The sequence below is a fragment of the Streptomyces sp. PsTaAH-137 genome (genome assembly GCF_003259365.1).
Lineage (GTDB): Bacteria > Actinomycetota > Actinomycetes > Streptomycetales > Streptomycetaceae > Streptomyces.
This window is the reverse complement of the sequence record NZ_QLLY01000018.1, coordinates 111,571-168,004: the sequence shown is the minus strand read 5'-3', so window position 1 is coordinate 168,004 and position 56,434 is coordinate 111,571. Positions and strand designations below refer to the sequence as shown.

Sequence of the window (56,434 nt, the reverse complement as noted above, 5' to 3'; positions counted from 1 at the left end):
ATCTGCACCCTGGGCCTCGGATCGATCTCCAAGCCCGCCATCTCCCACGCGATCGATCCGCTGTTGCACGGCTGGGGTCTGCCCAGCGGACTCAGCTACGGCGTCTCCTTCGCCCTCGCCATGATCGTGGTGGTCTTCCTGCACATGGTCGTCGGCGAGATGGCCCCCAAGTCCTGGGCCATCGCGCACCCCGAGCGGTCGGCGATGCTCCTCGCGCCGCCGTTCCGCGCGCTGGTCAAGACGGTCCGCCCGCTGATCCGGATCCTCAACCGCATCAGCAACGCGCTGGTACGCCTGTGCCGTGTCACCCCGCGCGACGAGCTCGCCGAGGTCCACAACCGCGAGCAACTCACCGATCTCGTCGCCGAGTCGGAGCGGCTCGGCCTGATCAGCAAGGACGACTCGGAGCTCATCACCAGCTCCCTCGTCGAACCGCTCTCCCCCGTCGGCGAACTCCAGGTTCCGGCCGCGCGGATCACCTCCGTACCGGCCGACGCGGACATCGACACCGTCCTCGCGACGGCCGCCGCCACCGACCGCAGCCGCCTCCTGGTCCGTGACGGATCCCTGGTCACCGGCTCCGTCCACGCCCGCGACGCGCTCATCGCGCGGGCCCGCGGACGCACGACGACCGCCCGCGAACTGGCCCGCCCCGTGCCCGAGTTGCTGGAGACCGACACCGTCGGCCACGCCATCGAGGAACTCCGCGCCCGTCGCGCCTCGTTGGCGGTCGTCTGCGACGACACCGGCCGGCTCACCGGTCTCGTCGCTCTGGACGACCTCTTGGCGCGTCTCACCCACCCGCGGGCCGCGTAAGATCCAATTCCTGTGAGCAGCAACCCGATCCACGATCCGCACCACCCTCCGATCCGCTTATCCGGGGCCTCCCGGCGCGCCGCGGTGGCCGCCCGCTGTCGCGTCGTGACGGAGGCCCGCTGGTTCGCCGTCACCGTCTTCGTGGTGATCCTCACCAACGCGGCCGTCCTCGGCGTCGAGACCTACAGCGGGATCACCGACCGGTTCGACGACGAGCTGAAGGTGGTCGAGCACGTCTTCCTGGCCGTCTTCACCGCCGAGATCGTGCTGCGGATCGGCGCGCATCTCGACCGGCCGCGCGCGTTCTGGCGCGACGGATGGAACGTGTTCGACCTCGCCGTGGTGCTGTGCGCGTTCCTGCCGTTCGTCCGCGAGAACGCCACCGTGCTGCGCCTGCTGCGACTGTCCCGCGTGCTGCGCGCGGCCCGGTTCCTGCCCCAACTGCGCATCGTGCTGGTCGCGGTGGGCCGCAGCCTGCCCGGCACCGTCAGCTTCCTGCTGGTGGGCGGGCTGCTGCTGTACGTCTACGCGATGGTGGGCTGGGTCTTCTTCGCCGACGACAATCCCGAGCACTTCGGGTCGATCGGCCGCGCGATCCTCACCCTGTTCCTGCTGATGACCCTGGACGGTCTCGGCGACGCGGTGCACGGGGGCCTGGAGATCTCGCGCTGGAGCATCGTCTACTACGCCTCCTACGTCCTCATCGCCTCCTTCGTCCTGGTCAACGTCCTCATCGGTGTCGTCATCACGTCGCTGGACGAGGCCCGCGCGATGGAGGAGTCCGGGCCCGAGGAGCCCCGGTCCGACGAGCCTGCCGCGGCGACGGCTTCCGAGGAGGAGGTACGCGCCCGGATCGCCACGGCGCGCAGGGCGCTGGACGATCTGGAGGCGAGCCTGGCCGCCTTCCCGGCGCCGCGGCAGTCCCTCACAGGTGCCGATCCGCGAAGAAGTCCCACATGAGGGAGGTCATGTCCGGGCCCAGCGGATCCGCGTACGAACCGGTGCCGCCGCCCGGCCACTTGTGGGCCAGACCTTCCACGTCGTACTTCTCGATCAGCGGCTGTCCGCCGCCGCGCGCCGTGTAGCTGGTGCGGGTGTAGGGGCGCTCCCCCGGAGCGTCCACGCGCCGGGTGGCGTCGGGCATGTCGTCCACGTCTCCGTCGAGCCGGCCGTCCGGAGCGAGATCGTCCACGGCGGCCCACTGCGAGGCCAGCCGGTCGGCCATCCACGGCGGCACCGTCGTGTCCGCGCTGCCCTGTTCGATGAGCAGGGGAACCTGCCGGGCGCGCGGTCCCATCTCGGCGTGGGCGAGCTTCGCCGTCTCCACCGGGCTGACCGCGTCCGGGTCGGGCTTGACCTTGTCGAAGGCGTACTCCCCGCCGGCCAGGGAGGCCGCGGAGGCGTAGACGTCCGGATAGGCCGCCGCCATGACGACCGCGAGCCCGGCGCCGGACGAGGCTCCGGCGACGTGCACCCTTGCGCCATCGGCGTGATAGTTCGTCAGCACCTCGCGCGTGAGCCCCGCGATCAAGGAGGGTTCGCCGCTTCCCCGGTGCTGGTGCGCGGGCTCGATCGCGTTCCAGCAGCGGAGCAGGTTGCGCCAGGGATCCTGTGACGGATAGACGACGATGAACCCCTTGGCGTCGGCCAGCCGGTCGAACCGGGTCATGTCCTTCATCGAGTTCTCGGCGAAGCCGGTCATGCCGCAGCCGTGCAGCGCCACCACTTCCCGGGCCGGTACCCGGGCGGCAGGTGCACCTGGTACTCCACCTTGCCCGCGGCGTTGATGTAGGTGCCCCGCTCGTCGTGTCCCGCGGCGGCGACCGCTCCGTCCGTCAGGAACGTCAGCGCCATGCCCGTCGTCGCGGCGACCATCAGCGCGCGCCGGAACGTCTCTCCCATCACAGGCCTCCCGTGGATGTGATCAGATTCCGCACATCCTGGGTGACCCGCTCCGTCACCGGCCAGTGGCAGTCGCCCAACCGTGGCGAGCCGTTCCTGTGCGGACTCACATCGCCCGACGAGACGCCGGGGCGTCAGCGCGGGACGCGTGCCGCCCGCAGGGCCAGTGCCCAGCCCAGGCGCGCCTCACCCGACTCGATGGACCAGCCCGTGATCTCGGAGATCCGCTCCAGCCGGTTCAGGATCGTGTTGCGGTGGCAGTACAGGCGCTCGGCGGTGCGCGGGGCCGAGCAGCCCGTGGCCAGCCACGTGGCGAGTGTCTCCATCAGCAGGACGCCGTCCGCTCCGCACTCCGGGACGCCTCCCAGATAGCGGGCGAGGATCCGGTCGGCGATCTCGGCGTCGTGGGTGAGCATCGCCTCGACCAGCCGCTCGTCGAGTTCCGCCACCTCGCCGCTGTGCGGGAACACCGTGCTGAGCGCGCGCTCCGCCAGGCGCAGCGCGGTGTCCGCGTCGGCGATGCTCCGGAACGGAGGCGACATGCCGACAGCCCCCAGGCGCGCGTCGCGCAGCACGGCCGCCGGCTTCGCCGAATCGAACGACGCCAGGCGCACAAGGCCCGTACTGCGTGCGGCGCGCGTGCGCCAGAACGACCACAGGTCCGCCTCCTGCAGTACGGGTTCGGGGGCGGCGGGGTCGGCGGGGTTCTGGTCGATCACCACGACCACGTAGCAGTCGTTGACCGGGATGCCCAGAGCGGTGGATGCCGCGGCGGCCACGGCGGGGTCGCCGCCCCGCCCTTCCAGGAGCGCTTCGAAGAAGGCGCCGCGGCGGGACTCCCGGCGGTGCTGCAGTTCGAGTTGGGCGAGGCGGTAGGCGTCCGACATCACGGTCGAGAACCGGTCGATGGTCTCCCACAGTGCTCCGGCGACCTCCAGTGCGAGGTCCTGTTCGCTCGCCGGGCGGCCCCTGAGCGGTTCCGTCATGGCCTGCCACAGGACGCGGCCCCCGCGCCGGTACGCCATCAGCACGTTGTCCAGCGGCATGCCCTGTCCGGCCCGCCGCCGTCCGGTCTCCGTCGCCGCGGCCGTGAAGTCGGCGGCTCCGGCGGGCAGCCGGCCGAAGTCCTGGATGACGAGGACGAGATTGTCGCGGCAGATCGCGCGCAGGTCGGCGAGGGGCACCGGGCGGCCGGAGGCGTAGAGCGCGCTGTGCGCGCAGATGTCGGACACCAGCCGCCCGGTGATGCCGTCGATGTCGTCCAGCAGGGCGGACGCCAGATGGCGGCGCAGCCGGGCCTCGTCCTGTGCCATGGCCATGCGCGCCCCTTCAGGTCCGGTCGGCGGGTGATCGTCAGTATTGTCGCCCGCCGCGGGAGATCGTCTAGGCCGCGAGGTAGTCGTGCACCGGTTCCATCGGGGCCAGGGTCAGGTCCGTGACGATGTGGCTGGCGGAGACGACCTCCAGGACCGGCAGGTCCGCGAGCGGCGCCATGACGTGGGCGGACAGCTGGAGGCGGGCCGGCCCCTGGTAGGCGGCCTTGACCGTGACGTCGGTGATGCGGGTACGGACGAGGCGGCAGGAGTCGAGCCGCCAGTCGAGGCTCGGGACGATCTTCACGGCGTAGGTCGGGACCGTGATCTGCTCCCGGGCCAGCTCCCTGTCCAGGGGTTCCCACTTGTACGGCATCGTGGCGGTGGCCACCCGCTGGGTGCCGTAGTCCAGGGTGCCGACGAGAGCGCCGTGGTCGGCGAACAGGGCCGGGGACCCGATCGTCTTCGGGTACGCGCTCAGCTCCCGGCCGGCCGCGGTGGCGCCGAAGTTGTCCAGGTGCATGGCGTGCAGATACTCCCCGCGCTCGTCGCCGAGGCGCACGGGGACGACCTGGCCGCACTCCAGGTACGGGCCGTAGCCCTCGACGTCCCCCATCTTCATGATCTCGAACCGCACCAGGGGTTCGTCGATCTCGAGCGGTTCGGGGACGACGGCGCGCAGCGCTTCCGGGTCGGTCCGGTACAGGACGTTGAGGTACTCGCGGTCCGTGAAACGGGTGGCGCGGGGCGGATAGACGGGCGTGGTCAGCGGGGTGGTGACGTGACGGCGGACCTCTTCGGCGCGCATGGGGGTCTCCTGTGCTGCTTGTCGTGCTGCCTGTATCGCCAGGGGTGCGTCGGCATCCGTAGGTCGACGTCACGCACGAAACCTGCGATACAGTCTGTATCGGATACACCATGTATCCGATAGGTGGTTCTCCGCAAATCCGGGCCCACGGGCCCCGCGGCACCGCCCCGCACCACTGGAAGAACCTGGAAGAAGATCGTCATGCCGTTCACCCTCCCCACCGATCCGATGTCCCGGCCGGTCACCGTCATCGGCGCCGGCACCCTCGGGCGCCGCATCGCCCTGATGTTCGCCACCCGCGGCGGTTCGGTCCGCGTGTACGACCCGGTCCGCGAGGCCGGGCAGGCGGCGTGCGCGTACGTCGAGCAGCACGTGGCCGAGGTCGCCGCGGGCATCGAGGGCGGCACGCCCGGCACCGTGACCTCGACGACCGATCTGGCCGAGGCGCTGGCCGGCGCCTGGCTGGTCGTGGAGGCGATCCCCGAGCGCCTGGACCTGAAGAAGCAGATCTTCGCCGACCTGGACCGGGCGGCGGACGCCGACGCGATCCTGGCGAGCAACTCGTCGTCGTACCCCACGAGCGCTTTCATCGACCACGTCACGCACCCCGAGCGCGTGCTCAACATGCACTTCTACATGCCGCCCGCGCAGAGCGCCGTCGACCTGATGTCGAGCGGCCGCACCGACCGGGCCGTGCTCGACCTGCTCCTGCGCGAGCTGCCGCACTACGGCGTCTTCCCCTTCGAGGCGCGCCGCGAGAGCACCGGCTTCATCTTCAACCGGGTCTGGGCGGCCATCAAGCGCGAGGCGCTGTGCGTGGTCGCCGAGGGCGTCTCGACCCCGCAGGACGTCGACGCGATGTGGATGATCAACATGGGTGGGGTCGCCGGACCGTTCCGCACCATGGACCGGGTCGGCCTGGACGTCGTCCTGGACATCGAGAACCACTACGCCGCCGAGAACCCGCACCTGCCGACCGGCCCCCGTGAGCTGCTGCGCGGCTATGTGGACGCCGGGCACCTCGGCGTGAAGAGCGGCCGCGGCTTCTACGACGACTACGACCCCGCGAGCTGATCGTGGCGGGTTCCGGGGCGTGTCCGGCGGTCCCTTAGGCTGGCCACGCACCGCGCCCCGCCTGCGAAGTCTCCCCGAAAGAGCCCCGACGTGCCGAAGTCACCGACCAAACGCCGGCCTCTGACCCGTGCCGCCCTCTCGGAGAGCGCCTGGTCCCTTTTCCGGGAGAAGGGGTTCCACGCCACGACCATCAGCGACATCGTCGAACGGGCGGGGCTCACCCGAGGCGCCTTCTACTCCAACTACCGGGACAAGGAAGAGCTGTTCCTCGCCCTGTACGACGAACACACCGACCGGCTGCTGGCCGGCCTGGAGGCCTCGGGCGCGGAAGCGGCTCCGGACCAGGATCCGATCGCGCGGCTCGGTGAACGCATCGCGGGGCGTACCGCCGAGGAGCGCCAATGGTTCCTCGTCTCCATGGAGTTCACCCTGCACGCGGCCCGCACCCCCGCCGTCGCCGAGCAACTGGCCGCCCACGAGGACCGTCTCGCCCAGGGGCTGACGGACGTCCTCGCCTCGGCCCTCGACGGGGCGGGGGCCGAGCCCTCGCTCCCGGCGGACGAACTCGCCCGCCTGCTCATCGCCCTGTTCGAAGGGGTCACCGCCCACCAGGTCATCCACGGCAACAGCCGCCTGACGGAGAACTTCACGCCCCTGCTGCTGCGCACCCTCACGACACCGGCCGACCCGGCCTCCTGACCGGGGGGCGGGGCTCACACCCCGCCCCCCCCGCACCTGACTACTCGACCGGACCGCGCCAAGAAGCGCCGCCCGGCTTCAGATGACGGTCGAAGAAGGCGGCCGCCGCGTCACCCGCGTGCTGCGGGACACCGGTGTGTCCGCCCATGTTGGCGTTCAGGGTCTTCTCCTTCGATCCGAAGGCGTCGAACAGATCCAGGGCCGCCTGCCGGTCGTTCCCCTTGTCGTCCCACTGCAGGAGGACATGGAGCGGAATGGTGACGTCGCGGGCCTCCTCGTACACAGCACGAGGGACGAAGCTGCCGGCGAAGAGGACGGCGGCCGCGATGCGCGGCTCGGCCACCGCCAGCCGCGTCCCGATGGAGATCACGCCGCCCGAGTAGCCGACCGGGCCGTCGATCTCGGGCAGCGCCAGGAGGGCGTCCACCAGGGTCCGCCATTCCGGGACCGCCCGGTCGACCAGGGGAAGGACGAGCCGGTCCACGATGTCGTCGGTGACCGGCTCACCGGCCGCCAGGGCCCGGCGCAGGTCGGCGCGGGCCTCCTCGGCGACGGCCGACCGGGGCCGGTCACCGCTTCCGGGGAGTTCGATCGTGGCCGCGGCGAAGCCCTGCGCCGCGGAGTGCCGGGCCCGGGCGGCCAGGCGCGGGTACATCTTGTCCAGGCCGCCGGGGTGGCCGAGCAGGATCACGGGCGTGGGGGCGGATGCGGCGGCGGGCGTCCACAGGATGCCGGGGACGTCGCCGAGGGTGAACGCGCGCTCGACGACGGCGCCCCCGAGGGAGCGTTCAGAAGTGAAGTGCATGGTCGTGCCTTTCGGGAGTGCTCGGAAAGCGGCGCTCCCGGACGACCTATCGCCCGACCGTGGCTCCGGAGGAGAGCACCCAAGTGAATACGGTCACGGGTACCACCTCCTCGTTCTGTCGCACGGCCTCCCGAAAGCTAGCAGCGGTCGTGGCCGGACGCCAAACGGTTTCCGGGCGCGACCGGGAGGCCGTCCCTACTCGATGGCGGCCTCGATGTGGTCGAGGTGGGCGGCCAGGATCTCCTCGAACGCCGCCGGGCGGTCCGCTCCGAGCGGGGGAACGTCCCGGGCGAAGTGGGCCAGCGCGGGGAAGCGCTCGGGGTCGGCGCCGAACACGGCGACGCGGAACAGCTCCATGCCCTGCTCGTACTCCTCGGACGTCAGCGTGCGGACCGCGGCCTCGGAGGCGATCAACGAGACGATGAGCACGGCGAGACGGTGATATCGCGCAGGAATCTCCTCGTCGGGCAGCCCCGACTCCCGCAGGGCCTGCAGCACTTCTTCCATGACCAGCCGCGAACCGTTGCCGCCCGACGCATGGCGGCCCCACACCGCGGCGAGCTGCGGCTGCCCCTCGAAGGCCTCCCGCAACCGCAGCGCGAGAGCGGTGATGCGCTCCCTCCAGTCGCCGCCCCGAGGCCGGTAACCGTCCATCGCCGCGACCAGGATCCGGTCCGCGACCGCGCGCAGCAGCTCCGTCTTGCTGCGGAAATGCCGGTAGAGGCTGGACGAGTCGGTCCCGAGGGCCGCGGCCAGCTTGCGCACGCTGAACGACTCCGCGTCGCTCGTGCGCAGCAGGTCCGCCGCCGCGTCCAGGATCTCCTCGCTCGTCCACCGCCTGCGACCTGCCATGTCGCTCCTCTCGCCAACTCCCAGCATAATTCATGCACTTGCTGTTGCACGCACCGCGTGCATACTGAGTGCATCAGCGTCCCGGGGGCTCTCCCCGGACGACGAGAGGACGCCCGCTGTGAGCAACGAGCTGGATCCCGAAAAGCTGAACGCCGCCCTGGAGCACGTCCATCACGCCGGAATTCCGGGCCTGTTCGCCGAGGTGCGCGCGGGCGAACAGATCTGGCGCGGCGCGGCCGGTGTCGCCGATGTCGACACCGGCCGCCCGGTCACCGCCGACATGCGGCACCGCGTCGGCAGCGTCACCAAGCCCTTCACCGCCGCCGCGGTGCTGCACCTGGTCGACAGCGGCGAGATCGCTCTCGACGCCCCGATCAGCGCCTATCTGCCGACGTCGGTGCCCGGACCGCGCGGCGACGCGATCACGGTCCGCATGCTGCTCAACCACACCAGCGGGCTCGCCGAGTACCTCCCGTACGCCTATCCGTCCCTCAAGGCGTTCCCCGACCTCGCGAACACCGGACCGCAGAGCCTCGACGACCACCGGTTCACCCGGTTCCACCCCGCCGAGCTGATCAGGATGGGCGTCGACGCGCCCCCGTTCGCCGCACCGGGCGGTACTCCCGGCCTCTACTCCAACACCAACTACCTGCTCCTCGGCGAACTCCTGGAGGCGGTGACCGGGGCGACGGCCGAGCAGTGCATCACCCGGAACGTCATCGAGCGCGCGGGGCTCCGCGACACCCGCCTGCCCACCGGCCCGCACATCGAAGAGCCGCACTCCCGGATCTACGAGTCGTGGTTCGGGATGATCGACCCGCCACGGGACTACAGCGTCTTCGACATGTCCTGGGTGGGACCGGCGGCGGCCCTGACATCGACCGTGGCGGACCTCAACCGCTTCTTCGCCCTGCTGCTGGCCGGCGAGATCGTCAGCCCCGACGCACTGGCCCAGATGCGGCGCACCGCCCCGGTGGTCTCCCAGGAGGGACGGATCATCGACTACGGCCTCGGCCTGCACCCGATGACCGCCCCGGGCCGGGACACCTTCTGGGGCCACGGCGGCACGGCCTGGGGCGCGGGCACCCTGGCCATGACCCGCGCGGACGGCCGCCGGCAGATGGCCGTCGCGGTGAACCTGCAACGGTGGAACACCCTGGACTCCTCGGGGAGGCCGCAGCCCCATCCCATCGATGCCGCGCTGGAGGATCTGTACCGCGTCGCGATGTACGGCTGACCCTGCCGTTCCGACCCCCCTCCGGCGACCGGATACAGTGCGCGCGACGGCAGCCCGGTTGCTCGAGGAGGGGACACGTGACCGACACCAGCGAGACCCGACCCACCGACGGTGCGGCGGAGCCGCCCGAGGCTGGCGGGCTCCGCCGGCTGATGCGCTACATCCCCCTGATCGCGCCCGTCCTGCTGTGGGCGGTGCCCTGCTGGGTGCTGCTGTACGGCGGTCAGCACTGGCCGTTCCCGGTGACGCTTGCCGGGACCGTCGTGTTCGCCGTCGGTCTGATCACGATGCCGCTCGCGATGATGCGCGGCCACGGACGGCGGCAGCAGGACGGGGCGGCCATCGTCGGGGACTCCCTCCTGGGCTCCAGCTGGGTGCTGTTCACCTGGTCCGTGCTGCTCGGCGTCCTGCTGCGGCTCGCCCTGGTCGTGGCCGGCGTCGGGGACGGGCAGGACCGGGCGCGGATCGTCACCTGGGCGGTCCTCGGCGTGGCCGCCGTGCTGCTGGTCTGGGGGTACGTCGAGGCCCGCCGCGTGCCACGGGTGCGCCGCCTGGACGTGGAACTCCCGCGCCTGGGCGCCGGATTGGACGGCACCCGCGTCGCGCTCATCACCGACACCCACTACGGGCCGCTCGACCGGGCCCGCTGGTCGGCGCGGGTCTGCGAGACGGTCAACACCCTGGAGGCCGATCTGGTCTGCCACACCGGTGACATCGCGGACGGCACGGCCGAACGCCGCCGCGCGCAGGCCGCACCGCTCGGCACCGTCCAGGCCACCAGGGCCCGGGTGTACGTCACCGGCAACCACGAGTACTACAGCGAGGCTCAGGGCTGGGTCGACCTGATGGACGAACTGGGCTGGGAGCCGCTGCGCAACCGCCATCTGCTGCTCGAAAGCGGCGGCGACACCCTCGTGGTCGCGGGCGTCGACGATGTCACCGCCGAATCCTCCGGTCTGGCCGGTCACCGCGCCCATCTCGCCGGGGCGCTGGACGGCGCCGACCCCGGTCATCCCGTCCTGCTCCTCGCCCACCAGCCCAAGTTCATCGACCGGGCGGCAGCCGCGGGCATCGACCTCCAGCTCTCCGGGCACACCCACGGCGGCCAGATCTGGCCCTTCCACCACCTGGTCCGCATCGACCAGCCCGCGCTGGCCGGGCTCAGCCGGCACGGCGACCGCACGCTCCTCTACACCAGCCGCGGCACCGGCTTCTGGGGCCCGCCCTTCCGCGTCTTCGCCCCGAGCGAGATCACCCTGCTCGTGCTGCGATCCCCGGGCCGACGGTCCGGACCGGAGCCAACGACCGCTTCGTGAACGCTCATTGACGGATCCCCATCCGGAACGAAAGGATCAGCGGGCACGAGTTGACAACGTTGTCGCACGAGAGGATCACGATGAGAGCGCTGAGACGCGTCTTCACCGCCTTGCTGGTCGTCACCACCATGGCGGCCTCCGCCGGCGTCGCGAACGCCGCGGCGAAGGGGCCGGTGTTCGCGGGTGATCCGACCACCCTGGTCGACACCTCGGTGGGCAACAACGGTGACGGCACGACGTTCCCGGGCGCCGCGGCTCCGTTCGGCATGGTGCAGTTGAGCCCCGACACGCAGCTCAACAAATACGCCTCGTACGACTACGCGCAGAACACCATCCTCGGCTTCAGCCACACGCACCTGTCGGGTGTCGGCTGTCAGACGATGGGCAACATCCGGTTCATGCCGACGACCGGCGCGGTCACCTCCTCGGATCCGGCGCAGTACGCCGCGAAGTTCAGCCACGACAACGAGACACGCGCGCCCGGCTACTACGGCGTGACGTTCGACAACGGCATCGAGGCCGAGCTGTCCGCGACCCGGCGGACCGGCCAGCATCGCTACACCTATCCCGCCGGGTCCGGCCCCGAGAGCGTGCTCATCGAGGCCGGGGAGAGCAACGGCAGCACCTACGCGGGCGACATCAAAGTGGTCGGGAACGACACCGTGGAGGGCTGGGTCCAGGGCGGCAACTTCTGCGGTGAGACCGGCAAGGAGCGCTACCGCGTCTTCTTCAGCGCCAAGTTCGACCGCACGTTCTCCTCGTTCGGCACCTGGACCGACGGCACCCTGACCGCGGGGCAGCGCGAGGCGACGCGCGGCACGAAGCGGGCCGGTGCCTGGCTGACGTTCGACCGGGCCGGCGGACGTCAGGTCGGCTCGTCGGTGGGCCTGTCGTACACCTCGGTCGACGGTGCGCGCCTGAACCGTAAGGCCGAGCAGCCCAAGTCGTTCGGCGCGGCCCAAGCCGCCGCGCACGACGACTGGAAGACCGAGTTGAACCGGATGCGGGTGGCCGGTGGCAGCCGCGCCGACCAGCGCACGTACTACACCGCGCTCTACCACTCGCTGCTGCACCCGTCGATCGGCTCCGACGTCGACCGCCGCTACCGGGGCTTCGACGACAAGGTGCACCGCTCGGACTCCACGTACTACCAGATGTTCTCGCTCTGGGACACGTACCGCTCGCAGAACCAGCTGGTAGCACTGCTGCACCCGGACAAGGCCGCCGACATGGCCAAGTCGGTGCTGCGGATCTACGAGGACGCCGGGTGGCTGCCGCGCTGGGGGCTCGGGGGCGGTGAGACCAACGTGATGAGCGGCGACCCCGTCACCCCGTGGATCGTCGACCTCTACAACCGCGGCCTGCTCGACGACCGCACCTCGCGTGGCCTGTTCGACGCGCTCTGGAAGAACGCCAACGAGGTCCCCGCCGACCAGTCGGTCTTCCGCGGCCGCGACGGCAACCCGACCTACGTGAAGAACGGCTGGGTCGGCTACCAGAACCTGCCGGGCTACACGTTCGGCGACAGCCGGCAGGCGGGCTCGGCCACGCTCGAGTACGCGCTCGCCGACTGCTCGCTGTCGACGATGGCGCGCGGCCTCGGTCACCGGGACAAGGCGGCGACGCTCGCCTCGCGCTGCGACAACTTCACCCACCTCTGGGACTCCGGTGTCACGTCGAAGGGCTTCACCGGGTTCCCCGTCACCAAGAACGCCGACGGCAGCGTCGCGGGCGACCCCGACCCCACCCAGTCCGGCGCGTTCCACGAGGGCACGGCCTGGCAGTACCAGTGGCTCGCCCAGCAGGACCCGCAGACCCTCTTCGGTCTGATGGGCGGTCGGTCGGCTGCCGAGCAGCGGCTCGACACGTTCTTCGACCTGCCGACCGTGCTCACCGATCCGGCGAAGGCCGCTTCGGACTCGTGGGTGACGGGCGCGTACGACTACCACAACAACTTCGCGTTCAACCCGAACAACGAGCCGGACTTCCACGCCCCATGGATGTACGCGTGGACCGGCGCGCCGTGGAAGACCTCGGCCGTCCTGCGAGCGCTGCGCACGCTGTTCACGGACGACGCGTACGGCATGCCCGGCAACGACGATCTCGGTGCCACCTCGTCGCTGCTCGTCTTCGCGATGGCGGGTGTCTTCGAGGCGCAGCCGGGGTCGGCGAACTACATCGTCTCGGCGCCCATGTTCGAGAAGGTGGAGATCCGTCCCGAGCACGGCCGGACGATCGCCGTGGAGGCTCCAGGCGCGAGCGCGTCGAAGCTCCAGTACGTGTCCTCCGTGCACACGCGCCAGGGCACGCTGCGCCAGAGCTGGCTGTCCCACAAGGATCTGCTGCGCTCGGGGACGATCAGGATCAACCTGTCCGGTACGCCGACGAGTTGGGGCGTGAACGCGGCCCCGCCCGCCCTGGCGGCGCGGGACTGAGCCCGCTGCCTCCCGTGGCCCCTACCCCCATGAGGGGCCACGGGAGGCAGTTCTACGTTCCGGAGACGACCGGCGAGTCGGTCCGGTCGCCCACCGAGTCGTGGGTCGCCGACTTCGGGACGGGGCGGTCGTGGCGCAGGGCCGTCCACACGCGGTGCGACGCCTTGTCGAGGGGCAGGACCCGGCCCGCGTCCTGCGGGTCGTAGGTGACCGGCATGGTGACCATGCCGGTGCGGTCGGGGCTGATGCCCTTCAGCTCCTTGCCGAGGCCGAGCAGCTTGTCGGCGGAGGCCAGTTCGGAGTCCGCGCTGATGCTCTTGGTCGCGGTGTCCGCGAGGGCGTAGGACTTGGCGGGGCTGCCGAGCGGGTCGACGGTGTCGGCGCGGTGGATCAGGGCCTTGATGAACGCCTGCTGGAGCTGGATGCGGCCCAGGTCGCTGCCGTCGCCGACGCCGTGCCGGGTCCGTACGAGGGCGAGGGCGTCCTTGCCCTTGAGCCGGTGCTTCCCGGCGTCGAGGGAGAGGCCGCTGTTGTGGTCGCGGATGGCGCTGCTGGTGGTGATGTCCACGCCGCCGAGCTCGTCGATGAGCTTCTGGAACCCCTTGAAGTCGACTTCGAGGTAGTGGTCCATGCGGAGGTCCGACATCTTCTCGACCGTCTTCACCGTGCAGGCGGGGCCGCCGAGCGAGTAGGACGAGTTGAACATGGCCTCGTGCGCCGCCGGGACGGTGCCGCCGCCCTTCTTGTCGCAGGCGGGGCGCTCGACCAGGGTGTCGCGGGGGATGCTGACGACCGAGGCCTTCTTGTGGGTCTTGTCGACGTGCAGGACCATCGCCGTGTCGGCGCGGGCGCCGAGGACGCCGCTGCCGTACTGGCCGTGGGTCCCAGCCCGGGAGTCGGAGCCCAGCAGAAGGATGTTCATGGCACCGCCGCGCTGCTCGCTCGGCCGGTCGTCGCCGAGGGCGGCGTTGACGTCGGTGCCCTTGATGTTGCCGTTGAGGTGCTGCCAGGCGTAGGCGACGCCTCCGCCGCCGACCAGGGCCGTGCCCAGGGCGCCCCAGGCGATCCAGCGCAGAGCGCTCCTGCGCTTCCTGTGCCGGGAGCGGCGGACCCGCGCGGGCCCGTAGGCGGGCACCGTGGGCCGGTCGGTCGGGTGCGCCTGGTGCTCGTACCCGCTCTCGTGCGGCATGTCCTGCCCTTCTTCGGTGACCGGTGGCCTGTGACGCGGTGCCGGGCGGCTCAGTACGCGGAGTCGACGTTGTCGATCGAGCCGTACTTGTCGGCGGCGTAGTTCGCGGCCGCGGTGATGTTGGCGACCGGGTCGGTCAGGCTGTTCTCGGTGCCGGACACGTGGTAGGCGTCGAAGGTGGGCTGGATCACCTGGAGCAGGCCCTTGGACGGGATGCCGTTCTGCGCGTTGACGTCCCAGCCGTTCACGGCGTTCGGGTTGCCGGAGGACTCGCGCATGATGTTGCGGTGCAGGCCCTCGTACGTGCCGGGTATGCCCTTGGCCTTCATGATGTCGAGCGACTCGCGGATCCAGCCGTCGAGGTTGTCCGTGTAGGTCTTGGCGGGCGTGGCGGCCTTGGCCGGAGCGGCGGCCTTCGCGGCCTTCGCAGGAGCGGCCTTCGCGGGAGCGGCGGTCTTCACGGCGGGAGCGGCCTTCGCGGCGGCGGGCTCGGCGGCCTGGGCGGACCCGGGGACCAGCGTCAGCGCCATGGCGGCGGCGCCCACCGTGGCGGCGCCGGCCCCGGAGAACCGGCGGATGCGGGCGAGGCGGCCGATGCGGGGCAGCGTCGAGGTGATGGCCATGCTGACTGACTCTCCAGAGTGCTACGGGGATCAGGGCGGGCCGATGCGCGCCACCCAGGGACATCAATCAGGGTTAGCGGCGCGTGGTGCGTGGAGGCAAAGGTGTGACCTACTACCCGGGTACGCAGGAGAGAGGGGGCAGGCGCGGGCGCGCCGGGTGCTTTCCGGTGCGGGGCGGCTACTACCGTCGTTCGCATGTGCCGTGGCTCATATGGGTGGGCTCACAGCAAAAGGGGTCCGACACGGCGAAAACGGACGCCTCTGGCCCCTGCCCACGATGGTGGGCGGTCATGCATGATCCGGAGGCTCTCGTGAGGTGTGGAAGCCGCGTGCCGGGTTACTCCAGCAGGACGGCGCGCGCAGCATGAAAACCCTCCCGGGGGGTCTGCCGTGCCGAGGTTCTCCTGGTTCAGGCTGTAGCCAGGAGAACCGACCCCCTCCCCGGGAGCGCGCCGGTCAGTCCTCGCGCAGTCCGCCCCGCTCGCAGACGAGGGCGGCGATCTCGCGGAGCTTGATGTTCTTCTCCTGCGAGGCGCGGCGCAGGGTGTCGAAGGCTTCCCGCTCGGAGAGCTGGTGGCCGGCCATGAGGATGCCCATGGCTTCGCCGATGGTGTGCCGGCTGGCGACGGCCTGCTCCAGCTGCGCGTGTTCCCTGGCGCTGGAGAACGCCACGGCGGCGTGTGCGGCGAGGGTCCAGCCGGCCGTCTCGCTGACCTCGGTGAACGCGCCGGGCTCCCTGGAGTAGAGGTTGAGGGCGCCCAGGTCCTCGTCCTCGGTGTAGAGCAGGAACCCCATCATGCTGCCGATGCCGAGGGATTTCGCGCGCGGCGCGTAGGCGGGCCAGCGGACCCGCTCCTCGGTGAGGTCCTTGATGCGGAACACCGGGTGGCCGGTGCGTGCCGCGTCGTAGCACGGGCCCTCGCCCAGCTCGGCCTGCAGCGCGTCGCTGTCGTTGACGAGCTGCTCCGTGGGCGCGAGGGTCTTGGCCGTGCCACGGCGCAGCAGGAGGACGCCCGCCGCGGTGCACCCGTCGATCAGGTCCACCGCGGAGTGGGTCACCTTGTCGAGCGTGCCGTCCACGGAGTCCTGCGCCAACAGCTCCCGGGCCGTCGACGCCAGCCGCACGGCGAAGTCCTGCCAGTCCATGCGTCCTCCCTGCCCCGCGGTCCGGCTCCCAATCTCCCACGGACCGCCGCGGTCAGCGCCGCGCCAGGCGGCGGGTGCCGCCCGTTCCGTAGTCCAGGCCGTAGTGGGCGAACACCTCTTGTTCCTGTTCGGCCAGGAGTTCCCCGTCGGTGTCGATGGACGGCGCGTCCTTCACCTGCTGCCGGGACCAGGCCACCTTCACGTGGGAGGGCGCCACGACGGCCTTGTACAGCGGCACGAAGGTGATCCGCTTCCGGGTCGGCAGGCCCACCGTCACCGCGGCGAAGGACGGCTGGTCGGTGGCCGTGTCCACGTAGACCGACTCCAGTGAGCCGATCTTGCGCCCCTCCTCGTCGACCACGTCGTGGTCCAGCCAGTCACGGATGTTCTCCGCCTCGAACATGTCAGCCTCCGGTGGGCGCCCGATGTCTTTCCGCGTCCACCTGACCGCTCCCCCGGCCGCACAAACCTCACGGACGGATCGTGGCCTCGTAGACGACGGTGGAACTCATGGACCGGCCCCGGCAGGTGAGCTGTCGCGGCGGGGTCCGGTAGGACCGTACGTCGACGTCGTGCACCGGCGAACGGGGCGCGCGGCCCGTGACCCGGACGAGCCAGCGATCGCTGTCGCGCACCGTCTCCCCGATCACGTAGTGATGCCGGCCGGCCGGGCCGAAGCGTCCGAGGACGGCGGCCACCGCCGTCTGCTGGGGCGGGAAGAGGTTCGTGTATCCCCGCAGGTGGTCGGCGTGGACACGGCCGGCCAGATGTTCCTCGACGACCCGGACGCAGGACGCGGCGTCGAGGTTGCCGTAGTAGACGCCGTCGGGCGCGACCACGACGTTGGCGGCGAATCGGTCGCCGCCGATGTGCGTGCACTCCCACACCAGGTCGGGCCAGCGCTCGCTCAGCGCGCGTCCCACGGGCCGTCCGCGGACGGCGCAGCAGGCGTCGTGCAGGCCATGGGCGCAGACGAGGACGACGGGCGGTCCTCCCGGGTCGCCGGGGGCGGCGAGCGCGGCGACGATGCCCAGGAGGTCCTCGTCGCGGCTCCAGGTGCCCCAGGTCTGCCGGTGGGCGCCGTCGTCCTCGTAGCGCAGGACCGCCCAGCGCGGGGGGCCGTCGGCGGGGCGGCGGCCGTGGCGCCGGATCAGCAGGATGCGGGCCCGCAGCGCCTGGGCGGCGGCGAACACCAGGCGCTTGGTGTCGGGCTGAAGCGGCAGGCCGTCGAAGCCGTTCGGCGGCCAGCCGCCCCGGTACTCGACGAGGATCCACGTCGTTCCGTACGGCGCCGTGCCCGCCAGGGGGTCGGCGCGGGAGCGGGCCGCGTCGGAGCAGAAGAACCTGGACGCCGCGGTCACCGCTGCCCCGTCATCGTCCGGCGGGCACCAGGACGCCCGCGCGCAGGAGTCGCTCGACGAGTGCCCCGCCCAGGTCGTGGGCGGTGTGGACGTCGTCGCCGGTCAGCAGGCGGTGCACGGCCGGGAGGTCCTCGCCGGGGAGGTCGAGCCAGCCGACCCGGGTGTGCAGGCGGTGGCCCTCCAGGCGTGCCTCCAGGGCTGCGCGGAGCCGTACCGGAGCGTCGGGGGTGAGGTCGTCGAGGGCCCGGAGCTGGGCCAGCGGTCCGAGCGGTGCCGGGCGGGCCTGGCCGCGCCGGGTCCGGTGGAAGAGGGGTGCGGGGTCCGCCTCGGCGAGGGCGGCGAGGAGGCGTTCGCGGACCAGGGCGAGGTCTTCGGCGGGTCCTTCGATGCCGAGGGGCAGGGATCCGCGCATCTCGGGATCGTCCCGCAGCAGGTCCAGCGCGGCCCGGGTCAGCTGCTCGGCGAGCGCGTGGCGCGTCCAGTTGTGGACGCCGAGCGTCAGATGGATGGAGACGGCGCCCTGCGCCTGCGCGGCGTGCAGCCACCCCCTGGGCAGATACAGCACGTCACCCGGCGCGAGGACGGTGTCGAGGTACGCCTCGCCCTTCGCGGCCTCCTCGACGGCGGCGCGGCGGTCCGTCCAGGGCTGGTCCCGCAGCGGGTCGGGATGGACCGGCTCGTGGACGATCCAGCGTTTGGTGCCCGCGATCTGCAGCACGAAGACGTCGTGCACGTCGTAGTGGTCGTCGAACCCGCGGTTCTGCGGCGGGGTGACGTAGGCGTTGGCCTGCACCGGATGGCCGAGTTCCGTGCCGAGCCGGGCGACGAGGTCGGCCACCGGCTCCCAGGTGCGCTGGAGGGCCTGGAGGACGAGCGTCGCGCCGTCGGCGAAGGCGCGCCACAGGGCCGTGTCGTCGAGCTGGTCGCCGATCGTGGCGCCGACGCCCGCCGGTGCGGTGAACGAGGCGTCGGGGAGGGTGGCTCCGTCCTTGGCGACGCGGAGGAACGGCGTCCGCAGGCCGCGCCGGGAGACCAGTTCGTCGACGGCGTCGGCGGAGAACAGGTCCGTGAAGTCGTCGGCCGCGCGGGTGAGCAGGGGCTTGCGCGCCCAGTGGTCGCGGGCGAAGTCGGCCCGGCTCAGGCGGGTGAGGCGGGTGTCCAGGACGCCGACGCCCCGCTGGGCGTCGGCGTCCTCGGACGTGAGGTCAGTGATGCTCAAGCGCCACTGCCGTCCTCGTCGGCCGCACCGTCGGCGCCCCCGTCGTGCACACCCGGCGTACCGGACGCGCCGCCGTCCGCGGGACCCTCCGCACCGCCGTCGGCACCGCCATCGTGCACACCCGGCGTGCCCGCCGCACCGCCGTCCGCGGGGCCCTCGGCGCCACCGTCGGCACCGCCGTCGTGCACACCCGGCGTACCGGACGCGCCGCCGTCCGCGGGACCCTCCGCACCGCCGTCGGCACCGCCGTCGTGCACGCCCGGCGTGCCCGCCGCACCGCCGTCCGCGGGACCTTCGTCCTGGTTCGGGTCCTGTCCGGGGTTCGTCATGTGTCCTCCTCTGGAAGGGGCGGTCGGGGCGGGGTGACGCCTCCGCGTACCCCGTGTCCCCACTCTTCGACCAAACTCACCCACCCCGTTCCGGGCGGCAACCGGAGCGGCGGCGGCCCCGGCTCCATCCCGACAGAAAGGAAATAGACCCACATTTCCGCACAGACTGCTAGGGTCGATCGAAGTTGCAGTTGTGGTTCCCGAAACTTTTGTTTTCCGGCGTTCTTCTCCGGGTGGGCAATCATCGCGGCGACTCGGGGCGCGCACGGTGTGCGTTCCGATCACTGCTCCGAAGGAGACAAGACATGGCTACCGGCACCGTGAAGTGGTTCAACTCCGAAAAGGGCTTCGGCTTCATCGAGCAGGACGGGGGCGGCCCGGACGTCTTCGCCCACTACTCGAACATCTCCGCGCAGGGCTTCCGTGAGCTGATCGAGGGCCAGAAGGTGAACTTCGACATCGCGCAGGGCCAGAAGGGCCCGACGGCGGAGAACATCGTCACCGCCTGACGACCGCCCCAACGGATGAGGGGCTCCGCCGGTACCCACCGGCGGAGCCCCTCATCCGTTTCGTCGCGTCGGTCAGTGCTCGGAGTAGGCGAAGTCCCCCACCGTCCAGGCGGTCACGTCGTCGATGGCGACGCGGTACATGCCGCCCGTCTCCGGAATGCCCATGCTCCCTTGCAGGATGCGGGCGAGGTGGAAGTGCAGGTGCGTGGGGTCCACGGCGGGCTTCTTCTCGGGCACCGGGAACACCCGCGCGAACGGGCCGAGTTCCGTGGAGTCCGTCAACACCTCGGACACGCGCTCCCGCCAGACGGCCTCCGGGGCCAGCAGCCCCGTGATGACGGCGCCGCCGACGACCACGGTCAAGGACATGCGATGAGTCTGCTCGGCCTCGACCGTGGCGGCGAGATCGACGAGCAGTGCGTCAGGCTTGGACATGGCCGCAGATTCTATGCGGCCCTGCCCGCCCGGATGTCAGGATCGCTCGGTCGAGAAGGTAGAACAGTTCCCTCCGAGGATCAGACCGTCGAGGTGATCCGGGGTCGACGTGTCGTAGACCGCCGACAGATTCACCGCGTCGAAATTGGACGGCCGGTTGATCCAGCGGCTGGCCCGCAGGGTCAGCACACGTCCGGTGAACGTCCCCTTCATCGCGAACGATCCGCGGGGCACCCCGGGGTTGGACGGGGCCGGGTAGAACGAGAACACCGCGTCGGCGGTGCCGTCACTGTGCTGCTGGATGGCGAGGGACAGGCCCGTGACGCCCTGATTGCAGATGTAGTTGCCGTCCCACCGGCCCGAGATCCCCTCCGCCGTGCCGGAGTAGGACGGACTGGAGTACGGGCTGTCCGACGCGACGGAGCCGGAGTACGAGGGCGTCGGTGCGTCGGAGGAGTACGAGTACGAGGACGAGTAGGTCGGTGACGGGCTCGGACCGGCGTCGTCGTCCGACGAACCACCGAGGAGGGCGTCCGCCTTCCAGGCGACGAGGCCGAGGGCGAGCGCCCCGGCGACGACGCCGGCGATGATCCCGGCACGGCGGCCCGACGACGGCCCGCCGGGCGGACCGGGCAGCGGCGCGGGGCGGGTCACCATCGGCGGCCCGAAGCTCCCCGGCGGGGTCCCGCCGAACGCCGTGGGCGTGTAGGCGGGAGGTGGCGTCGCGGGCACCGGCGGCGTCGGCGCGCCCGGTGCCGTGAGGGTCGACGGCCCGTACGGCGGCGGTGTGCCGGGCGGAACCGGCGTGTCGCCGCCGCTCTTGCCCATCGCGTTGCCGGACGCCTCCCGGAGTCCCTCGGCGACGGCCGGCGGGAGCCAGTCCGCGCCGGTGAACAGCAGGGTCGTCCGGGCGGCGCCCGCCACGTCGGTCAGCTCCGCCAGCAGCTGCCCGACCTGCGGCCGGGCCAGCGGGTCCTTGGCCAGGCACCGCGCGAGGAGCGGCCGCAGCGACAACGGGACCGCGTCGAGGCCGGGCTCGCCGTGCACGACCCGGTACATGAGTCCCTGCGCCGAGCCCGTGCCGAAGGGGCCCGAGCCGGACGCCGTGAACGCGAGGACCGCACCCAGCGCGAAGACGTCGCTGGCCGGTCCGACCCGCTCCCCCGTCAGCTGCTCGGGCGACATGAAGCCGGGCGTCCCGATCACCACGCCGGTGCGGGTGATCGCGCTCGACTCCGTCGCCATCGAGATGCCGAAGTCGATGACCCGCGGCCCGTCGGCCGCCAGCAGCACGTTCGACGGCTTCAGGTCGCGGTGCACGAGTCCCGCGCCGTGGATGGCCTCCAGCGCCTCCGCGAGGCCCGCCGCCAGCGTGGTCACCTGCGTGACTCCCCACGCCCCGTGCCGGGCGACCGCGGTGTCGAGCGAGAGTCCGGGCACATAGGCGGTGGCCAGCCAGGGCGGGTTCGCCTCGGTGTCGGCGTCCACCACTCCGGCCGTGAACACCCCGTTCACCCGGCGGGCCGAGGCGACCTCGCGCGCGAAGCGCGCCCGGAACTCCCCGTCCTCCGCCAGTTCGGGACGGACCACCTTCACCGCCACGGCGCGGCCGCCCTTGGACCGCGCCAGGTACACGCGTCCCATGCCGCCCGCGCCGAGCCGGCCCACCACTCGATAAGGACCGATGTGTTCCGGATCGCCCGCGGCGGTCGCCTGTATTCCTGTCACCGGTCCATCCCCCAAAGTTCACCCGCGCCCCCACGCACGCAGGGCAGACATCATGTCGCCAGCAAGCGCTTGTGGATGTCTGTTCGCCGCAGACTCGCACCGACTCGTAACTCTTGCACAGTGTGGCAACAGGTTGATGCACGGCCGATGCGCATCACCTGACGAATCGCCCGCTTTCCGGCACATGAACGGCGTCCGAGGGGTGATGATGGTCGCTGGACGGTCGGCCGGAGACGACAGGGAGCTCGCGTTGGATCGCCTGGCAGAAGCGGACCTGGACGGCGGACACGACGGGCATCCCCGCGGTACGGGAATCAGCGGGCCCGGACCGGGCCGCCCCGCCCCCTCGGCGCTCCACCGGCCGTCGCGCGCGTGGCTCGGCCGCGTCGCCGTGCTCGCCGCCCTGGTGGTCGCCGTCGTCGCCGTCCTGTACGCGGGCCACACCCAACCCGGCACCGTGGACCGGTGGTTCGTCGATCCGACGGACGACAGTGTCGGGCAGCCGTGGCGGCGCGTCGCCCTGGCCCTCGACTTCTTCGGGGAGCCCGTGGGCTCGGTGGCGCTGGTCGCGGCCCTGATGGCGGGCTGTCTGCTGCTGCGCCGGCCACGCTCGGCGGCGCTCCTCGCCGCGGGCACCGTCGTGTCCGTGGGGACGACGACCCTGCTCAAGCAGGTGGTGGGGCGGACCATTCACGGCCCCGGGAATCTGTCGTACCCGAGCGGGCACACCGCCTTCGCCACCGCGCTCGCGGTCGCGCTGGCGCTGCTCGTGGCCGGTCTGCTCCGGCTCGGCAGGACGGCGGGGCTCGTGCTCGTGCTGGGTGTCGCGCTGGTGGGCGGCGCCGCGATGGGGTGGGCCCAGGTCGCCCTGGGCGCGCACTATCCGACGGACGTCCTCGGCGGCTGGTGCACCGCGCTCGCCGTGGTTCCGGCGACCGGATGGCTGGTGGACCGGACGGCCGGCCGGATGTCCGGGGCCGGCCTCCCGGTGCGTCGCTGACGTCCCGTCACGCCAGGCGGCGGAAGACGGGCTTGACCGGCCGCCCGCCGAGCCAGGGCGCGGGGTCCCCCGCGTCCAGCGCCTTGCGGTACACCTCGCACGCCCCGGCGACCGCGTCGACCGTCTGATCGATGTCGGCGTCGGTGAGCGCGCTGCTCACCACGAACGACGGTGCGAGCACCCCGCCCGCGAGGAGGTGGCGCAGGAAGAGCGTGCGGTACTCCTGCGACGGCCGCAGCTTCTCGTCGAGGGTGGCGAAGACGAGGTTGCTGGCCCGGCCGCGGACGACGACATGGTCGCCGACGCCCGCCCGCGCCGCGGCCTCGCGGACTCCGGCGGTCAGCCGCTCGCCGAGTTGGTGCAGCCGGGCCGTGATGCCCTCTTCCCTGTAGGTGGTGAGGACGGCCATCGCGGCCGCCAGGGAGTGTGTCTCCGCTCCGTGGGTGGTGGACAGCAGGAACACCCGGTCGTGCGGGTTGCGCAGGCCGCCGCGTTCCATCAGTTCGCGGCGTCCGGCCAGCGCGGAGACCGCGAACCCGTTGCCCAGCGCCTTGCCGAACGTGGAGAGGTCGGGGACGACACCGTAGAGGCCCTGGGCGCCCGCCTCGGACCAGCGCAGACCGGTGATCATCTCGTCGAAGACCAGGACGCAGCCGTGCCGGTCGGCCAGTTCGCGCAGCCCCGCGAGATAGCCGGCCGGAGGCTCGGTGTGGCCCGCGGGTTCGAGGATGAGACAGGCGATCTCGTCCTCGTACCGGGTCAGCAGCTCTTCGGTGGCGGCCAGATCCCCGTAGGGGAACATCACGGTCAGTTCGTTGATCGCGTCGGGAATGCCGGCTGACATCGGTGTGGTGCCGATGAACCAGTCGTCGACGGAGAAGAACGGCTGGTCGGCGCAGATGGCCACCCGCGGGCGCCCGGTGGCGGCGCGGGCCAGGCGCACCGCGGCGGTGGTCACGTCGGAGCCGTTCTTCGCGAACTTCACCATCTCGGCGGTCGGCACGGTGGCGAGGAAGCACTCGGCGGCCTCAACCTCCAGGATGGACGGCCGGACGAAGTTGCTCCCGCGGTCCAGTTCGCGCCGTGCCGCCTCGGTGACCTTCGGATGGGCGTGGCCGAGGCTGACCGACCGCAGGCCGGAGCCGTACTCGACGTAGCGGTTGCCGTCGACGTCCCACACCTGCGCGCCCCGACCGTGGCTGATGACCGGTGCCAGGTCCTCGGGGTACTGGTCGTCGCCCTTGGCGTACGTGTGGGCGCCGCCGGGGATCAGCGCGTGCAGTCGTTCGTTCGCCGCCTGGGATCGGGGCAGCGAGATGTTGTTCTGGTGCAAGCCGTCGTCATCCTCTCCGGAGTTTCAGGACCTCGGCGAGGCGGGGTGCCTCCCGGTCGCGCGGGGACATCGATGTGACCGGCAGCGGCCAGGGAATGGCGAACTCCGGGTCGTCGAAGGCGATCGTCACGTCCTCGGACGGATCGTGCGGGCGGTCGATCCGGTACGACGTGTCGGCGGTCTCGGTGAGCGACTGGAAGCCGTGCGCGCACCCCGCCGGGATGTACAGGGTCTTCTGGGTGTCGCCGGACAGTTCGAAGAAGGCCCGGTTGCGGTAGGTCGGCGAGTCGGGGCGCAGGTCCACGACGACGTCGAAGATCTGCCCGTGCGAGCAGCGCACCAGCTTGGCCTCGCCCGCGCCGGAGCGCAGGTGCAGGCCGCGGACCACGCCCCGCGCCGTGCGGGACACGCTGTCCTGCACGAAGGCGTTCGGGTCGAGGCCCACCGAGCGGATCACCTCGGCGTCGAAGGTGCGGCAGAAGAAGCCGCGCTCGTCGGCGTGCGGGGTCGGTTCGAGGAGGAACGCCCCGGCTATCTCGGGGACTTCGATCGCCTTCATGCTGTCTCCCGCAGGGCCTTGGCGCGGGTGCGCGCCGGGAAGAGGGTGGTGGTCAACGCGGTGAACTGGTCGGCGAGTTGCCGCGCGACGGTGCGATTGGACTCGACGAGCGTCCGGCGCAGTTCGGCGGCGTTCTTCTCCAGTGCGCGGAACTGTTCGAGCAGCCGGTCGGCGTCGACCTCGCGCGCCGGGTGGCAGTAGGCGCCGAGGCCCATCCGCTCCATGAGCGCCTCGCTCTTCGTCGCGTAGCAGAGGGCGAGGGCGGGCGTTCCGGTCTTCAGGGCGCAGATGAGGTTGTGGTAGCGGACCGCGACGACGGTGTCGGCGGCCGCCATCTCGTCCATCAGGTCGGCCAGCGAGGCCGGTTCGGCGGCGGTCACCAGGGGCGAGTCGACGGCGGCGAGGATCGCGTCGACCACCGCGGTGTCGCACCGGTCGCCGGTGAGGAGACGGACGGGCCGTCCCTCGTCGGTCAGGGTGCGGACGAAGCGGATGGTGCCGTCGAGGTAGCGCCGGTGGATCTCGTCGGCCCGTGCCCGGTCGTCGTTGCCGCCGTGGAAGTCCATGACGCCGAGACAGACCGTGCCGGGCGAGCCGGTGGGCGTGCTCGCCGCGGGCGCGGGCAGGGAGAACGCGAGGTCGGGGTAGACCTCGTCGCGGGCGGTGTCCACGCCCATGGCCCGCATCGCGTCGCGGGACGGGGTGTCCCGGTAGGAGCGGTAGGCGGCGCACCGCGCGGACCAGCGCACCAGGGCGCGGGTGGGGCGGCTGCGGATCTCGCCCGCGCCGACCCCGACCAGCGCGACCGGGGTGCGCACCAGCCGGCCGCTCGCGCAGAGCAGGAACAGCGAGTACGGGAATCCCCACGGCCGCAGCGGGAGGGTGGCCTCCAGGACGCCCATGCCCGGGACGATGACCACGTCGTGGCGGCGCACCCAGGCGGCGGTGCGGAAGACGTCGACGAGTTTGCCGAGTCCCTTCGTGGCGGCGGCGCCCGCGCGGGAGGCGGTCCGGTACTCCGCGCGGTTCCAGTGCAGCCGGGTCGCGGGGATGCCGAAGCGGGCCGTGACGGCCTCGGGTCCGCCGCACAGGGCGTCCACCTCGGCGTCCGGGTGGTCGGTGCGGAGGTAGCCGAGGACGGCTTCGAGCGATCCGTCGTTGCCGAGGTTGCCGGAGCCGAGCAGCCCGAACACCCCGACGCGCGGGGGCCGGTGGGGCGCGGTGGTCATGGCCGCCTCCGCTCGCGCCCGGCGACGAGGTCGTCGACGGAGACCGTGAGGTGGGCCGGGTCGACGGGCGCACGGTCCTCGACGCGTTCGCCCGCGCCGGGCCGTGCGCGGCTGGTCATCCAGGCGGCGAGGTGGCGGTAGCAGGCGCGGCGGTCGGCCGGGGACAGCGGGGCGCGGCGGACCGACGAGGCGAAGCCCCAGATGTATTCGGCGAGCAGCCGGGGCGTCGGGTGCAGCGGCCCGGCCCGGCGCGGGTCGAGGTTGACGCACCGGGAGCGCTTGGAGGGGTTGGCCCGCTCGGCGCGGCCCGGGTGGTCGCGGCGGAAGTAGAGCAGTTCGGGCACCTGGTGGAAGCGGCCGTGCAGGGTGATCTCGGCGACGTAGGTGCGGTCGGCGTGGTGGTAGCTGTCCATGGCCTTCACGCGGCGCAGCACGTCGGTGCGGATGACGCCGTAGAAGTCGTCGCCGCCGGGCTCGAAGAGCAGGCTGCGGAAGCGCTCCGGCGCGTGCGGGGAGCCGGTGGCGAGCGTGTACTCGTAGGGGACGGTCACTTTGCCGTCGCCGTCGATGACCGCCTGGTCGGTGTGGGCGAGGATCACGTCGGGCCGTTCGTCGAGCGCCTCGACGCACAGGCGCAGCAGGTCGCGGCCGTACAGGTCGTCGTGCGAGGCCCACTTGAACAGTTCGCCGCGTGCCTCGTCGAGCAGCCGGTTGTGGTTCGGGGTGGCGCCGACGTTGCGGGGCAGCCGCTGGTAGCGGATGCGGGAGTCCTTGGCCGCGTAGAGGCGGCAGATGCCCTCGGTGCCGTCGGTGGAGGCGTTGTCCGAGATGATCAGCTCGAAGTCCTCGTAGGTCTGGCCGAGCAGGGCGTCGAGGGACTCGGCCAGGTACTCCTCGCCGTTGTAGACGGGCAGGCCGACGCTCAGCCTGGGGTGGGGGGTCATGTGGTCCTCACTTCGGGAATGGGGTGGTGATGGCGCAGGCCCGTCCGCAGGGACAGCCACCACACGGCCGAGCCGATCAGTGTCGCGACGGCGACGCCCCAGGCCGAGCCGACCGTGCCGCCGGCGACGGCGCCGCCGAGGCCGCCGCCGACGTAGCAGGCGGAGGCGAACAGCTGGGAGCGCAGGCTCAGTCGGGCGGCCCCGAGCGCCCGCAGCCCGGCCGCCGCGCCGGTGCCGAGTCCGGCGCCCGCCACGCCGAGGGTGATCGGCACGACGAGCCGGGACGCGGAGGTCCAGACGTCGCCGAGGACGAGTTCGCCGGCCCGGTCCGGCATCAGCAGCAGCGCCGTGCCCCACAGCAGGGCTCCGGCGGCCTGCCCGCCGCCGAGGAGGAGGCAGAACCGGTAGAGGCGCTGCGGGGCCTGCCGCAGCACCCGGGCCGCCTCGGGGACGGTGACGAGCGAGAGGCCCATCAGGACGGCGAGGAACGGCCCCATCAGGAGTTCCGCTCCGCGTACCGCGCCGACCGCGCTGACGCCGACGATCGCGCCGAGGCCGTAGGCCCGCACCTGGCTGGCGCCGCTGAGGCAGGTGTTCTCGACGAGGTAGCGGTAGCCGAGGTCGCGCTGGTCGCGCAGCCAGCCGCGGGCCCGGGTGACCCGGGGCAGGATGCCGGACTGGACGTAGCCGTAGACGCCGGCCACGGTGGCGGACGCGCCCCAGGCGAGGACGAAGGCGGCCACGGTGTCGACGCGGGCCGCCACGACCATCGCCGGGACGAGGGCCACGCCCCAGACGACGTCGTTGAGGAACGCCTTGCGGCCGACTCCGGCGGCGAAGAACGAGTACCGCCAGGCGTCCTGGAGGAGCAGCCCGGGGAGCATGACGCCGAGGCAGGCGAACGCGGGCCCGACCCGGCCGCCGAGGCCGAGCCCCACGGCCAGGCAGGCCACGCCGATGGCGGAGCCGACGACGAGGGCGGTGCCCGTGGAGCGGGCCACCGCCCCGCGCCAGGACGTGCCGGACACGCCGCTGAAGCGGACGACGAGCGGGTCGGTGGCGAGGCCGCGCGAGATGTTGAGCACCACGCCGTAGGTGACCCAGGCGAGGCTGAACACGCCGAACGCGGTCACGCCGAGCGAGCGCGCCACGTAGATGCCCACCACGAAGTTGGAGATGCTGGAGGCCGCCTGGTCGGCGAGGCCCCAGGACAGCCGTCCGAGCAGGGCCCGCTTCGCCGAGCCCGCCGGTTCCGGTGTGGTCTTCGCGTTCTCCCCCTCGGTGGTCATCGGCGTCATGGCTTGACCAGCCCGGCGCCGTGCAGGGCGTCGGCCGCGTCGGCGACGGTGTCGAAGGGCAGCCCGGAGCGCTCGGCGATGTCCAGGAGGCTGTGTTCGCCGTCGGACAGGTTGAGCACCCAGAGCATGGCCATCTGCGCCTGCTTGGTGTCGCTGCGGCCGCCGAGCGCGTCGTAGAGACCGCGTCGGCCCAACTGCGGTTCGCCGTACGGGCTGAGGTTGACGTAGCTGCGGTTGCGGTCGAGGACGGCGAACGCCTCGCGGCACACGGCGAGGGTGTCCGTCATCGCCTCCGGGGAGACGAAGTCCGGGTTGTCGGCGGAGGTGTGGTACTCCGGGTAGCCGGCGTACGGGGTGCGGGTGAGCGAGCCCACGCCGAGGTCGAACCCGGGCGAGCAGTACTGCCGCTCGTCGTACCCGTACGGCGTGAACTCCCTTACCTCGTGCGGGCGTTCGGAGGTGCGCAGCACGTGCCGCAGCACGCGGTCGATCTCGGCGTCGCCGCGTCGGCTCTGCTTGTACGTGAGCTGCCCCCTGTCCCCCGCACAGGCCAGCACGAGCCCGTGTTCGACCCTCCCGATCCGCTCGGCGTTGCGGGCGAGCCAGGTGATGGCTCCGATGGTGCCGGGCGCGTAGATGAACCGGTAGGTGTAATACGGGTTCCGCTCGGCCAGTTCGCGGGCCAGGAACGTCGCCACGGCGATGCCGGCCAGGTTGTCGTTGGCCAGCGACGGGTGGCAGACGTGGCAGGAGACGATGACCTCGGCGGGCACCTGGCCGGGGACCACGTGCTCGGCGTAGGTGAGGTGCCCGTCCGCGAGCGTGGAGTCGATCCGCACCTCGTAGTCGCCGTCGGGCAGCGCGTCCAGCGTCTCCTGGGCCAGGCAGAAACCCCATTCCGGCTTGTAGTAGCTGGTGCGGTAGGGCACCCAGCTCGGCCGGTCGGGCAGGGTGTGCAGGTGTGCGCGGAGTTCGGCGAGCGGCATGGTCCTCGCGACGGGGACGCTGTAGCCGAGCACGTGCAGGCTGGACGCGGCGAAGTCGACGACCCTCCTGCCGGTGCTGTCGGCGATGTACGCGTCCCGGATGTTCCACTCCTGCGGCACCGTCCAGTCGAGCACCTGCGTCCCGGTCGGCACCTCGTGCACCTGGAGCGGGACGTACTCTCCGACGATGTCCAGGGTGGCGCGCACGCCGTCGCCGGTGATGCTCCGGCAGAGCGGGTACATCCGCTCCACCAGAGCATGCATCTCCTCGCCGGGCGAGGTCATCGGCGCCACCGCAGGGTGTCGTCGACGGTGCCGGCCTCGGACGCCGCGCGGAGCACGGCGAGACGGGTGAAGCGCTGGTCGAAGTCCTCCAGGGTCAGCTGGTGCCTGCGGTAGTTCTCGGCGAGTTCGAGGGCGCCCTGCAGCACCGTCCACTCGCAGTCGAACCCGGGGATCGCCTCGCGGAAGCGGGAGAAGTCCACACGGTACGAGCGCGGGTCGGCGCCGTGCTCCCCGGTGATCCGCACCTTCGCGCCGGGGACCGCGTCGGCGACCTGCTCGGCGATCTCGGCGACGGTGACGTTGTTGACCTCGCTGCCGATGTTGAACGCCCGGTCGTGCACCGCCTCGCGCGGTGCGGACAGCGCGGCAGTGAAGGCCCACGCGATGTCGGCGGCGTGCACCAGCGGGCGCCAGGGCGAGCCGTCGGAGAGGACGAGGACCTCGCCGGTCAGCAGCGCGTGCCCGACCAGGTTGTTGAGGACGATGTCGGCGCGCAGCCGGGGCGAGTAGCCGAACGCGGTGGCGTTGCGCATGTACACCGGGGTGAAGTCGTCGTCGGCCAGCGCGTGCAGGTCGTCCTCCACCCGCACCTTGGACTCGGCGTACGGCGTCACCGGGCGCAGCGGGGCATCCTCGGCGACCAGTCCGGCGCCGCCGGCGGCGCCGTAGACGGAGCAGGTCGACGCGTACAGGAAGCGTCCGACCCCGGCCTCGCGGGCGAGCCGGGCCAGCCGTACGGACGCGTGGTGGTTGATGTCGTAGGTGAGTTCGGGTGCCAGGGAGCCGAGCGGGTCGTTGGACAGCGCGGCCAGGTGGATGACGGCGTCGACGCCCGCCACGTGTTCGGCGGTGACGTCGCGGAGGTCCACCCGGTGCCCCTGCGGGTCGGCGGGCACGGGGCCGAGGACGCAGTCGGCGAACAGTCCGGCGTCGAGGCCGACGACATCGTGTCCGGCGGCGGTGAGGACCGGGGCCATGACGGAGCCCAGGTAGCCCTGGTGTCCGGTCAGCAGTACGCGCAAGGTTCAGTCCCCCAGGTCGAGCGTGAGTTTGGTGACGGTGAACGCCTCGGCGTAGCGCGCGTGGCATTCGATACCGCGAATGCGGGCGAGGCCGAGGAAGGCCTCGCGGTCGTACCAGGGCCGGTGCCGCTGCGAGGGGTAGTGCTCCTGCAGCAGCGCGACCTTCTGTTCGGCGGTCTCCGGTGACAGCGGCTGGTACGTGTTCGGCCGGCCGAGGTCGCCGTCCCACTTGACGATCTCGTAGCCGAGCACGAGGTGGTCGCGGAAGGCCGTGGTCATCAGCCGCGCCAGGCCGCGGTGGTCCTGGTGCGCGTCGTCGGTGCGCGGGGCGAGGACCAGGTCGGGCTCGGACCGCTCGCGCAGTTCCTCGACCGCGGCCTTGGCGTCCGACCAGTGCGCCGGGAACCGGCCGTCGGGCATCTTGTCGACGGTCAGCCGGAGGTCGGCGCCCGGGCAGAAGGCGGCGAGCGCGGCCCGTTCCTCCTGCTCGCGGTCGGTGCCGCCGCCGGAGAGCACCAGCGCGTCGACCCGCAGGCCCGGGTGCGCGCGGCACAGGGCCAGCAGGGTGCCGCCGGCGCCGATGGCGATGTCGTCGCAGTGGGCGCCGACGGCGACGATCCGGTCGAGCCGGCCGGCTCCGAGCCCGATCACGCGCGTACCCCCGCGGTGTCGTGCTCCCACACGGCCCACGGGCGGTCGCCCCGCGCGTAGGAGGCGTCGAGGGCGGCGCGCTCCTTGACCGTGTCGGTCGGCTTCCAGAAGCCGCGGTGCCGGTGCGCCACGAGGCGTCCCTGCTTGGCGAGCTGTCCGCAGCCGTCGGCGACGAGGTCGCCGTTCTCCGGTATGTGGTCGAAGACCTCCTGGCGGAGCACGAAGTAGCCGCCGTTCTCCCACAGCGGCATGTCGCTCACCGCGGTGATGCCGCCGACCAGGCCGTCCTCGGCCAGCTCCACGCAGTGGAAGGAGGACTGCGGCGGGACGACCATCATCGACGCGCCCGCGTCGCGCTCGGCGAACCGGTCGATCATCTCCGGCAGCGGGGCGTCGGTGAGCACGTCGGCGTAGTTGGCGAGGAACATCTCGTCGCCGTCGAGGTGGTGGCGGACCCGGCGCAGCCGCTCGCCGATCGGGGACTCGATGCCGGTCTGGGCGAAGGTGATCGTCCAGTCCGAGATGTCGGTGGACAGCAGCTCGGTGCGGCCGCCGCGGAGCACGAAGTCGTTGGACGTCGTCTCCTCGTAGTTGAGGAAGAAGTCCTTGATGTGGTGGGCGCCGTAGCCGAGGCACAGGATGAACTCGGTGTGCCCGAAGTGGGCGTAGTAGCGCATGACGTGCCAGATCAGCGGCCGGGGTCCGACCATCGCCATCGGCTTGGGTACGTCGTCGGCGGCGCCGCTGCGCATCCGCATGCCGTAACCGCCGCAGAAGAGAACGACCTTCATGCTGTGACCTCCTGCGAGGACGCGGCCTCGACGATGCTCAGTTCCGGGATGGGGAAGACGAGACGGCCGCCCCACTCGTGGACGAAGGCGAGCTGCTCGACCAGTTCGGCCCGCAGGTTCCAGGGCAGGACGAGGACGTAGTCCGGCTTGTCGGCGGCGATCTGCTCGGGCGCGAGGATCGGGATGCGGGTGCCCGGGGTGTACCGGCCGTGCTTGTAGGGGTTGCGGTCGACCGTGTACGCGAGCAGGTCGGGGCGGATGCCGCAGTGGTTGAGCAGGGTGTTGCCCTTGCCGGGGGCGCCGTAGCCGACGACGGTCTCGCCGCGGTCGGCCGCCTCGATGAGGAACCGCAGCAGGTCGCGGCGGACCTTGGCGACCCGGGCGGAGAACTCGGTGTAGCCGGAGAGTTCCTGGAGTCCGGCGGCCTTCTCGCGGGCCAGGACGTCGGTCACCGCCTGCGAGGGCTCGCCGGCCGTCTCGGCGGGGCGGGCCCACAGCCGGATGGAGCCGCCGTGGGTGGGCAGCAGCTCGACGTCGACGAGGGTCAGTCCGCCGCTGGCGAGGGCCCGGATCGCGGAGGCGACCGTGTAGTACTGGAAGTGCTCGTGGTAGATCGTGTCGTACTGGTTCTCCTCGATCAGGGTGAGCAGGTGCTGCACCTCGATGGAGACCCAGCCGTCGTCGGCGACGAGCGCGCGCAGGCCCTGGGTGAACCCGATGACGTCGGGGATGTGCGCGTACACGTTGTTGGCCACGACCAGGTTCGCGGGGCCGTGTTCGGCGCGCACCTTCGCGCCGGTCTCCGGGCTCAGGAACTCGGTGAGCGTGGGCACGCCCGCGTCCCGGGCCGCCGCGCCGACGTTGACCGACGGCTCGATGCCCAGGCAGCGGATGTCGCGGTCCACGACATGCTTGAGCAGGTAGCCGTCGTTGCTCGCCACCTCGACCACGAAGGCGTCGGCGCCGAGCCCCGCCCGCTCCACGGCGTCGGCGACGAAGGTGCGCGCGTGCTCCACCCAGGAGGTGGAGAACGAGGAGAAGTACGCGTACTCCTTGAACGTCTCCTCGGGTGTGATGAGCGGTGGGATCTGCGCCAGCCAGCAGTCGGTGCAGACCCGCAGATGGAGCGGGAACGCCGGCTCCGGCTGGTCCAGTCGGTCAGCGGCGAGGAAGCTCTCGCACGGCGGTGTCGCCCCAAGGTCGACGACGCTCGCCATGGCTTCCGAGCCGCAGAGTCGGCATCGTGTCATGTACTTTCCCCATCCCCCCTGCTCGCGCGGGTGTCCCCGCCACGAGTCAGTGCTGACCGCCCCGCGATCGCGGTGCGGTACTCCTCCATCAGGCGCTCCAGGCCGACGGCCGGGCTGAAGCCCCGCTCGTACCGGCTCCGGGCCGCCCGGCCCATCTCCTGGTTGCGGACCGGGTCGGCCGCGATCCGCTCCAGGCGGGAAGCGAGCGATGCGGCGTCGTTCGGCCGGTGCAGCAGCCCGGTGACGCCGTCCTCGACGAGTTCGACGAACGCGCCGTGGCCCGCGGCGACGACCGGCACCCCGGCCGCCATCGCCTCGACGGCCACCAGGCCGAACGCCTCCAGCCACGTCGAGGGCGCCACCACGGCGACCGCGCTCGCGATGGCCTTGCGGCACTCCGCCGTGTCCAGCAGACCGGCGTAGCGCACGTCGTCCCGGCCCGCCGCCCAGTCGGTCACCTCGCGCTCCAGCGGCCCGGTGCCGGCGATCACGAGCGGCACGCCCGGCTTGCCGTCGGCCGCGAGTTCGTCCCATGCGGCCATGAGCAGCCGCAGGCCCTTGGCCTCGGCGAGCCGCCCGAGGAAGAGCACGTGCTCCCCCTCCCCCGTCCGGCAACTGCCCGGGTCCGGGACGAAGTTGTGCTTCACCGAAAGGCGCTCGGCCGGCATTCCCGCGGCGGCCAGGATGTCGCGCTGGGCGGCGGAGATGCACAGGAAGCGCTCCACCCCCGACTGCCAGCGGCGCCGGTTGACCGACAGGCTGACCGCGAGCGGGACGGTGGCGAGCCGGGAGTTGCGGTAGCAGCCGTGCCGGACGGCGGGCAGCGGAGAGCCGCCCACGCACTCGGTGCAGGCGGCGCCGTCCCGCTGGAGCGTGCCGGGCGGGCAGACCTGCGTGTAGTTGTGCAGCGTGGCGACCGCGGGCACACCCGCGTCGGCGCAGGCGGCGAGGACCGCGGGCGACAGCAGCGGGAAGACGTTGTGGACGTGGACGACGTCCGGCGGGTCGACGCGCAGCCGCCGGGTCAGTTCCGCGCGGACCGCCGGGTTCCACGGCACGAGGAACGGCAGCGCGGCCTTGCCCGGCAGGGACTTGGCGGCGATGTCGTCGCTGCGCCGCTCGAACAGCTCGACCCGGTGGCCGGCCGACCGCAGCAGCTCCACCTCCTGGTCGACGACCTTGTTCTCTCCGCTCGGCTGCGCCGAGGCATAGCGGTTGTGCACCACGAGAACGTGCATGCTCAGGTCACCTCCCCCGAACGACGGGCCCAGCGCGGGATGTACGGGCGGTCCTTCGACCGCGGCTGCGCCGGGATCACCGGCGGCGGCAGGGGCTGCGGCTGCGCGGTGGGTGTGGCCAACAGCGCGGCTGCCAGGGCGAGATGGAGGAGATACGGCGAGGCGTCTCCGAGTCCGGCCTCGGTGTACGAGGCGATCGCGCAGTAGCTGATCAGGAAGATCGCGCAGGCCCGCTGCAGCGACGGCGGCCGCAGCAGCGCCACCCCGGCCAGGACCAGGATGAGCACCGCGACGATGGTGACGCCGATCAGGCCCTGTTCGTTGTAGACGGCCAGCCAGCTGTTGTCGATGGGCAGTCCGCCGAACGACTTGTCGCCGAGGCCCGCGCCGAACAGTTCCTGCGAGACCGACCTCGGCGCGGCGAGCAGGGCATCCCAGACCTTGGCGCGGCCGGTGAGGTTGGAGAAGTTCTCCTGGCTCTGCCCGCGCAGGAACCACGACTGGAGCGCGCCCGCGAAGACCACGGCGACGACCGTGGCGATCACCACGGTCCAGGTGAAGAACCGGCGGGCGGCGGCACTGGTCAGCAGGAGCGAGCCGATCGCCAGGACGAGCCCGATGAGCAGACCGAGCGTGGCCGTCCGGGTGTGGGTCAGCATCAGCAGGACGAGCGACGGCACGATGACGATCGCCGCGCTCCTGCGGTCGGTCCGCCGGCCCAGGAGCAGCAGCACGGTGAGCCCGATGATGACGGCCGCGTACTGGCCGATCTGCGGCGGGGTGAGCGGCCACAGCGCGCCGACCAGTCGTCCGCCGTAGATCTCGGGCAGCGCCGCGCCGGGCGAGATCACCAGGCCCGCGGCCACCGTCCCGAGCACGGCGAAGTAGACCCGGATGTGGTGCCGGACGAAGGTCAGGCTGCCGTCCCACCAGCGGGTGAGCAGCCAGAGCGTGGCGACGAAGAGGGCGAGCCGGGTGCAGCGGAACAGGGCGCCGAAGCCGGCCTCCAGGTGCACGCTGGAGAGCACGCTCGGGACCAGCAGCAGGGTGAGCAGCAGGACGTAGGCGCTGGGCCGGAACCGCAGCCGGAGGTTGACCGCGAGCGCGAGGACGAAAGCGGCGACCAGCGAGCCCATGGTGGCCATCTGGATGAGCGAGCGGGGCAGCGGGACGATCGTCTTCGCGCCGGCCGAGCCGAGCGTGTTGAGGATCAGCAGCCCCCAGGCGACACCGGCGAGCCTCGGGGTGCCCGCCGGGCGCGGCTCGCTGTCGAGCGCGGGGGCCTGGAGTGCCGTCATCTCAACCACCCGCCCGCGACTCGATGATGCTGCCCTTGTCCTGCCGGAAGCTGTGGCTCTTCCACTGCGCGAAGTCGATCACCTTGCTCTGGTCCTGGACGACGAACTTCCACGGTCCGCGGTAGACGTTGTCGTGCCAGCGGTTGTCCTGCTTGTGCGTGATCGCCTCGGCGACCTTCTCGCCGTGGTACGGCGACCAGTCGGGATAGGTGCCGTAGTTGGCGAGGACCGCCATCCGGTCGCACTTCGCCGTGCACTTGACGACGGACTTGTCGAGCACGAAGCGGTTGTCGTGGATGTCCACCCGCTGGGTCTTCCACCGGCAGTCGGCGTAGAGCGGTGCTTTTCCGATGGCGGGCTCGGCGCAGCGCTTGGTCTTCTTCACCAGCAGGGTGCAGTCGCCGGACGAGGTGTTGGCGGGGCTGTTGCAGAACCGGTCGGCGTTCTCCCAGAGGGTGATCCCGGACCAGTTGTCCTCCAGCAGGTTCCCGTAGATGTCGATCTTGTCGGTACGGGCCTTGATCCGTGGTTCGCCGCCGGACTCGGAGAGATAGACCGTGGCGAACGGGAAGGTGTCGCCGCTCTCCGCCGCCTCGCGGCCCTCGACCCAGTTGTTGCGCCGGACGACGTTGTTCCGGATGACCGCGTTGTAGCTGGTCTCGTAGATCAGCGCGGCGCCGTCGTTCTTCTCCAGGACGTTGTCCTCGATGCGGAAGTCGTTGTTGTTGGTGTCCGCCCACAGGCCGGTGCCGCGGTTGTCGTGCACCCAGTTGCCGCGCACGTCGGCGCCGTCGACGGCCCAGAACTTGATGCCGCCGGTGCAGCCGCAGCCCTTGCGCTTGCGCTCCCAGTCGCCGGTGTTGTTCCCGACGATCTCGTTGCCCTCGACGACCAGGCCGGTGACACGGCCCGATGCCTTGTACGCGTTCATGCCGTACTGGCCGTTGTCGCGCAGGCAGTTGGCGCGGACCTGCTGGCGGGCGCCGGCCATCAGCGCGGCGCCGTCGTTGTGCTGGATCCTGCTGTGCTCGATCACCCAGCCGTCGGCCGAGTCGTGGTTGACCACGCCCTCGTCCGGCGGGGCCACGAACCGCTGCACGGTGAGGTGGCTGATGGTGACGTCGTCGGCGGTGCCGGCGAACGCGTACTGGTTCTTCCTGCCGCCGTCGAACACCGCGCCGGGCGCCCCGATGTAGCGGTCCCCCTTCTTCGGGATGACCTGGGCGTAGCGGTCCGGGTCGAGGCGGTGCGTGCCCGGGCGCAGCCAGAACGTGGTGTGCGCGGGGCTGCTCTTGGTCTTCGCGGCCAGGTCGCCGACCTTCTTGGGGTCGATCGTGACCGCGCCGGCCGGTGCCTTCTCCGGTCCGGCCGGAGCCTCGGCGCACACCCGGGCCACCGGCGTCTTCTTCGCCGGTGCGGCGGACGCCGACGGGGTGCTCCTCGGCTTCGCCCCGGTGTCCGACGTCGACGTGCTGTCGCAGCCGGCCGTCGCCAGCAGGGCCAGCGCCAGCGGTGCCACCGCCAGCGCCCAGTGCCGTCTCTCGTAGCCCATGTGCCCCCCTACCCGCGGAACCTGAGCACGGTCGTGAAGTCGGCGGCGCCCTCGGCGCTGCCGGTTCCGACCAGCGTGGTGGTGGGTTCCTTGCGGCCGAATCCCGGGGAGTACCAGCCGAGCGGCGGGTCGCTCTCGCCGCGGTGCGCCTGCCAGGTCAGCTGCCCGGGCAGGTCGAGCACCGCGGAGCGGCCCTCGCCCTCGTGGATCCAGGTGAGGACGGCGCGGTCGCCCAACAGGTCGGCGGCGACCGTCGGGCCGAGGTGGAACGCGAGACGGACGTCCCCGCGCGGCCCGCGCACCTCGTCGACCAGGCGCAGTTCCTCGCTCTCGGCGGTCAGCTCCACCCGGCGGCGGTGCACGGTCGGCTGGTAGCCGTCGTGCTCGGCGCTCCAGCGGGCCACGTCCCCGGACGTCTCCACGGCGAGGACGCGGGTGCCGGCGTGCCGGGTCCACAGGAACGGGCCGCCGGAGACGGACTGGTCCGCGCCGTCCAGTTCGAGCGTGTTGTGGCCGAGGGTGGAGCGGAAGTACTGCCGCCACTCGGGCTGCCCGTGGTAGCAGAACGTCCCGGGGTCGGCGAGCACGTCGACCCCGTCGTGCCGGACCTCCACGGACAGCGCGTCGGCGTGCGCGTGGGCGGCGATGGACAGGAAGCCGTGCGGGCCGCCGTCGCAGCGGCACCAGATCTTCTCCGGGCCGCGCAGGACGGTCATCCCGGCGTCGGCGAAATGGGCCGGCCGGGTCCTCGGGCGGGTCACGGCCGGTGTCACGGGCTTGAGGAGCGCGGCGAGGAGCGGGGTGCGCACGTCGGTGCCGGTCACCTCGGGCCACCAGTCGAGGCGGCCGAACACGGCGTCGCCGGTGGCGAGCAGTGAGCCCCAGCGGTCGGTGCCCGCGCCGTCCACGACCAGGCCGTGACCGTCGTCGGCGTCGCCCTGGCGCGGCGGCCTGAGCCGGTTGTCCACGACGGCGGCGAGCGCGTCGGTCATCCGGAGCAGGACGATCCGCAGCGTGGCGGGGACGGGTCTGCCCGCGGCGTCCGCCTCGGCGAGGGCGGCCAGACCGAGTTCGAGAACGAGTCCGTGGTACTCGGAGGCCAGCTCGCGGTTGAGGCCCGAGTGGAAGGTGTTGGCGCGCAGGTTCCGGTCGAGGGAGCGCAGCGCGCCGGTCCGCCAGCGTGCCGATTCGGGGAACCAGTCGAACGCGCAGGCCGCGGCGTACTGGCCCGCGGTCTCGGCGATGACGTGGTTGTTCGCCGACGAGCCCCGGCTGGGGAAGGCGGCGAGCCAGCGCTGGTGGTGCCAGATCTGGTTCACCGCGACCGGGTTGTCCTCGAACAGCTCGGTGACGCCCGCCCAGCCGTCGAGCAGCCGCCGGACCCAGACCCAGGAGAGCAGCCGGATGCCCAGCTCGATGCCGCTGATCCAGTGCACGCCGCGCAGCGGCGGGTTGGCCCGCCACCAGGAGCGCAGGTGGTCGGCGACGCGCTCGGCGTACCGCTCCTCACCGGTGATCGCGTAGGCGGCGGCGAGCCGGGTGAGGTACTGGTGCCGGGACGGCTCCCAGATCTGCTTGATGTCGCCGACCGCGTCCTCGTCGCGGTACGGCACGTCGAAGGCGTAGCCCCACGGGGCGCGCCGGCCGGTCTTCGGGTCGCGCCACCAGTCCGGGTCGGCCAGGTCGTCGCGGACCACACCGAAGAACTCGCCGTGTCCGTCCATCAGCCGGTCCGCGTCGGCGACGAGCCGCTTGGCGGCGTCCGGCGGGATCGCGGCGATCGTCCCGGCGGGCAGCACCGCCGTGAACCGGGCGCCGGTCGTGCCCGGCCCCTCGGGGCGCGCCGATCTCCACCGGCGGCGGCGCAGCGCGTCGCCCGCCCGGCCCGCGACCTCCTGCGGCCCCATCCGGGACAGGCGCCGCAGGTACCAGCCCGCGCTCATGGTCATCGCGGACCCGCCAGCGTCACCGGGGCGCCACCGGCCAGGCCGGTCTGCACGGCGAGGGTGGCCGCGGTGGTGGCGACCAGCGACTGCAGCGGCACCGGCATCGGGCCGCCGGTGCGCACGGCCCGGACGAACGCGGCGAGTTCGGCGTTCTGGCCCTTGTCCCGGGCCTTGGGCAGCCGCGAACTGACCCAGCGCTTGCGGCCGTAGACCGAGGCGCGGACGAAGTCGTCGAGGCGCAGCACCTTGCCGTCGGCGACCAGGTCCAGCGTCTCTTTGGGGTAGCCGGGGGCGCCGGTGGTGACGTAGCTGATGGTGGCGGTGGAGTCGTCCGCGTAGCGCAGGACCACCTGGAGGTCCTCGTTGCCGCCGGAACCCGTCGCGTAGACCGAGACGGGGTCGGCGTCGAGGAGCCAGCTCGCGGTGTCGATGAAGTGACCGCCCTCACCGGCGAACCGGGAGCCCTCGGTGCCCTGCTGGAGGTACCAGCTGCCGCCCTGGAGCCGGCCGGCGTTGACGAGGTAGCGCAGGTTCGCCGGTCCCGTGCGGACGCCGAACCGGCCCTTGGCCTCGCGCAGCAGCGGGGCGAAGCGGCGGTTGAAGCCGACCTGGAGCCGGTCGTTGCCGGACTCCTCGACGGCCGCGAGCACTCCGGCCAGTTCGTCCTCGGTGAGCGCCAGGGGCTTCTCGACGAAGACGCTCTTGCCGGCGAGGAGGGCCTGCCGGGTGAGTTCGGCGTGCGAGCTGTGCCGGGTGACGACGAACACCGCGTCGATCGACGTGTCGCCGAGGACGGCGTCGAGATCGGTGGTCGCCTCGGCGAAGCCGAACTTGCGCTGGGCGTTGGCCCCCGACAGCGCGGTCGTGGTGACGACGGTGGACAGCTCGACGCCGTCGCGCCGCGCGAGGTGGGGCAGCAGCATCGACGTCGCGTAGTTGCCCGCGCCGACGAACGCGATCCGGACCGGGGACGACACGGCGCGGGCGGTGCTCGGCCGCGCGGTCACCGTGGGCACGGCCACCGTGGGTGCCGGTGTCTCCTTCTCGGCCTCCGGCTCCTGGTCGGCGTAGCGGAACAGGACAGCCACGGCCTTCAGTTCGCCGTCCTTCAGGCGCTGGTAGGTGTCCACCGCGTCGTCGAAGTCGGCGATGTGCGAGACGAGCGGGTCCACGTCGACGCGGCCGCGGGCGGCGAGGTCGAGGAAGCAGGCCAGGTTGCGGCGCTCGGTCCAGCGGACGTAGCCGATCGGGTAGTCGCGGCCCTCCAGCTCGTACTCCGGGTCGTAGCGCCCGGGGCCGTAGCTGCGCGAGAAGCGGACGTCGAGTTCCTTCTCGTAGTACGCGTTCCAGGGCAGGTCGAGGCGGCACTTGCCGATGTCGACGACGCGGCCGCGGTCGCGGCAGAGCCGGGCGGCCAGCTCGACGGGCTGGTTGCTGGACCCGCCGGCGGCCAGATACACCTGGTCGACGCCGTGTCCGCCGGTGAGGTCGGCGACGGCTGCCTCCACGGCGGCAGAGGCGGGGTCGCCGGTGGCCGCGGCGCCGAGGCTCTCGGCGAGTTCGCAGCGGGCCGGGTCGGGGTCGACCCCGACGACGCGGACGCCCGCGGCGGTGAGGAGCTGCGCCACCAGCTGGCCGATCAGGCCGAGGCCGATGACCAGGGCCACCTCGCCGAGCTGCGGCTCGCCCTGGCGGACGCCCTGGAGCGCGATGGAGCCGACGGTGCCGAAGGCCGCGTGCCGGGGCGCGAGGCCCTCGGGCACCGGGCTGTAGAGGTTCTTCGGCACCCAGTTCAGCTCGGCGTGCAGCGCGTGCTCGTTGCCCGCGCAGGCCACGAGGTCGCCGACCTTGACGTCGTCGATCCCGGCGCCGACCTGCTCGACGATCCCGCACAGCGAGTAGCCGAGCGGCGTGTAGGAGTCCAGCTTGCCCATCACCTTGCGATAGGTGGCGGGCACCCCGTTGGTGGCCACGCTCTGCATGAGCTTGGCCACCTGGTCGGGGCGGGAACGGGCCTTGCCCAGCATCGACATGCCGGCCTCGGAGACCTTCATCATCTCGGTCCCGGTGGAGATCAGCGAGTAGGCGCTGCGGACCAGCACCCCACCCGGCTTGCACCCCGGTACCGGCACGTCGAGCACCGCCAGCTCGCCGCTCTTGTAGTTCTGTACGACCTGCTTCACCCGAACTCCTCTGTTTCCTAAGCCATCGGTCGAGCGCTCTGGCCGGACCCGGAGGTCGCGTCGCGGTACCAGTGCTCGAGAGTCAGTACGTGCCACAGATGCTTGGAGTAGTCCTGCTGTCCCGCGGCGTCCTCCGCGACGAGGCGGCGCAGCGCGTCGCGGCGCAGGAAGCCGGAGCGGACCAGCTCTCCGTCGTTGACCACCTCGCGCACCAGCGGTGCCAGGTCCCGGCTCATCCAGGCCCGCAGCGGGGCGCTGAACAGGCCCTTGGGCCGGTAGACGATCTCGCGGGGCAGGATCGAGGTGGCGGCCTCCTTGAGGACGGCCTTGCCCTGCTTCCCGGCGATCTTGGCGTCACCGGGGAAGGCGAACGCGGCCTTCACCACCTCGACGTCCACGTAGGGCACCCGTACCTCGGTCGACGCGGCCATGCTGGAGCGGTCGGTGTACGCGAGGTTGAGGCCCGGCAGGAACATCCGGGCGTCGGTCAGGCACATGCGGTTGACGAAGTCGTCGAGGGTGTTGTCCGCGTAGGTGTCCGCGTGTTCGGTCAGGACGTCGTCGACCGTCCCGGCCAGATCGGGGTCGATCAGGGAGAGCAGCTCGGGCCGGTCGTACATGGTGTAGCTGCGGCGGAACGCGGTCTCCTCCGGCAGTTCGGCGAAGGACAGGAACCGCTTCGCGAAGCGCACCGAGCGCAGTCCGCGCCGCGAGGTGGCGACCGGGAGGCGGCCGACCGCGGCGGACACCCCGCGCCGCAGCGGCCGGGGCACGCGCTGGTAGCGCAGCGCGATCGTGTTGGCCAGGTGCTTGCGGTATCCGGCGAAGAGTTCGTCGGCGCCCATCCCCGACAGCATCACCTTGACCCCGGCCTCCCGGGCGGCCGTGCAGATCAGGAAGGTGTTGATCGCGGCGGGGTCGCCGATCGGCTCGTCCAGGTGGTACGTCATCTTGGGCAGCAGGTCGAGCACGTCGGGCGCGATCTCGATCTCGTGCAGGTCGACGCCGTACCGCTCGGCGACCTGCCGGGCGTAGCGCAGGTCGTCCGGCATCGCCTCGAACTTGGCGTCCTCGGCGCGGAATCCGATCGTGTAGGCGGAGATGCCGGGCTGGTGGCGGGCGGCGAGCGCGGTGAGGTAGCTGGAGTCGAGGCCGCCGGAGAGGAAGGTCGCCACGGGCACGTCGGCGAGCAGATGGCGCCGGGTGGACTCCTCGACGATGGCCGCGAGGTCGGGCAGTTCGCCGCTGCGGGCGCGGTCCTGGCCCTCCGCGGCGACCTCCTTCAGGCTCCAGTACGTGCCGCGCTCGACCTGACCGTCGGGGCGCACGCGCAGCCAGCTGCCCGGCGGCAGCTTCTCCGCCTCGCGGAACGCGCAGCGGGAGTCCGGCACCCAGTAGTAGAGCAGCGAGGCGACCAGCGCCGCGTGGTCCACCTCCAGCTTGCCGCCGGTCGCGGCGGCGAGCGCCTTCAGCTCGGAGGCGAAGACCAGGCCCGTGCCGCGGCGCAGCAGGAACAGCGGCTTGATGCCCAACTGGTCGCGGGCGAGGACCAGTTCACCGGTGCGCTCGTCGAAGATGCCGAACGCGAACATGCCGCGCAGCCGGGGCAGGCAGTCGGTACCCCAGCGCCGCCAGGCCTCCAGGACCACCTCGGTGTCGGAGGTGCCGCGGAAGCGGACGCCCTTGGACTCCAGTTCGGCGCGCAGCTCCGGCGCGTTGTACAGCTCGCCGTTGTAGGTCAGGGCGAGACCGTCCGAGACCATCGGCTGGGCGCCGGTCTCGGACAGGTCGATGATGGAGAGCCGCCGGTGTCCGAGCTGCACCTCGCCGTCGGCGACGGGGTGGCCGTACCGGCCGGCCCCGTCGGGGCCGCGGTGGGCGAGGATGTCCGTGAGCCGGTCGGTGACGATCTTCCCGTCCGGCCAGCGGTACGTGCCTGCGATGCCACACATCGGTTACCGCGCCTCCTGGTCGTTGTCCGCGCCGTGTGCGGCCCAGATCGGCTGGCGCTCCGCGCGTCGCGCGGTGCCGCCCGGCCGTGCCTGTCGTTCGCTGCGTCCGCGCAGCGCGGTGTGCAGCCCGTCCCAGAGCGTGCCGTCGGTGCGGTCCTTGGGATCGGGGTCGGTCAGCACCACCCCGATCACGGGTATCCGCTGGTCCGCGAGCTGGCGTGCCACGGTGTGCAGCCAGGCGGCACTGCCGTGTCCGGCCCGGACGACGAGCACGGTCTGGGTGCCGAGGTACTGAAGATCGGTCCAGGCCGTGCCGGGCGCCACCGAGCCGACACCGAGCCGGAGTTCCTGCTGCGGTTCGACCGCGGCCCGCTCACCGCTGATCACGGCCGGGTCGCCGGGCCTGGACCGGTGGCCGGAGAGCTGCGAGCCGGGTAGCCCGTCGATGAGGGCCACGGGTCCTTCGGCCGCGAGCTGCCGGCCGAGGTCAAGGGCGAGCACGCTCGTGGTGCGGGCCGCGCCCAGTTCCAGCAGCGACACCGCTTCCGCGGAGCCGCGCACGGTGCGGGCGAGGCTCGTGGTGAGCCGTTCGCGGGCGACCCGGGCCCGGCGCCGCCGCCACGGCAGGGCGGAGCGGCGGGGCAGATCGGTGATGACGGAGGCGCCCAGGTGGTGGGCGATGTCCCGGCGCAGCACCGGGCGGTCCTTTACCACCACGCCGACCGCGGCCACGGCGAGCCCGAGGACGAGTCCGAGGACGAAGCCGATGACGGCGTCGGTGGCGGCGGCCTTCGGCATCGAGTACCGCACCGCGCGCGGGGCGTCCACGATCTGGGTGCCCGCGACGACCTTGGGCGTGCCGGTACGCGCGTCGGCGGCCCGCTCGTCGAAGTCGGCGATCCGCGAGTTCAGTTCGGCCCGGCGGGCGAAGAGGGTCTCCAGGCTCGCCGACGCCTGCGGGTCGGTGTCCGGCGAACGGTTGCCGATCTCCTTGTTGACCTGGGCGAGTTCGGTGCGCATCCGGTCGCGCTGTTCGAGCAGGGCGTCCGACTCGGCCTTCGCGGTGGCCCGCATCCGCCGCACGTGGTCGTCGACGAACGCGTCGGCCAGCGCCTTGGCGCGGTCGACCGCCTGCGCCTTGGTGTCGCCGGTCACGTCGATCTGGAGCAGGTTGTTGGTCAGGCCCGTGGCCGAGTAGTCCTTCATCAAGTCCTCCGGCTTCTCGGAGGAGTCGAGCGAGCGCAGGGCCGCTTCGGCGATGCGGGTGGTCCCCAGGACCTGCACGTCGGTGCGGATCAGGGTTCCGGTGTCGTTCGGCTGGTCGTCGGCGTGGGCGACCAGGATCTTGGTCACCGCGCTCGGCGGCGGCGGCAGCGCGATCGCCACCGCCGCGCCGGCCAGCAGCCCGAGCAGGGCCATGGCCGACCAGAGGCGACGGCGCCTGCGCACCGCCACCACCAGTCCCTGAAGGTCGATGAGCGGAGTGGCAGCCGACGACTCCGCAGTCGTACTCGTCGTCACGCTGAGCCTCCCGGGGCGTGGCTGTGGACCGCCGGCGCCGGAGCGGCGTGGTGCGGAGAGGGGTCGGCCGGGGACTCCGGCCGGGCCAGGACCGGGTCGGCGACGACGAGGCCGACGACCTCGTGCCCGCCGTCCGCGCACGCCCGGGCGATGCCGGAGAGTTCGGCGGTGGTCCAGTTGCCCGCGCTGACCACGACCAGGGCTCCGGACTCGGTCGCGCGGTCCGGCACCATCGGCCGGTCCACGGAGACCGGCACCAGACGCAGCAGCGGCCGGCCGGTGGACGCCTCGCCCGCGGCCTCCGCGACGAGTTGCCCTGCCGCCCGGTGGGCGACGCGGTCGCCTTCCGGTACGACCGCCAGGAGCTGCTGGGGCGCCGCCGACCGGCCGCGCAGGCGGGCGCACACGCGCCGGTAGCGGATGCGTCTGCCGGCCTCGTCGCCCGATCTCTGCGGGGCCGGAGTGTCCCACCGGCTGTCGGCGCCGAGGAACCGGGTGATCCGGGCCAGGGCGCCGCCGCCCTCCGCCCGGGGCGCGTGCCCGTCGTCGGGCACGTCGACGGTGCCGATGAGGTCCGCGCCGAGCGCGGCGGCGATCTCCCGCTCGGTGCGCGGGCGCCGGTTCATCCGGACCGCGGCGAGGTGGCCGATCACCGCGAGCAGGAAGAACAGCAGCGCGCCCGCGCCGATGAGCTGGACCCGGGTCGGGGCCGCCTCGCCGGTGGGCCGGGCCGCCGGGCCCATGACGACCATGCCGGCCGTGTTGCTCGCGGGGTCGGCCTGGTCCAGCTTCGTCATGGCCTCTTCCAGCGAGGTGCGCAGCTTCTCCAGCGAGGTGCGGGCCTCGACGCCCTCCACGGTCTGCCCGGGGTCGGCGGCCTCGGCCAGTGCGCTGATGCGGCGGTTGGCCGCCTCCACCTGCTTGCGCAGCGCGGCGCGCTCGTTGGCCGACTCGTTGTCGGCGCTGCCGCCCGCGATCTGCTTGGCGAAGCCGACGAACTGCTGCGCCGTCCGGTCGGAGAGCTGCTGGGCGTGCTGGGGTGTGTCGGCGGTGCCGGAGATCTTGATGATGTTTCCGTCCGCCGCCTTGGCGACGACCTGGTCCTGGAGGTCGGTGCCGCTGCCGTCCGTCCAGCGCAGCTTGTCGGCCACGAGGTCGAGGACCGTGGAACTGGTCGCGATGTCCACCTGGGTGAGCAGTTCCCGCTCCTCCCACTGCCCGGGCAGCAGGACCGAGGCGGTGGTCGTGTAGCGCGGCGGGAACACCAGAGAGGCGCCGTAGCCGACGAGCGCGCCCACCACGGCGAGGGCGGCGAGCAGCCGCCACCGCCGTCGGAGCATCCGTCCGATGACGACCAGACGGATCGTGTCTTCGTTCAACGACGCAGCCTCTTCCTTGTCCGTGACGTCGTGCACGCTGCTGCGTAGGCGGCGAGCAGGGAGGCCTGCGAGTTGCTCCAGGAGAGCGGCCCGCTGATCCGCTCCTGGCCGATCCGGCCCATCTCGGCCCGCTTCTCCGGGTCGTCCATGAGCAGGGTGATGAGCTTGGCGAACTCGGCCTCGTCATTGGCCGGCGCGTAGACGGCGGCGTCGCCCGCGGAGACGCGTGCCTCCCGCAGCTCGAACGAGACGAGCGGCCGGCCCATCGCCATGTACTCCAGGACCTTGTTCATGGTCGACACGTCGTTGAGGGGGTTGTGCGGGTCCGGCGAGAGGCACACGTCCGCCGTGGACAGGTAGCGCACGAGGTCGGCGTCGGGGATGCGCCCGGTGAACCGGACCTGGTCGTCGAGGCCCAGCGACCGGGACAGCTCCACCATCGCGTCGAAGGCGTCGCCGGAGCCGACGAACACCGCGTGCCAGTCGGTCCGCCCGAACTCGTCGCGCAGCTTGGCGAGGGCCCGCAGCGCGTAGTCGACGCCGTCCTGGGGGCCCATCACGCCCAGGTAGCACAGCAGATGGGGCTTGCCGTTCTTCAACTCCGGCTCGGCCGGTACCGGTTGGAACCGCTCGACGGCGGGCGCGCTGCGCACCACGAAGACGTCCTCCGGCCGCTTTCCGCCGCGGTGCACGGCGACGTCCCGGTAGCTCTCGTTCGTGGCGAGCACGATGTCGGCGGCCCGGTAGGTGCTCCGTTCCAGCGCGCACACGGCGCGGTAGAGCAGGTCCTTGCCGCGGCCGAACCGGGACAGGTACAGCTCGGGCACCAGGTCGTGCTGGTCGAAGACGAACCGCGCGCCGCGCCGCTTCAGCCACCGCGCCGCCAGGAACAGCAGGTCGGGCGGGTTGCAGGCGTGGACCACGTGGACCGGGCCGACCTTGCGGACCAGCCGGGCCGTGTGCCACAGCGCCGATCCGTACTCGCGCAGGTAGCCGGCGGGTCCGCCGGTGGCGGCGCGCAGCGGGTAGCGGTGGATCCGCACCCCGTCGATCACCGCCTCCGGCTCGGTGTCCCGCTTCTCGCCGCGAGGGCAGATGACGTCCACGGTCCAGCCCGCGTCGCGCAGGGTCAGGCACTCCTGCCACACACGCCGGTCGAACGGCACGGACAGGTTCTCCACCAGAATCAGCGCGCGCCGGCCCTGCCGGCCGTCGCCGCTCGTGTTACCAGACAAGGCCCGTGTATCCCGGTTCGGTCCGGCGCGCGTCGGCGTCGGGGAGGCGGACGAGGTCGATGATGTCGGGTCCCTCACCGTGGGGCAGGGCCGCGAGCACGGCCTCGTCCTTGGTGCCGACGAGGCACACCTCCGCGTGGTCGAGCACCTCGTCGACGGAGTCGGCGAGCAACTGGGCGAGGTGCGGCAGCCGGTTCTCGATGTACTCGCGGTTGGCGCCGAGGAGCCGGGACATGCTGACGTTCGCGTCGTAGATCCGCAGGTCGTAGCCCTTGCCGAAGAGCCGCTCCGCCAGTTCGACGAGCGGGCTCTCGCGCAGGTCGTCGGTGCCGGGCTTGAAGGACAGGCCGAACAGGCCCACCCGCCGCTTGCCGGTGCGTTCGACGAGGTCGACCGCGCGCTGCAGATGGTCGGCGTTGGACGACAGGACGTGCGACAGGATCGGCACCGAGACGTCGGCGCGCTGGGCCGCGTACACGAGGCTGCGCAGGTCCTTGGGCAGGCAGGAGCCGCCGAAGGCGAAGCCGGGCCGCAGATAGGCGGGGCTGATGTTCAGCTTGCGGTCGGCGAGGAACACGTCGATGACCTGGTGCGAGTCCACCCCGAGCGCCTGGCAGACGGCGCCCAGTTCGTTGGCGAAGCCGATCTTGAGGCCGTGGAAGGAGTTGTCGGCGTACTTGATCGCCTCGGCCGTCGGGATCGGTACCCGGAACACCTCGCCGGGCAGGCTCTCGTACAGGGCGAGGACCGCGTCGCCGCTGGCCTGGTCGAGTTCGCCGATGACGGTCTTGGGCGGGTCGAAGAAGTCCCGCACGCTGGTGCCCTCGCGGAGGAACTCCGGGTTGACCGCGACGCCGAGCTCCACCCCGGCGGTGCCGCCGACGGCCTTCTCCAGGATCGGCACGAGGAGGTTGAGGCAGGTGCCGGGGAGCATGGTGCTGCGGAAGACGACGGTGTGCCGTCCGCCGCGCTCGGCCAGTGCCGCGCCGATCTCCTCGGTGACCCGCTCCAGATAGGTGGTGCACAGACTGCCGTTGGGCTCCGACGGTGTGCCGACGCAGATCAGCGACACCTCGCTGTCGGCGATCGCCTCACGGACGTCGCGGGTGGCGCGCAGGGCTCCGGTCCGCACGACGTCGGCGATGAGTTCACCGATCCGCTCCTCGACCACCGGGGCCTTGCCGTCGTTGACCAGGTCGACCTTCACCTGGTTGACGTCGACCCCGATGACCTCGTGTCCCATGCTGGCCAGGCACGCGGCCGACACGCAGCCCACGTAGCCGAGCCCGAAAACGCTGACTCTCATGACTTGTTGCTCCCCCCAGGCAGGCCCTTGTGGCCTGCGGTCCGCGCGCCGCCGGTCCGGCGGTCCCCACGCATCAGTACGCCCCCTGCCCATGGATCACGGCCCGCAGCGTCTTCCACAAGATCACCGTGTCCAGGGCGAGTGACCAGTCCTCCACGTACCGCAGGTCAAGGCGGACGGCCTCTTCCCACGGCAGGTCGCTGCGCCCGCTGATCTGCCACAGTCCGGTCAGTCCCGGCTTGACCAGCAGTCGGCGCCTTATGTCCGGGCCGTACGCGGCGGACTCCTCGGGCAGCGGAGGCCGCGGTCCGACGAGCGACATCGACCCCGTGAGTACGTTGAACAACTGCGGGAGCTCGTCGAGCGAGTACCGGCGCAGCACGCTGCCGACCCGGGTCACCCGGGGATCCCGGCGCATCTTGAACAGCAGTCCCGCGCCCTCGTCGCGGTCGGCCAGTTCGGCGCGTGCGGCGTGGGCTCCCGTGACCATGGTGCGGAACTTGAGAATGGTGAACTCCTGGCCGTTCTTGCCGACCCGGCGCTGGCGGTAGAACGCGCCGCCTCGGCTGTCCCCGAGCACGAGGATCCCGACGACCGTCATCAGCGGGGCGAGCAGCACGAGCAGCAGTGCCGCGCCCAGCCGGTCGACGACGGCCTTGATGGCTCTGCGGGCCCCGGTGAAGGTCGGCATGCTGACCCGCAGCAGCGGGATCCCGAGCACCGCGTCGACGTGCAGGCGCGGTCCGGCCACCTCCATCAGCACGGGGGCGACGACCATCTCGGCGTCGCTGCCCTCCAGGTTCCAGGCCAGCCGCTGCAGCCGCTCCGGGGTCCAGTGCGGGTCCGGGGTGACGGCGACGACGCGGTAGCCGTCGCGCTGCACGTGGCTGGCGAGGTCGGCGAGCCGGCCGACGACCGGCACCCCGTCCAGGTGGTCGCCGTCGGGCCCGAGTCCGTCCGTCGTGCACACGGCCTCGATCCGCCAGCCGAGGTGCGGGAACTTACGGGTCCGGGTGATCAGGTCGTGCACCGTGGCCGGGCTTCCGGCGGCGAGCACGGGTCTGAGGCACTGCCCCTCCTTGCGCTGCTTGTGCAGCCAGAGGCGGAGCAGATACCGCTCGGTCATGGTGACGATCCCGATCGCGGGTATCGCCACGAAGATCCAGAGTTTGATGTTGCGCGAGGTGAGCGCTATGCCGCCGAGCGCGAGCACGACGGTCGCGGTGAACAGCGAGCGCCCCAGACGCCGGAACTCCTCGGCGCCCTGGCCGAGCACGGCGGGAGCCCAGGCACGGCTCACCGTGAGGGCGGCCAGCACCAGCAGCTCGGTGCCGAAGGCCAGGATCCCCCATTTCTCATGCCAGTTGGCCGCGTCGCGCGCTCCGAAGAAGTTGCCTATGCCCGCGACCACCAGGGCGGTGGCCACCATGTCGCTCGTGATGACGGAGCGGCGGTACCGCTGCTCCCAGTCGTTCGCCGGCTGGCTGATCGCCTCGTCCGTCAGACGCCCGCGCGCCGACGAAAAAGGGCCGACTAATCCCCCCTGCCGCACAGAAACCCCCCGGTCCCCAGTGGTGGTGCTTGGTCGGTGACTCAGTTCCCCCAGGAGGCCCCCGCCTCCCGCACCGCGCCGTTCTCCCGCCGGAAGGCCCCCGCCTCCCGTGCCCGGCCTCGCGGCCGCTCAGCGCTGTTCGAGTCCGTCACGACGGAAACCGGCAGGCCTGAACCGCGCAACGCGCGACAGCCTGCGAGAACCCGTCGACACCTCGGGTGCTCCCCTCACCCAGGGCCCCTCTTGGACTCCACTCGTCGATCACCTCACGGCCGGGACCAGAGGGACGCCTGTTGATCAGCCACAACTCCTGACCAAGAGATCAGTATTTGTCGCCCCGTGTCCCAGCATGTGAAGCACGGTCAATCTAGACCATGGGGACCCCCCTGAAGAGGGGGATGTGTGGAATTTGTGCTTGATATTTGAAGTCGGCTCAACTGGCCGATGTTCGCCCACTGGTGGCCGTAGAGGCCGTGCACACCGTGTGACCTGTGCTGACGTGGCGTATCGGGGGGTTCGGCGGCCGCGGCCCAACCCCCTTGATTCAAGCCCTTCTTGGAGAAAGTCGTCCGGATTCGATCAGCCGCCGGGCCTCTCCACGAAGCCCCGGGTCACCGCGATGCGTGCCGGGTCGGCGGAGCCGTCGACGACGCTCGCCGGGCGCCTCGGCCGCCTGTGCCGGGGGCGCGATCCGGCCCTCGGCGACGGCGGGCGGACGGCGTCGGCCGCCGACCGTGCTACCTCGGCCCCTTCCGGCCGGATTCGAGTCATGTCCGGGCCGGCACCGGAGTCGACGCGGGCCGGAAGGCGCGCAGCCGGTCCGTCACGTACGTTCGTCGCAGTCGTCGCAGGAACCGAGATCGGAGTCGTCGATGAAGGCCGCCCGCTTCAGCTCGTTCGGAGATCCCGACGTCCTCGGCCTCGTCGAGCTTCCCGATCCGCATCCCGGTCCCGGCGAGGTGCGGATCGCGGTGCGCGCCGCCGGAGTCAACGCCAGTGACTGGAAGAAGCGGCGCGGGCTGATGGACCAGGAGCTGCCGCAGACTCTGGGGTACGAGGCGGCGGGTGTCGTCGACGAGGTGGGCGAGGGCGTCACGGACGCGGCCGTCGGCGACCGTGTCTTCGGCTTCTGCCCCGACGGTGCGGCCCAGGCGGAGCTGGCGGTCCTCGCGGTCCGTGCGCCGATCCCGCCGTCGCTCGGCTTCGCCGCTGCCGCCGCGCTGCCCAGTTCGATCGAGACGGCGATGCGGGCGCTCGACCAGCTCGGTGTCGCGCGCGGCAGCACCGTGCTCGTGAACGGCGCGTCCGGCAGTGTCGGCAGCGCGGCCGTGCAGTTCGCGGTGGCGCGCGGGGCGCGGGTGATCGGCACCGCCGGTCCCGCGAACCATGCCTTCCTGCGCACGCTGGGCGCCGAGCCGGTGGCCTACGGGGACGGGCTCGTCGGCAGGGTGCGGGAGCTGGCGCCCGACGGGGTCGACCTGGCGCTCGATGTCGCGGGCAGCGGGGTGCTGCCGGACCTCGTCGGGCTCGCCGGCGGCGCCGGGCACGTGCTCACCGTCGCCGATGTCGCCGGGGCGCGGGAGTACGGGGTGCGGTTCAGCCGCGGGGACGACGGCCGTGCCGTGCACGCGCTCGCCGAGATCGGTCCGCTGATCGAGGCCGGGCGATTCGCGCCGCCCGTCGTCAGCACCTTCCCGCTCGCCGAGATCGCGGAGGCGCACCGGGCCGGTGAGAGCGGCCGGGTGCGCGGGAAGCTCGTCCTTCTGGTCGGCTGACGTGCCGGTCGCACCCGCGCCCCCGCAGACGAGTCCGTCTGCGGGGGCGCGGGTGCGATCAGGATCAGGCGACAGCCGGTTCCCGGTCACCGGGGGTCTCCGGCTCGGCCGGGCCGTCGTCGGGCAGATCGGCCGGAAGATGCGAGAGCGGACCGCGCGGGTACTGCGCGGTGACCAGCGCCGACGCCTCCTCGGCGGTGGAGACCGACGGCGGGGACCCGGCGAGCGGCTGCCGCGCCGTCTCCTTCATGAACAGCACGGCGACGGCGCCGACGACGGCCGCGAACATCATGTAGAACGCCGGCATGAGGCTGTTGCCGGTGGCGCTCGTCAGCCCCTCCATCACCAGCGGCGTCGTACCGCCGAAGAGGGACCCTGCGACGTTGAACGAGATCGCGAGCGCCGAGTAGCGCACCTCGGTCGGGAAGAGCGCCGGCAGCACGGCGGACATCGTCGCGAGGAACGTCAGCAGGCACAGGCCCAGAAGCAGCAGACCGGCGTAGATCGCGACGTGGCCGCCGCTGCGCAGCAGCAGGAACGCGGGCACGGTCAGGACGACGAAGCCGAGCATGCCGGTCAGCAGGACGGGCTTGCGGCCGACCCGGTCGGAGAGGGCGCCGAGCGGGTGGACGAGGCACATCAGCACGACCATGACGATGACGAGGGCGACGAGTCCGGCGGTGGAGCCGTACTTCAGCTCGTCGGTCAGGTAGGTCGGCATGTACGACAGCAGGCCGTAGTCGGCGATGTCGTAGGCGGCGACGAGCACCATGCACAGCAGCAGGGCGCGCCAGTGGTCGCGGAAGAACGGGCCGAACCGGAACTTCGGGCGGTCGGCGCCGCGCTCCTGCTCGCGCTCCAGCTCCTGGAAGGCCGGGGTGTCCTCCAGCTTGAGCCGCATGTACATGCCGATCAGGCCGAGCGGACCGGCGACGAGGAACGGCACGCGCCAGCCCCAGGAGAGCATGGCGCCGTCGTCCAGGGCCGTGGTCAGGATGGTGACGAGACCGGCCGCGCCGACGTATCCGGCGAGCGTGCCGAACTCCAGGTAGCTGCCGAAGAAGCCCCGGCGCTTGTCGGGCGCGTACTCGGCGATGAAGGTGGCCGCGCCGCCGTACTCACCGCCGGTCGAGAAGCCCTGGATCACGCGGAAGAGGAGCAGCAGGACCGGCGCCCAGATGCCGATGGCGGCGTAACTGGGCACCAGGCCGATGCCGAAGGTGCCGAGCGCCATCATGATCATGGTGAGGGACAGGACCTTCTTGCGGCCGATCCGGTCACCGAGCGGCCCGAAGACGAATCCGCCGATCGGCCGCAGCAGGAAGGCCGCGGCGAACGCGCCGAACGAGGCGAGGGTCTGGGCCGTCGGGTTGCCCGACGGGAAGAACACCTTGCCGAGGGTGACGGCCATGTAGGAGTAGATGCCGAAGTCGAACCACTCCATGGCGTTGCCGAGCATCGCGGCCTTCACCGCGCGCTTGACCGCCGGCTCCTCGGTCACCGTGATGTCGCTGCGCCGCAGCTTGGGGCTGCGCCGTCGCTCGATCACCCGGAACAGTCCCCGGTGGCGGCGCACCGCCTCCGGATCCCACTCGGGCTCGGCCTCACTTGCCGCCTGCGTCGTCTCCGCGCTCACTGACGGATTTCCTTCCTCCGGCTTCCCTCCGGGGGCCGCGGTCCGGTCTCCCGTCGCGCGCCGCCTCCGGTCAGGAAGACAAACACCTTCAGGCAACCCCGCCTGCCCCCTGCCCAGCGGTTCCATGCAGGTCAAAACGGTGGAGAACTCGCGAGGAACATCACACTCATCCTGCACAGGCTCCGGAAGAGGCGCAGGTCAGCGACTTCATATCCGACATGACAACGGTCACCGGTGCAGCCTTTGCCGAGGCGCGCGGCATGCGTTTGACTGCCCTCAAGGCATCCGTCGACGGGGGAGGACGCGCACATGAGCGGGCACGACCACGGGCCGGCTGCGGGGCACACCGACGGCCCCGGGAGCGAGCACGACCACGGCGGCCACGGGCACGCCGGTCACGGCCACGGTGTCTCGGCGGACGCCGACCGCCGCTGGCTCGCCCTGGCGCTGACGCTGATCACGGGTTTTATGGCCGTCGAGGTCGTCGTCGGCGTCGTCGCCCGCTCCCTCGCGCTGATCTCGGACGCGGCGCACATGCTCACCGACGCGGCGTCCATCGTGCTCGCGCTGGTCGCGATGCGGCTGGCGGCCCGTCCGGCGAAGGGCCGCTTCACCTACGGGCTCAAGCGCGCGGAGATCCTGTCCGCCCAGGCCAACGGTCTGACGCTGCTCCTCCTCGGGGTCTGGCTCGCGTACGAGGCCGTGCGCCGTCTGGTCGCGCCGCCCGAGGTCGCGGGCGGGCTGATGCTCGCGACCGCGCTCGCCGGCATCGTCGTGAACGTCGCCGCGACCTGGTGCCTGTCCCGGGCGAACCGCTCCTCGCTCAATGTGGAGGGCGCCTACCAGCACATCCTCAACGACCTGTTCGCGTTCATCGGCACCGCCGTGGCCGCCCTGATCGTCGTCCTCACGGGGTTCGCCCGCGCCGACGCCATCGCCACCCTCGTGGTCGTCGTCCTGATGGTGAAGGCGGGCTACGGGCTGCTGCGGGACTCCGGGCGCATCTTCCTGGAAGCCGCTCCGGCGGGCCTGGACCCCGACGCCCTCGGCGACCGGCTGGTCGCGCAGAAGCAGGTCGTCGAGGTGCACGATCTGCACGTCTGGCAGATCACCTCGGGTCAGGCGGCCCTGTCCGCCCATGTGCTGGTCGAGCCCGGCGGCGACTGCCACGCGGTGCGCCGCACGCTGGGCGAACTGCTGCGCGACGACTACGGCATCACGCACACCACCCTTCAGGTCGATCACGCCCCGGAGCCCGTCCTCCAGGTCGCACGGGCCGACGCGGCCGGGGCGGACGCCCACTGCGCGGATTCCCACGGCCCGGTCCACCGGGAAGAACCGCACGCACACTGACGGCCACATCTCACACACTCCGGCGGAACAATGCGGCCGCCCGCGGCGCTGTTCCTGATACCTGGCCAGGTATGCAGTGCGCGGACACCACAGGCGGCAGGGCCCCATCGGGGGCGGAGGAGTGTGAGAGTGATGGCGAGGTCAGGACCCGTCGGACCGCTGGACGGCGAGGACGGTCACGAGGACACGTGTGTCGTGACGACGTGCGGGCGCAGGATCGCCGTGCGGCGCATCCGGCTGGCGCCCGCGGGCCGGCCCATCGGGCGGGTCACTCTGGACGTGGGCGCGGACCGGGGCGGCGAGCCGGGGGTGTGGGCGTCGCTCACCAGCGCCGAGGCCCGTGAGCTGGCGCGCATGTTGCTGCTGAACGCCGACCTGACGGACAGCGGCGCCGACCCGCACCGCCTGCACGGCTGAGCCGGAGATCAGCCGGCCGGCCCCCGGGGCGCGTCCTCGGCATCGGCGACGGCCTGCTCCCGCTCGTCCTCACCGGGTTCGGCCTCGCCCACGAGGTGTTCGAAGGTGCCGGTGACCGTCAGCAGCCGGTCGAGGCGCGGCGAACGTCCGGTGATCCGGAGGGTCAGGCCGTCCCGGTCGAGCCGGCGGTGCAGGGTGAGGAGCGCGGAAAGCCCCATGGAGTCGACGCAGCGGAGCTCGGCGCAGTCCAGCAGGACGGTGTCGACGCCCCGGTGCTCGTCGAGCGCGGCGCCCGTGAGCCCGGCGAACGTGCCGTCGGTGTCGTAGTCGAGTTCCCCGGCGACCCTCAGGGTCAGAACGCCGTCGCACGGCTCGTCGACGGTCACGCTCAGGGCGGTGTTGCTGGTCATACGGGCTGTCCGGCGACTCTCTGCGATGTCATGACGTGAACCTTCCCCGGGTGTGTCCGTCCACAGCGGTGAGATGAGTGGCACGCGGGGCCGTGATGGCCAGCAGCGCCATGTCGTCGTGCGGGCCGTCACCGACCCACTGCGAGGCGACCATCTGCACGCGTTCGGTGACCGCCTCCGCGGGCATCCCGGCGCATTCGGCGAGCACGGCACGCAGCCGTTCCTCGCCGAACAGACCGTCCCCGAGCGGCCCGCCGTGTGCCTCGGTGATGCCGTCGGAGTACAGCAGGCAGGTCTCGCCGGGGTGCAGGACCACGGTCGCGCCGGTCACCGACATCTCGGACAGCACGCCGACCAGCGTGCCGCGCGTGCTGGCTTCCTCGACCCTGCCGTCGGCGCGCACGACGAGGGGCGGGGGGTGCCCGGCGCTCGTGACGCGCAGCCGGACGCGGTCCCGCTCGCGCACCGCGGAGGCGAGCACCATCGTGGCGAAGCGGGTGTGGTGGGAGGAGAGCAGGGCGCTGTTGAGCAAGGACA

At 71.9% G+C, this 56,434-nt stretch carries 51 protein-coding genes (2 of these 51 running past the window's edge); 12 read left to right on the top strand and 39 right to left on the bottom strand.

Features of this window, described 5'->3' with window-relative positions; translation table 11 throughout:
* Positions 1-816, top strand: the 3' portion of a protein-coding gene (locus K377_RS32785) for a hemolysin family protein (protein ID WP_111667230.1). The gene continues 204 nt to the left of window position 1, outside the view; only the last 816 of its 1,020 coding nucleotides appear in the window; its start codon lies off the left edge, out of view; its stop codon occupies positions 814-816.
* A 27-nt stretch (positions 817-843) separates the two neighbouring features.
* Positions 844-1,776, top strand: a complete 933-nt coding sequence (locus tag K377_RS32780; RefSeq protein WP_111667251.1) for an ion transporter — start codon at positions 844-846, stop codon at positions 1,774-1,776.
* Here K377_RS32780 and K377_RS32775 read toward each other — a convergent pair.
* The 4 genes from K377_RS32775 to K377_RS32760 all read right to left on the bottom strand — a co-directional run bounded on the left by K377_RS32775 (position 1,742) and on the right by K377_RS32760 (position 4,839).
* On the bottom strand, positions 1,742-2,518 hold the full coding sequence (locus K377_RS32775) for a PHB depolymerase family esterase (protein WP_237551628.1): 777 nt from the start codon (positions 2,516-2,518) through the stop codon (positions 1,742-1,744). The two genes, K377_RS32780 and K377_RS32775, sit on opposite strands and share 35 nt — an antisense overlap.
* Positions 2,515-2,718 (bottom strand): hypothetical protein, encoded by a 204-nt coding sequence (locus tag K377_RS32770; RefSeq protein WP_111667228.1) that lies wholly within the window; start codon positions 2,716-2,718, stop codon positions 2,515-2,517. The genes K377_RS32775 and K377_RS32770 overlap by 4 nt, the downstream gene beginning before the upstream one ends.
* Before the next feature lie 134 nt (positions 2,719-2,852).
* Complete coding sequence (locus tag K377_RS32765; protein ID WP_237551627.1) at positions 2,853-4,037, bottom strand: CdaR family transcriptional regulator; 1,185 nt, start codon at positions 4,035-4,037, stop codon at positions 2,853-2,855.
* A 64-nt stretch (positions 4,038-4,101) separates the two neighbouring features.
* The gene (locus K377_RS32760) at positions 4,102-4,839 is read right to left on the bottom strand and encodes an acetoacetate decarboxylase (protein ID WP_111667227.1); all 738 of its coding nucleotides are present in this window, start codon (positions 4,837-4,839) and stop codon (positions 4,102-4,104) included.
* A 201-nt stretch (positions 4,840-5,040) separates the two neighbouring features.
* On the opposite strand from K377_RS32760, the gene K377_RS32755 reads away from it, so the two are divergent.
* Together K377_RS32755 and K377_RS32750 are read left to right on the top strand one after the other, a co-directional pair.
* Positions 5,041-5,913: a 3-hydroxyacyl-CoA dehydrogenase family protein gene (locus K377_RS32755; RefSeq protein WP_111667226.1), complete on the top strand. Its 873-nt coding sequence runs from the start codon at positions 5,041-5,043 to the stop codon at positions 5,911-5,913.
* A gap of 90 nt (positions 5,914-6,003) precedes the next feature.
* Positions 6,004-6,612 (top strand): TetR/AcrR family transcriptional regulator, encoded by a 609-nt coding sequence (locus K377_RS32750; RefSeq protein ID WP_111667225.1) that lies wholly within the window; start codon positions 6,004-6,006, stop codon positions 6,610-6,612.
* Between the two features lie 40 nt (positions 6,613-6,652).
* Here K377_RS32750 and K377_RS32745 read toward each other — a convergent pair whose 3' ends face one another.
* Both K377_RS32745 and K377_RS32735 read right to left on the bottom strand, forming a co-directional pair.
* Positions 6,653-7,417: a dienelactone hydrolase family protein gene (locus tag K377_RS32745; protein WP_111667224.1), complete on the bottom strand. Its 765-nt coding sequence runs from the start codon at positions 7,415-7,417 to the stop codon at positions 6,653-6,655.
* Positions 7,418-7,612: 195 nt separating this feature from the next.
* The gene (locus K377_RS32735; protein ID WP_111667223.1) at positions 7,613-8,269 is read right to left on the bottom strand and encodes a TetR/AcrR family transcriptional regulator; all 657 of its coding nucleotides are present in this window, start codon (positions 8,267-8,269) and stop codon (positions 7,613-7,615) included.
* Positions 8,270-8,387: 118 nt separating this feature from the next.
* Between K377_RS32735 and K377_RS32730 the strand changes: the two genes are divergently transcribed.
* The 3 genes from K377_RS32730 (at position 8,388) to K377_RS32720 (ending at position 13,257) form a co-directional block, all read left to right on the top strand.
* A complete protein-coding gene (locus tag K377_RS32730; protein ID WP_258395206.1) occupies positions 8,388-9,506 on the top strand; it encodes a serine hydrolase in 1,119 nt (372 codons plus the stop codon).
* A 77-nt stretch (positions 9,507-9,583) separates the two neighbouring features.
* Positions 9,584-10,822 (top strand): metallophosphoesterase, encoded by a 1,239-nt coding sequence (locus tag K377_RS32725; protein WP_111667221.1) that lies wholly within the window; start codon positions 9,584-9,586, stop codon positions 10,820-10,822.
* Positions 10,823-10,902: 80 nt separating this feature from the next.
* Positions 10,903-13,257, top strand: coding sequence for a GH92 family glycosyl hydrolase (locus K377_RS32720; RefSeq protein WP_111667220.1), 2,355 nt, complete (start codon positions 10,903-10,905; stop codon positions 13,255-13,257).
* A gap of 52 nt (positions 13,258-13,309) precedes the next feature.
* Here the strand turns inward: K377_RS32720 and K377_RS32715 are convergent, their stop codons facing one another.
* The 7 genes from K377_RS32715 to K377_RS32685 all read right to left on the bottom strand — a co-directional run bounded on the left by K377_RS32715 (position 13,310) and on the right by K377_RS32685 (position 19,124).
* Positions 13,310-14,446: an LCP family protein gene (locus K377_RS32715; protein ID WP_111667219.1), complete on the bottom strand. Its 1,137-nt coding sequence runs from the start codon at positions 14,444-14,446 to the stop codon at positions 13,310-13,312.
* A 50-nt stretch (positions 14,447-14,496) separates the two neighbouring features.
* Positions 14,497-15,069 carry a transglycosylase SLT domain-containing protein gene (locus K377_RS32710; RefSeq protein ID WP_111667218.1) on the bottom strand — a complete coding sequence of 191 codons (573 nt, stop codon included), beginning with the start codon at positions 15,067-15,069 and terminating at the stop codon, positions 14,497-14,499.
* 456 nt (positions 15,070-15,525) lie between these two features.
* Positions 15,526-16,215 (bottom strand): GAF and ANTAR domain-containing protein, encoded by a 690-nt coding sequence (locus K377_RS32705; protein WP_111667217.1) that lies wholly within the window; start codon positions 16,213-16,215, stop codon positions 15,526-15,528.
* Positions 16,216-16,267: 52 nt separating this feature from the next.
* Entirely contained in the window at positions 16,268-16,618 is a 351-nt protein-coding gene (locus K377_RS32700) for a PRC-barrel domain-containing protein (protein ID WP_111667216.1), read from the bottom strand.
* Positions 16,619-16,685: 67 nt separating this feature from the next.
* Positions 16,686-17,576, bottom strand: coding sequence for a sucrase ferredoxin (locus tag K377_RS32695; protein WP_111667215.1), 891 nt, complete (start codon positions 17,574-17,576; stop codon positions 16,686-16,688).
* A gap of 10 nt (positions 17,577-17,586) precedes the next feature.
* On the bottom strand, positions 17,587-18,795 hold the full coding sequence (locus tag K377_RS32690) for a cupin domain-containing protein (protein WP_111667214.1): 1,209 nt from the start codon (positions 18,793-18,795) through the stop codon (positions 17,587-17,589).
* Entirely contained in the window at positions 18,792-19,124 is a 333-nt protein-coding gene (locus tag K377_RS32685) for a BatC protein (RefSeq protein WP_111667213.1), read from the bottom strand. The genes K377_RS32690 and K377_RS32685 overlap by 4 nt, the downstream gene beginning before the upstream one ends.
* 305 nt (positions 19,125-19,429) lie before the next feature.
* Here K377_RS32685 and K377_RS32680 point away from each other — a divergent pair, with 305 nt between their 5' ends.
* A complete protein-coding gene (locus K377_RS32680; RefSeq protein WP_111667212.1) occupies positions 19,430-19,633 on the top strand; it encodes a cold-shock protein in 204 nt (67 codons plus the stop codon).
* A 72-nt stretch (positions 19,634-19,705) separates the two neighbouring features.
* Here the strand turns inward: K377_RS32680 and K377_RS32675 are convergent, their stop codons facing one another.
* Positions 19,706-20,068, bottom strand: a complete 363-nt coding sequence (locus tag K377_RS32675) for a hypothetical protein (protein WP_111667211.1) — start codon at positions 20,066-20,068, stop codon at positions 19,706-19,708.
* Between the two features lie 36 nt (positions 20,069-20,104).
* The gene (locus K377_RS42075) at positions 20,105-21,796 is read right to left on the bottom strand and encodes a serine/threonine-protein kinase (RefSeq protein ID WP_202455274.1); all 1,692 of its coding nucleotides are present in this window, start codon (positions 21,794-21,796) and stop codon (positions 20,105-20,107) included.
* 313 nt (positions 21,797-22,109) lie between these two features.
* Here K377_RS42075 and K377_RS32665 point away from each other — a divergent pair, with 313 nt between their 5' ends.
* Positions 22,110-22,796, top strand: a complete 687-nt coding sequence (locus K377_RS32665) for a phosphatase PAP2 family protein (protein WP_258395208.1) — start codon at positions 22,110-22,112, stop codon at positions 22,794-22,796.
* Positions 22,797-22,803: 7 nt separating this feature from the next.
* Here the strand turns inward: K377_RS32665 and K377_RS32660 are convergent, their stop codons facing one another.
* The 21 genes from K377_RS32660 to K377_RS32560 all read right to left on the bottom strand — a co-directional run bounded on the left by K377_RS32660 (position 22,804) and on the right by K377_RS32560 (position 50,306).
* Positions 22,804-24,129 carry a glutamate-1-semialdehyde 2,1-aminomutase gene (locus K377_RS32660; RefSeq protein WP_111667210.1) on the bottom strand — a complete coding sequence of 442 codons (1,326 nt, stop codon included), beginning with the start codon at positions 24,127-24,129 and terminating at the stop codon, positions 22,804-22,806.
* A 7-nt stretch (positions 24,130-24,136) separates the two neighbouring features.
* On the bottom strand, positions 24,137-24,688 hold the full coding sequence (locus K377_RS32655; RefSeq protein ID WP_111667209.1) for a dTDP-4-dehydrorhamnose 3,5-epimerase family protein: 552 nt from the start codon (positions 24,686-24,688) through the stop codon (positions 24,137-24,139).
* Positions 24,685-25,917 carry a polysaccharide pyruvyl transferase family protein gene (locus K377_RS32650; RefSeq protein WP_111667208.1) on the bottom strand — a complete coding sequence of 411 codons (1,233 nt, stop codon included), beginning with the start codon at positions 25,915-25,917 and terminating at the stop codon, positions 24,685-24,687. The genes K377_RS32655 and K377_RS32650 overlap by 4 nt, the downstream gene beginning before the upstream one ends.
* The gene (locus tag K377_RS32645; protein ID WP_111667207.1) at positions 25,914-26,861 is read right to left on the bottom strand and encodes a glycosyltransferase family A protein; all 948 of its coding nucleotides are present in this window, start codon (positions 26,859-26,861) and stop codon (positions 25,914-25,916) included. Before K377_RS32645 ends, K377_RS32650 begins: the two co-directional genes overlap by 4 nt.
* Positions 26,858-28,159 (bottom strand): hypothetical protein, encoded by a 1,302-nt coding sequence (locus tag K377_RS32640; RefSeq protein WP_181512699.1) that lies wholly within the window; start codon positions 28,157-28,159, stop codon positions 26,858-26,860. The genes K377_RS32645 and K377_RS32640 overlap by 4 nt, the downstream gene beginning before the upstream one ends.
* A complete protein-coding gene (locus tag K377_RS32635; protein ID WP_111667205.1) occupies positions 28,156-29,439 on the bottom strand; it encodes a DUF4910 domain-containing protein in 1,284 nt (427 codons plus the stop codon). The genes K377_RS32640 and K377_RS32635 overlap by 4 nt, the downstream gene beginning before the upstream one ends.
* Entirely contained in the window at positions 29,427-30,452 is a 1,026-nt protein-coding gene (locus tag K377_RS32630) for an NAD(P)-dependent oxidoreductase (protein WP_111667204.1), read from the bottom strand. The genes K377_RS32635 and K377_RS32630 overlap by 13 nt, the downstream gene beginning before the upstream one ends.
* A gap of 3 nt (positions 30,453-30,455) precedes the next feature.
* Positions 30,456-31,103: a PIG-L deacetylase family protein gene (locus K377_RS32625; RefSeq protein WP_111667203.1), complete on the bottom strand. Its 648-nt coding sequence runs from the start codon at positions 31,101-31,103 to the stop codon at positions 30,456-30,458.
* The gene (locus K377_RS32620; protein ID WP_111667202.1) at positions 31,100-31,894 is read right to left on the bottom strand and encodes a glucose-1-phosphate cytidylyltransferase; all 795 of its coding nucleotides are present in this window, start codon (positions 31,892-31,894) and stop codon (positions 31,100-31,102) included. The genes K377_RS32625 and K377_RS32620 overlap by 4 nt, the downstream gene beginning before the upstream one ends.
* Positions 31,891-33,144, bottom strand: a complete 1,254-nt coding sequence (locus K377_RS32615; protein WP_111667201.1) for a class I SAM-dependent methyltransferase — start codon at positions 33,142-33,144, stop codon at positions 31,891-31,893. The genes K377_RS32620 and K377_RS32615 overlap by 4 nt, the downstream gene beginning before the upstream one ends.
* Positions 33,141-34,382 carry a glycosyltransferase gene (locus K377_RS32610; protein WP_111667200.1) on the bottom strand — a complete coding sequence of 414 codons (1,242 nt, stop codon included), beginning with the start codon at positions 34,380-34,382 and terminating at the stop codon, positions 33,141-33,143. Before K377_RS32610 ends, K377_RS32615 begins: the two co-directional genes overlap by 4 nt.
* A gap of 2 nt (positions 34,383-34,384) precedes the next feature.
* Complete coding sequence (locus tag K377_RS32605; RefSeq protein WP_111667199.1) at positions 34,385-35,680, bottom strand: O-antigen ligase domain-containing protein; 1,296 nt, start codon at positions 35,678-35,680, stop codon at positions 34,385-34,387.
* Position 35,681: 1 nt separating this feature from the next.
* Positions 35,682-37,232 (bottom strand): right-handed parallel beta-helix repeat-containing protein, encoded by a 1,551-nt coding sequence (locus K377_RS32600; protein ID WP_111667198.1) that lies wholly within the window; start codon positions 37,230-37,232, stop codon positions 35,682-35,684.
* An 8-nt stretch (positions 37,233-37,240) separates the two neighbouring features.
* Positions 37,241-39,181 carry an alginate lyase family protein gene (locus K377_RS32595; RefSeq protein WP_111667197.1) on the bottom strand — a complete coding sequence of 647 codons (1,941 nt, stop codon included), beginning with the start codon at positions 39,179-39,181 and terminating at the stop codon, positions 37,241-37,243.
* A complete protein-coding gene (locus K377_RS32590; protein WP_111667196.1) occupies positions 39,178-41,361 on the bottom strand; it encodes a bi-domain-containing oxidoreductase in 2,184 nt (727 codons plus the stop codon). Before K377_RS32590 ends, K377_RS32595 begins: the two co-directional genes overlap by 4 nt.
* A 17-nt stretch (positions 41,362-41,378) precedes the next feature.
* Positions 41,379-43,313: an asparagine synthase (glutamine-hydrolyzing) gene (gene asnB, locus K377_RS32585; protein WP_111667195.1), complete on the bottom strand. Its 1,935-nt coding sequence runs from the start codon at positions 43,311-43,313 to the stop codon at positions 41,379-41,381.
* 3 nt (positions 43,314-43,316) lie between these two features.
* Positions 43,317-44,834 carry a Wzz/FepE/Etk N-terminal domain-containing protein gene (locus K377_RS32580; protein ID WP_111667194.1) on the bottom strand — a complete coding sequence of 506 codons (1,518 nt, stop codon included), beginning with the start codon at positions 44,832-44,834 and terminating at the stop codon, positions 43,317-43,319.
* The gene (locus K377_RS32575) at positions 44,831-46,213 is read right to left on the bottom strand and encodes a Wzz/FepE/Etk N-terminal domain-containing protein (RefSeq protein WP_111667193.1); all 1,383 of its coding nucleotides are present in this window, start codon (positions 46,211-46,213) and stop codon (positions 44,831-44,833) included. The genes K377_RS32580 and K377_RS32575 overlap by 4 nt, the downstream gene beginning before the upstream one ends.
* On the bottom strand, positions 46,210-47,448 hold the full coding sequence (locus K377_RS32570; RefSeq protein WP_111667192.1) for a glycosyltransferase family 4 protein: 1,239 nt from the start codon (positions 47,446-47,448) through the stop codon (positions 46,210-46,212). Before K377_RS32570 ends, K377_RS32575 begins: the two co-directional genes overlap by 4 nt.
* Positions 47,438-48,754 (bottom strand): nucleotide sugar dehydrogenase, encoded by a 1,317-nt coding sequence (locus tag K377_RS32565; protein WP_111667191.1) that lies wholly within the window; start codon positions 48,752-48,754, stop codon positions 47,438-47,440. The genes K377_RS32570 and K377_RS32565 overlap by 11 nt, the downstream gene beginning before the upstream one ends.
* A 73-nt stretch (positions 48,755-48,827) precedes the next feature.
* Positions 48,828-50,306, bottom strand: coding sequence for a sugar transferase (locus tag K377_RS32560; protein ID WP_111667190.1), 1,479 nt, complete (start codon positions 50,304-50,306; stop codon positions 48,828-48,830).
* A gap of 872 nt (positions 50,307-51,178) precedes the next feature.
* Between K377_RS32560 and K377_RS32555 the strand changes: the two genes are divergently transcribed.
* Positions 51,179-52,081: an NADP-dependent oxidoreductase gene (locus K377_RS32555; RefSeq protein WP_111667189.1), complete on the top strand. Its 903-nt coding sequence runs from the start codon at positions 51,179-51,181 to the stop codon at positions 52,079-52,081.
* A gap of 64 nt (positions 52,082-52,145) precedes the next feature.
* Here the strand turns inward: K377_RS32555 and K377_RS32550 are convergent, their stop codons facing one another.
* Positions 52,146-53,717: an MFS transporter gene (locus K377_RS32550; protein ID WP_111667188.1), complete on the bottom strand. Its 1,572-nt coding sequence runs from the start codon at positions 53,715-53,717 to the stop codon at positions 52,146-52,148.
* Positions 53,718-54,026: 309 nt separating this feature from the next.
* Between K377_RS32550 and K377_RS32545 the strand changes: the two genes are divergently transcribed.
* Positions 54,027-55,070: a cation diffusion facilitator family transporter gene (locus tag K377_RS32545; RefSeq protein WP_111667187.1), complete on the top strand. Its 1,044-nt coding sequence runs from the start codon at positions 54,027-54,029 to the stop codon at positions 55,068-55,070.
* 132 nt (positions 55,071-55,202) lie between these two features.
* Entirely contained in the window at positions 55,203-55,487 is a 285-nt protein-coding gene (locus K377_RS32540; RefSeq protein WP_237551625.1) for a hypothetical protein, read from the top strand.
* Positions 55,488-55,495: 8 nt separating this feature from the next.
* Here the strand turns inward: K377_RS32540 and K377_RS32535 are convergent, their stop codons facing one another.
* Positions 55,496-55,897, bottom strand: coding sequence for an STAS domain-containing protein (locus tag K377_RS32535; protein WP_111667186.1), 402 nt, complete (start codon positions 55,895-55,897; stop codon positions 55,496-55,498).
* Positions 55,898-55,925: 28 nt separating this feature from the next.
* A protein-coding gene (locus K377_RS32530) for a PP2C family protein-serine/threonine phosphatase (RefSeq protein WP_111667185.1) crosses the window boundary here: on the bottom strand, positions 55,926-56,434 show its end. The gene runs 1,126 nt beyond the window's last position; the window shows 509 of its 1,635 coding nt (coding positions 1,127-1,635); its start codon lies off the right edge, out of view; its stop codon occupies positions 55,926-55,928.

What these genes read in the sequence shown, in the direction of transcription:
- K377_RS32565 (WP_111667191.1), bottom strand. Translation starts at nt 48,754, where the DNA reads ATGAGAGTCAGCGTTTTCGGGCTCGGCTACGTGGGCTGCGTGTCGGCC.
- K377_RS32615 (WP_111667201.1), bottom strand. Translation starts at nt 33,144, where the DNA reads ATGACACGATGCCGACTCTGCGGCTCGGAAGCCATGGCGAGCGTCGTC.
- K377_RS32545 (WP_111667187.1), top strand. Translation starts at nt 54,027, where the DNA reads ATGAGCGGGCACGACCACGGGCCGGCTGCGGGGCACACCGACGGCCCC.
- K377_RS32700 (WP_111667216.1), bottom strand. Translation starts at nt 16,618, where the DNA reads ATGTTCGAGGCGGAGAACATCCGTGACTGGCTGGACCACGACGTGGTC.
- K377_RS32675 (WP_111667211.1), bottom strand. Translation starts at nt 20,068, where the DNA reads ATGTCCAAGCCTGACGCACTGCTCGTCGATCTCGCCGCCACGGTCGAG.
- K377_RS32540 (WP_237551625.1), top strand. Translation starts at nt 55,203, where the DNA reads ATGGCGAGGTCAGGACCCGTCGGACCGCTGGACGGCGAGGACGGTCAC.
- K377_RS32760 (WP_111667227.1), bottom strand. Translation starts at nt 4,839, where the DNA reads ATGCGCGCCGAAGAGGTCCGCCGTCACGTCACCACCCCGCTGACCACG.
- K377_RS32655 (WP_111667209.1), bottom strand. Translation starts at nt 24,688, where the DNA reads ATGAAGGCGATCGAAGTCCCCGAGATAGCCGGGGCGTTCCTCCTCGAA.
- K377_RS32710 (WP_111667218.1), bottom strand. Translation starts at nt 15,069, where the DNA reads ATGGCCATCACCTCGACGCTGCCCCGCATCGGCCGCCTCGCCCGCATC.
- K377_RS32775 (WP_237551628.1), bottom strand. Translation starts at nt 2,518, where the DNA reads ATGACCGGCTTCGCCGAGAACTCGATGAAGGACATGACCCGGTTCGAC.
- K377_RS32645 (WP_111667207.1), bottom strand. Translation starts at nt 26,861, where the DNA reads ATGACCCCCCACCCCAGGCTGAGCGTCGGCCTGCCCGTCTACAACGGC.
- K377_RS32650 (WP_111667208.1), bottom strand. Translation starts at nt 25,917, where the DNA reads ATGACCACCGCGCCCCACCGGCCCCCGCGCGTCGGGGTGTTCGGGCTG.
- K377_RS32685 (WP_111667213.1), bottom strand. Translation starts at nt 19,124, where the DNA reads ATGACGAACCCCGGACAGGACCCGAACCAGGACGAAGGTCCCGCGGAC.
- K377_RS32555 (WP_111667189.1), top strand. Translation starts at nt 51,179, where the DNA reads ATGAAGGCCGCCCGCTTCAGCTCGTTCGGAGATCCCGACGTCCTCGGC.
- asnB (WP_111667195.1), bottom strand. Translation starts at nt 43,313, where the DNA reads ATGTGTGGCATCGCAGGCACGTACCGCTGGCCGGACGGGAAGATCGTC.
- K377_RS32605 (WP_111667199.1), bottom strand. Translation starts at nt 35,680, where the DNA reads ATGACGGCACTCCAGGCCCCCGCGCTCGACAGCGAGCCGCGCCCGGCG.
- K377_RS32680 (WP_111667212.1), top strand. Translation starts at nt 19,430, where the DNA reads ATGGCTACCGGCACCGTGAAGTGGTTCAACTCCGAAAAGGGCTTCGGC.
- K377_RS32755 (WP_111667226.1), top strand. Translation starts at nt 5,041, where the DNA reads ATGCCGTTCACCCTCCCCACCGATCCGATGTCCCGGCCGGTCACCGTC.
- K377_RS32610 (WP_111667200.1), bottom strand. Translation starts at nt 34,382, where the DNA reads ATGCACGTTCTCGTGGTGCACAACCGCTATGCCTCGGCGCAGCCGAGC.
- K377_RS32715 (WP_111667219.1), bottom strand. Translation starts at nt 14,446, where the DNA reads ATGCCGCACGAGAGCGGGTACGAGCACCAGGCGCACCCGACCGACCGG.
- K377_RS32745 (WP_111667224.1), bottom strand. Translation starts at nt 7,417, where the DNA reads ATGCACTTCACTTCTGAACGCTCCCTCGGGGGCGCCGTCGTCGAGCGC.
- K377_RS32770 (WP_111667228.1), bottom strand. Translation starts at nt 2,718, where the DNA reads ATGGGAGAGACGTTCCGGCGCGCGCTGATGGTCGCCGCGACGACGGGC.
- K377_RS32595 (WP_111667197.1), bottom strand. Translation starts at nt 39,181, where the DNA reads ATGACCATGAGCGCGGGCTGGTACCTGCGGCGCCTGTCCCGGATGGGG.
- K377_RS32720 (WP_111667220.1), top strand. Translation starts at nt 10,903, where the DNA reads ATGAGAGCGCTGAGACGCGTCTTCACCGCCTTGCTGGTCGTCACCACC.
- K377_RS32535 (WP_111667186.1), bottom strand. Translation starts at nt 55,897, where the DNA reads ATGACCAGCAACACCGCCCTGAGCGTGACCGTCGACGAGCCGTGCGAC.
- K377_RS32765 (WP_237551627.1), bottom strand. Translation starts at nt 4,037, where the DNA reads ATGGCCATGGCACAGGACGAGGCCCGGCTGCGCCGCCATCTGGCGTCC.
- K377_RS32705 (WP_111667217.1), bottom strand. Translation starts at nt 16,215, where the DNA reads ATGGACTGGCAGGACTTCGCCGTGCGGCTGGCGTCGACGGCCCGGGAG.
- K377_RS32620 (WP_111667202.1), bottom strand. Translation starts at nt 31,894, where the DNA reads ATGAAGGTCGTTCTCTTCTGCGGCGGTTACGGCATGCGGATGCGCAGC.
- K377_RS32735 (WP_111667223.1), bottom strand. Translation starts at nt 8,269, where the DNA reads ATGGCAGGTCGCAGGCGGTGGACGAGCGAGGAGATCCTGGACGCGGCG.
- K377_RS32600 (WP_111667198.1), bottom strand. Translation starts at nt 37,232, where the DNA reads ATGGGCTACGAGAGACGGCACTGGGCGCTGGCGGTGGCACCGCTGGCG.
- K377_RS32640 (WP_181512699.1), bottom strand. Translation starts at nt 28,159, where the DNA reads ATGACGCCGATGACCACCGAGGGGGAGAACGCGAAGACCACACCGGAA.